The following is a 42,579-nucleotide window of genomic DNA, read 5'->3' as shown; positions in this document are numbered from 1 at the left end:
CGTGTAATATTATTCACATGGAAAGCGCGGTGCTTTCCCTTAAGGCCGAACGGCCAGGAGCTACAAATGAAATCTGTCCTGAATCTCACCTATCCAGCCACATTTAAATTCTCTTTTACCAAAGCGGAAATCAAAAGCGGCAAAGCGTTTATGAATACCTACGGGATTCAGCAGGCTTTTACCGTGAAAAGCCACGCTGAGTTAGAAAACTTGATCCAGACTATCGCCACAAAATGCAGCGTAAATCCTTCCAGTATTGATTTTGAAATCGTCGGTTAACAAAAACGGCGGGGGGAACCCCGCCAGTAAGGGGAATAAATGAAAACGTTAAAACAAGCCGCAATGCAGTTTGCATCTGATCTGCGTAATAATCGCTGTTTTAAAGCTGCTTATAATGATGCTCTGTTAGAGCTGGACAGGGAAGCAATCACCGCCATTATGCATTGTACATTTTTGCGTGATTCAAAACGTACATTAAGCGAGCTTGATAAATTAATTAAATATATAGAGGAAGAAGAAAAATATGTATTTTCTGTTTCTCTTGATAAAGGAAATGAACAGCAAGAAATCAGGACATTTAAAAGCGAACGTGAGGCATTAGATGCTTATCGCATTTTGACACTTTACGGATACAGGGTAACTGTAGAAAAGAAGGAGGGGAATGACTGATTATTTAAGGTGTGATCAGGTTGCTCTAACAACCTGATCACTTATTAACAGATTAACACAATGAGGCATTAATAATGTCAACCGATCAGATCGTACAGCTTGCTGATTCCCTTGTCAAAGGCTGGGAAACCCGCATACCAGCCATGAAAGGCGAGGAATGGAGCCAGTTTCGATGGTGGTTAAATTATCTGCAAGGTTACGCAATGTTTTAACGTAACTGAAAGGGGCTGATGCCCCTTTTTTAAACAAAAAATAATTTTTATGTGCTATACTTATGCGCATAAACTGTGTGCGTGAGGTTGTTATGAGAACGAATGTAGCCGAGAAAAAACGTAGTACAAACGTGTACTTAAATGCCGGTTTGCTTGAAGAAGCCAAAGCGCTGGATCTGAACGTTTCCGCGATATCTAACCAGGCGCTGGAAACCGCCGTCAGAGAACGCAGGCGTGAGCGCTGGATAGAGGAAAACCGCGCGGGCATTGAGGCGTTAAACAGCTTTGTGGAAGAGGCCGGGCTTTTTTCCGATGATGAAAATTTCGGGGTGATTTAGTGAAGCAGTTTGCAGTCTACAAAAATAAATCCCGGAACAGGCAGGCGTACCCGTACTTTATTGATGTGCAGTCAGATATGCTTGCACATCTTAATACCCGCCTGGTTATGCCGTTAACTCAGAAAGCCAACTCTAATTCACAGGTAAAAGCGTTAACGCCGGTTATCACAATCGGGCAGGTGGATTATGTGGTGCTGGCTTCCATGATAACGACAACGGATATAAAAAACCTGAAAGCTGAAGATGCGGTTATGGATGCTTCACATTTACGTGATCAACTGGTTTCTGCAATCGATATGATGATTTTAGGTATTTAAAATAAAGAGCAACGCCCCCGACAACTGAGAGGGAATAAAAATAAGGAGTTTAATATTCCGCATGGTAAAGTTATTTTTAACAAAAAAGGGCGCTGGGACTGGCTGGACAGAGGATGTGATATTGGTGAGAATGAATTAGATCAGGGGGAGTGGTTTGTTGGTGATATGTATTACCCGCCGGATTTCGAATAACCCTGATTTTAGTTGTCGGGTTTATCGCGCACCTTTTTATGTAACGTTATGGAGATTGCATGGCTGCGTAGCGTTTTTCGCATTATCCGTACCGATTCGGGTTTACGGGTGCTTTACCGACCACGCCGTTCCTCCCGGAAGTTATCCACCGTTTCTGTGGATAACGCTATATCCTGTGTGCCGGTCAGCTGCACCCGGTACTATATGTAGTGCCGGGCCGGGCGGTTAACCTTCTCCTGCGGGGATGTTTCTGCACCCTGCCCGCACGGGCCCTTCGGGTTTACTCCCCATGCAGGAAATTTAACCGAATGACAGGTCACCTTCAGCCGGGGTTTTTCTCCGCGACTCCCTGCGCCCCCTCCCCTATCATGACGCTATCCGGTTAACGTCACGGCATTGTTCGGAGAGCATAACATTGAGCAGTCACCCCACCGGCACCGCGCCGGTTTCACCAGGCGCGGTTGGCCGCATCGCCACGCCCCGGATCGATTTTGAAATGGCGCTGGCCGTTCGCCAGCTGGCGAACCGTCAGGCCGGTAAGCCGAAATACCTGCTGGAGCCGGAAATCACCATCCTGCTGGCGCACGGCTTTACTGACCTGCGAAAACGCATGTTCTTTGACATGCTGTGGAATACCGGCGCGAGACTCAGTGAGGCGCTGGCGCTCACCCCTGGTGATGTTCATACCGGAGAGCGCTGGCCGTCCCGGCCATTCGTCTCCCTGATGACCCTCAAGCAGCAGGGCAAACCCGGACGGCCACCAAAGGACACGATGCGCGACGTGCCGCTCTTTGACGAGGGATTCACGCTGCGGCTGCGCGATCACCTGGACACGTTCTGCCGGTTCAGGACAAAGCGTCTGTGGCCCGTCACGGACGACACGATACGTAACTGGCTGCGTGACGCTGTAACGCGCTGTGAGCGTGATGGAGTGAGCTTTTCCGTTCCGGTCACGCCGCATACCTTCCGGCACAGCTACGCCATGCACCTGCTTTACTGCGGTATCGAGCCGCTTACGCTGAAAAAGCTGCTGGGCCACCGGGATTTCAAAAGTACGCAAATCTATCTCGACGTGCTGACCCTGGAGGCTGACGTTGCCGGACGCTACGCCGTGCGGTTTGGCATGGACAGGGAAGAAGCCACCGCAATACTTAAAAAATATTAGTGTGTAACGTTATACATTAATTGTATTCTGGACGATGGTGCTGTATAACATTACCCGGAAGTGCGACAGAAATCGCACAGATTATAACGGTGTGTAATGTTATACATTATTAGTGAGGCGCTATGATTATTCTCGTTGGCAGTCATAAGGGCGGCGTGGGTAAATCCACAATCTATATTCATATCCTGATGTGTCTGATCCTCAAGAGCGGTAAACGTGTTGCCGCGCTGGAATGCGACGACCAGCACAGCGTTAAGGACTGGCTGGACGAACGCCGATCTCAGGGAACCGTTCCGGATGTGGACTACTATGAGTGCTATCACGACATCCCGGCAATGGCACGTAAGCTGGATAAAAAATATGACTTCGTGTTGCTTGATGCTCCGGGACGCCGTTCACCAGAGTTCAGCAAATGCCTGGCCGTGGCCGATTTTTTTATCTCGCTCCTTGACCCTTCCTCCCAGATTGAGATCAATACGCTGGGCCTGGTGGTTGCCGATGTACGACAGTACCAGGCATCGGTAAACAAAGAGCTGAAAGCCGTGCTGGTCATGAACCGCTGCGATACGCACCCGGCAGATGAAGACGCCTCCAATTTCAGGCGGGACATCGAGGCCGATCAGGATAACTGGCTCCCGGTAGCCCGGCAGCGGCTCTATCAGCGCAAGCCGTACAAACGGGCCTACAACGAGGGGTTATCGGTACATGAATATAATGACCGTCGCGGGAATCTGGCGCGGGGGGAGATTGAACTGCTGCTTCGTGAGCTGGAACTGTTAGCCGCATAATTAAATAGTGTATATCGTTATACACTATAAGGGGAGTTATGAGTAAACGCACCACAAAACTGAAAGTCAGCCCGGCGCTGCAAAATATTGATGAAAACAAAACGCTGCGTGAGCTGGTCAGTGAAACCAGCCATCGTCCGGCATCCGGAAGCGTGATCACCAGGGTAAATTTCCCGCTGCTGGAAGAGGATATTGGCAGAATAGACCAGTACAGTGAAGAAAACCACGCGATGCGTATCAGCGTTCTCAGGGCTGGACTGAAAGCCCTGGAGTTAATTGGGGAGGAACAGCGAACAGACCTGATACGCAAAGAAGAACTGAACCGCCCGAAAACGGGCAGGAAGCCGGTAAAAAAATAACAGTGTATAACGTTATTTACTAATTAATAAAAAGCAGAGGTGAATATGGGACTGGACATTTCAGCATACAGCGGTATTAAAAAACTGGATGCAAGAATGAATGGTGATGGAGAAGCCATAGACACAAAAACGGGTGTGTTATTGCCACAGGACGGGATGTGGTTTACTGCCTGGGTAAACCCTGTCTTTCCCGGTCGGGCTGGTGATATCGAAAGCGGTGCAGTCTACTCTTACGAAAATTGTACCTGTTTCAGCATTGGATACGCCCGACACGCTGGATGGCGAGAAAAGCTGGCAGAAATATCAGGGTATCCTCTGGCTGAACAAGTTCATTATGGGCGGGTTGAAAAGTGTTACCTTGCTGGCGCACTATCTGGCGAGTGCGGCCCGTTCTATGAGTTGATTAATTTCAGTGACTGCGAAGGTGTGATTGGCACCGGGGTAAGTGAAAAGTTGGCGAAAGACCTTGCTGAATTTAAAGGAAGAGCCATGGGAGTCAGTGAAGGATTTTATGATTTATACCTGAAATGGAAAGCAGCCTTTGAAATGGCGTCAAACAACGGATGTGTAAGGTTCCACTAACTACTTTAATACGATTGATTCAATCGATGTATAACGTTATACACTAAATATTAGTTATACATTGTTTTAATTCTTTCAAATTAAGGAAAACCAATGAAAATCAAAACATCAATTTTTCTGGTAGCTATGCTGACAACACCTGCACTTTTTGCGGCTGACATTCAAACTGACGATCCCGCAAAACCGATAAAGATATCTGAAAACACCAATTACTTTTGCAGCAAGGATGGAAAAGGGCTTGTGAAAAAAAATAATGGTGACTATAAGCCGCTCAAAAATGTTACCTGTCACGATGATTATTTGTGGTTGAACGGAAAAGCACTGGGGGTTATGGATATGCTCAGTTACGCCGCCGTTGAGACTATACAAAATAAGGCTTCTTCACAGCACTAATTCCGCAGTCATAAAATTTAAAGAAACGGTAGTCGCCCTTTAACTTCAGCTAGAGTCAAAACTTCAGGGTAGCATTGTCCACATATCCACATGAGAAGAGCCAGTGAAGCGGGGAGGCCAGCAAGCCACCCCCGCGAACGGGAGCGTCCTGTACGGCGGGGCAAGCCGTACAGGGTTCGACTGTGGGTATGTGGTCAATTGCGAACGGATTGCGCGATGGCAAAAAAAGCGTAAGAGTAAAATACGTAAATCTTCCTCTGATGGGCTTCAGACTCCAGAAGCTAACGTGCCTACAAGCATAGCCCTGTTATTAATATGTAAAGTCTTCTGTTGAATATTTTATTTTCCATTATTCAGGTTCTCTGTTTTCAAGCTTACTAAGTTCTGCTTTTGCCTGTTCTTGTTGCGTTTTAGGTAGTTTGTTAATGGTCTTTTCTGTCAGCGTTCTCATGTCCATGTACCCATTAGCATAAAAACGTAATGACGACTCTTTTTGTTGTTGAGCAACATACCAGAACGCCCCGGACAGGCCAGTCGTGACAAGTAGTGTACACACAATGCAGATCAATACCGCTTTTACAGTGCTGAAAGGTTTAGCTGCATTTGCAACAGATTCAAGTTGTTTTTGATAAATCTGATGTGTTTTTTCCTGGTCAGTTTTTAGGGATGTGATCAACTCTATCACTTCATGAGTTAATTTATCTTTAGTTGTCTGCCCTATTTCCTTTATCTTACTTTTTTCTGTTTCGATCTCCTGATCAATTTCTTTGGAACTTTGAATGATTTGATTCATTTTTTTAGACAAAACTGAATCAAAATGTGCTGGAATTTCTTCTAAACCCAACTTTAAAGAAGCGAAAACACTTTCTATTTCTTTGTGCAGGGCAATATAATCCTCCAGAAGGTCTTGAATCTTCTGATCTTTAAACTCTTCGGTAAAACTAGATCCCATTTTTGTTCCCTCAGTAATATGGTAACAGGCGGGATTAACCCGCCTTGTTTTCTTAAGCCAGTTCAAGATTCTGGAAAGCAACATCCAAATCACTATTAAAGCCGTTCATTAACATTTTAACCGTTCGCAGGTTTGACAGCTCCTGTCGTTCCTGTTTTGAACCTGCTGCACGAATCAGTGTACGGAAATCACGATCGTCATTATAAACATCGTCATATTTCAGTTTGGATTTAGTTAAGATGGTGAAGATGTTATTTTGATACACAATAGATGGATTAGCGCCGACAATTTTTTTGCAAGTCTTGTTTGCTAAAAATATTGCAAATTGTTTTTCAACATCAAGATCTTTTTCAGCCATATTGAAAATAACTTTTATTCTTTCTTCTTCGATACCGATATTGATCAGGTTATCAATTGTTGCAATTGAATCGCGCTGCTGTTTGTCCTGTGGTGTGACAGGTACAATGAAGAAATCAATTAATTCATGGCTTCCCTGGAACTCTAACATTTGAACCATAAATTGTTCAATATTGGAAGCGCCAATATCAATTAAGGTACAATCAGCATCATCGATGCGCTTTAAAATCTCGTCAAATTCTTTAGCTGACAATTTGCTATCATTAGTGCCGTCAGAGTTGATAGTCTCAACTTTAATAATTTCCGCATCCTCCAGGCGAGGCTTCAACATAGTCTGGCAAATTGTTGATTTACCAACATTACCGCTGTTATTTAAAATGGCTGCTTTTAAGTACATATCATATCCTTATTTGTTTTGTATGTGATTTGAAAGCTTCGTCCCCAAGTTAATCTGGTTAGGGCACTTCCAAGATTTGATTTCTTCAATTGAAACTCCGGCCTCAATTGCTCGTTTTGCAATGCGTTCAGAGTTGAAACAAACTCTCAAGTAGTTGTTTAAATCTTGTGGTTCAACATCTACATCAATACTAGATTTCTCTACCTGCTTAATAGTAGGAGTTTCAGGTGCGAACTTATCATTATTTTCATTTTTCGATTCAGGCTGACTATGTTGCTTTTTCGCCCGTAAAACCATGTTTTTGTAAGCTCGTACAGCTAAACTAGAGTCTGTCTCGTTGTTTATATATATTGATATTTGATCCCAACTATAGAACTTCTTAGCCTTTAATATTTCCGGTAGGAAACTATTAAAGGCCGCTTGTTTTGACTTCTGTTTTTTATCTCGTATAGCCTCACAAAGTGGAGACAGGATTTCTTCTAAAGTTGTCATTAATCCCCCTTAACACCTCCTACTTTCTCACATAAGCCGCTCAACCTCAATATGTGTGTCATTTTGTATGATCTTATGTGTGCTGTCAAGATATAATGTGTGCCATTGTGTGTGCCATTGTGTGTGCCATTGATTTTTTGTGTGTGTTATTATGTGTGCTATTATGTGTGTCTATTGACTTCAAGTTCTAAACTACAGGCACGACACCGATGTATACACGCCATTTCATGGCTTGTATAATCGTCGTGCCAAAGGGGGTGCCCCTTTGAAACCCCGAACGGTAGAGCCGTTCTGGAAGTTCTACGAACTTGAAGGATAAAGACTATGGCGATTGACAGAAAAAATGTTGTCTCCATCCGTTTAACAGATGAAGAATACAAGCCTTTTAAAGAGTTGCTGGAGCATACGGATATCAGCAAGTCTGAATTTTTCCGTGCGCTCATACTTAATCGAGTTAACGAACTTCCATCAAAACCAAAGGTTACTGATGATTATAAACGTTGCCTTTTTTACTTAAGCAAAACGAGTAACAATGTTAATCAGATTGCCCATAGATTAAACTTAGATCACAATAAAGGAATTATATCACCTTTTCTTTATGAGAGGGCACTTAATACACTTATTGGAATCAGTGATTTCATTCAGGGTGCAGTTAAATGATTATCCGTTATGGTGGCGGTAATAACGGTATCGCTGAATATCTTGAGAGCGGGAGGAAAGCCGATCGCGAGTATACACGAGATGAACTTGATCATCGTTATATACTCGATGGGAATTTACAGACAACAAATAAGGTTATTCAGTCAATTGAAGACAAAGGGCAGGAAAGATATTTACATATAACGCTTTCATTTGCTGAAAAGGAAGTATCAACAGAAACACTTAAGGCTATTACAGCTGATTATAAAAAATTATTCATGAATGCTTTTCATGATGATGAACACGCTTTTTATGCTGAAGCTCATTTGCCAAAAATAAAAAATCTGATAAACAATAAAACTGGTGAGTTTGTAGAAAGAAAACCTCATATTCATGTTGTAATACCGAGGGCTAATCTCGTTACTGGAAAATCATTAAATCCTGGCGGAGACATAACCAGAAGTAAGACTCTGGAACAGCTCGATGCTATTCAGGAGTATATCAATAACAAATATGGTCTGATTAGTCCGAAAGATGCCGTTCGCGTGAGCGATGAAAATTATGCTAATGTCCTGTCTCGCGTCAAAGGTGATTTATACCGTGAGCGAAACAATGATATTAAATATGAAATTTATTCCAGAATAACAAATGAAAATGTCAACTCAACTGAAGATTTCAAGAACCTGCTAAAGAATTATGGTGATATTAAAGTTCGTAATGAAGGTAAAAAGACGGAATATTTTGCAGTTAAATTTGAGGGGGATGCTAAGTATACCAATCTCAAAAGCCCGTTGTTCAGCCGTACATTCATAGAACAAAGACAGTTACCGCTTGTAAAACCTACACCTGCTCAAATCGAACGCAACCTGAATAACTGGCTAAATAAAACCAGCCACGAAATTAAGCATATCTTTGCGAAATCTGAAAAACTTCGAAATGAATACAAATCACTAAATGCTTCTGATAAAGCGGCATTTCTACGTACCAGGATTAATGACTATGACAAACAATACAAACTTGACCCAAAAAGTGTTGAAGGATCGCGAGGACGGACGGGCAGTCACAAGTTTAGTCCTCAATCATCTTCCAGATTCGATAGAATTAAAACAAGAGTCGGCTTGCCACATATGCCCAAACGCGGTCTGGTTCGAGGAATCAGCGGTAGGGGAAAACCGCCCGAATCTGTCAGTGTATTGTCGCATAATGAACAGCATAATCTGGCAGAGCGAATGGAAACCAGACAACATTCTGATGAAAAAATGCGACGGAATTCTGATAGACGACTCACAGAACGAGGTTTAAAAACGATTGAGCTATCTTCTGTTCTTCATGAGTCCCTTTATCAGAAACTCAATGCGGATGTACAGAAGAATGAAATTCATATAATGGCAGATATACGTCGTGATATTGACCCCCAAAGGTTTTTATCCGCAGCCGCAATAAAATACAACATTAAGGCGGAAGATCACGCAGTTAGTCATGCAAAAGATGGTTCGCCCCGGTTTGCTGTAGAAAAACGGAATCTCAATGCATCAGATTTTTTGACTAAATATCTTAATTTGCCCTGGAAGGATGCTAAAGAATTCCTATTGCAAACTTATTCACAGCAGTTAGAAAATAAACCATTTGAAAAAACAAATACCATATCAAAACTAGATTTTGAACAATCTAAACAGCGGTTCTTGTCAATAAAAGAATCAAATATATCTTTGCGTGAAGCTATACGATCTAAAAGAGCAAACATGTATAATGAATTGCGAGAATTGAGAAAGCAGATCTACTCTATACCAAAAGAAAATAGAGAAGTTGCCAAGGGGTTACTGGTATATAAAAAATTAACGACTCTCGAACGCCTGAGAGATTTTTCGGCTCAAGGCCGTAATTTTATCAGCCAGTACCATAAATATTGGAATGAGGATAAAGATAACATGAAAGCACTAGACAAACTTAAAGACTATCTGAATAACTCAGATGAGAATGGTATTTCTCAGGCTGAGAATGATTTTTCTTTAGAAAAGGCAGTTGAAGCGCAGCGGCGTTTGCAGGAACTTCATAAAAACAATAGTCGATTAAAATATCTGGTTATGGATAAGCGTGAAGACAAAATAATTTACCGCGATCAGAAAACTGAAGCGCCTGTATTCACCGATAAAGGCGATTTCATCGTTTCGGGTAAAAATCTGACTAAAGAAGAAATCGGCGTGATGCTTGAGTATTCTCAGGAGAAATTTGGTGGTGTTCTTAAGCTTTCCGGTTCCGACGAATTCAAAAAGCAATGTGCAGTGGTGGCTGCTGAAAAGGATATGAACATCATTCTTCGACCAGAGAAGTACCAATCGCTTATGTTGGAAGCTAAGAACGAGCAAGCCTTTAGTCGTGAGCAAACAACTGTGGTTGAAAAAGAGCAAACGGTAAGTCAGGCAGAAGTCGAACAAAGTGCGACAGATCCGCAGCAATCAACCGTTGAAACAAAAGAAATCTATCTTGTTAGCTCAACGATTGCTCAGAATGAAAATGAGGGATTTGTTTTCCATTCCAGAGATGAAGCTTTTGATTACTATAACAGTCAGATACCTGCTGAGATTGAACGTTTTGAATCAGGGCAGTCTGATTTCAATAATACACTGATCGTATCAAAAACGGTTTCTGTCCACGAACTTGACCAGTACGAGAACGGTAAACAAGGGGAATTTTCCAAACCTTATGACATCATTGCTGATTCCTTTAAGGATTATGAGCAGTCAGAGAGAGGTCAGTCTTACAAAAATTATGTTCTGTCCGACAATGAACCGATTAGCAACGTTTATTTCGTCAAATTCAATAATGATCAGCTTGATGCCGAGCCAACCGGCTTTACTCACCTCAAACACGCCGTAGACTGGCGCGAAGTTGGCTCCAACATTAATGATGTGAATAAGCAGGATGCAGTAATCTATCGTGTGGATGAAAAGATTGCCGACCAGAAGGGACTCAGCGCCGCTATGAGCGATGCAGTTCGGGTACCTCGTCATGAAATCGAGAAAGTGCAGGGTAGGGATGTAACTGAGCAGGACGGCCAGATCCTTAACGTGATCGATGAATACCAGCAAAAATTTACCTCAGAAGGGCTGATATTTGATCGAGGGGAAGCAGAAGGGGAGTTATTACAGAAGGATATGACGCTCGATATTGCTTCGGAAAGGCTGGAACAAAAATTCTTGCTGGAGAAGGAGCGCCAACAAGAACAAGAACTTAATTCGGGTCTTGAGCATTAATGTTAAAGGCCGAAGGTGGTTAACCCCCGGCCTTAATTACGTTTCCGCTATCAGCTCAGTAACTGAAGCAGGTAGCGGATCAGCTCAAGAAGCGCGATTAACGCTCCAAGAACGATGATTGCTTTATCAATCATCCGTTTCTCCATAAATGGAGTGAGAACACTACCGCTTACTCTTACACTGCCTGTCACGGTGGCTTATCTCCGGTGTTAGTCAGAAACAGTTCCACTCCAGCCAGAGCACCAGATCCGGCACCACCCGTAACCCGGCCAGGGCTTGAATGCGTTCATACCGCTGGGCGGTTAGCTGAAGCGAAACAGTCAGAAGAGCTAACCCGATGATTATACCCCTATATCCTCAGCGATTGCATTTATCAATGCTCCGGCGTAACATTAATACGTTAGTCAGAAACAGTTCCACTCCGGTCAGAGTCCTCTTCTTGAGTCGGAGCGAAAAGAAAAATCCCGATCTCACCAGTCGGGTTTTTTTTTGCCTGCTGTTCCTGCCAGATCAAACATTTCTGACATGCTTGACTGAAACCGCAGTACGGCATTTGCCAGCTCCTGGTTTCTGGTCTGTGCCTGTGCGAGTGACTGTCTGAGTTGCATTATCTCTTCGCGGTTGCGCTCGTGATCAAGTATGGCCGTCATGAAGGCCTTGCTGACCGATGCGGCCCCGATGTGCTCCTGTGCTTTACGGATAGCAGTGTCTTCCTGGTCATTTGTCCTGATTGTGTAATTTCCCATAATAAACCTATTTTGCTGTCATTTTCGGTGCCGCTGCGGTGATCCGGATGAGATTATGCTGGCATTTTTACGATAGCCAATCGCGCCGGCAATCATAATTTGCTGGCAGTCAGACTTCACTCAAAGCCCGATCACAGTCTCCGCAATGGATATTGAAAACTATAACTTCAGCAGGTTCAACCGATTTTGCTGGCATTCTGGCGGGCTGCAGCCGCGACCGGCGCGCCGGTTTGCTGGCAATTTAGAAAAGGGGGAATGGATGAGGAACAGGACTTATGAAGGGATAAGCGGCAGTAATGCCGCTTATTTTAAAGGGGGCTCGCGGGGATCAGGATTTCACGCCGGGGATCAAAAACTCTTCCAGCTTGCGGCCAGCGTCCAGCGCTTCCTGAATAGGTTTAGGTTTGCGGCCACGACCTGACCAGGTTTGCTGTACGCCGTTTTCCACATACTGATATTTAGGCGCAACGGTGCCGCCAGATTTTTTCTTTGTCGCTCCAGCTGGCGCATCGCCCAGCAATTCCTGAATGCTGAAACCTTCGGTATTGATTAGCTCCAGCAGTTCCTGACGCTTGATGTCACGTGCCCTGCGTTCTTCCGCTTCGCGTTCGGCGTCGGCGCGGCGTTCTTCAATAACCACGCCCAGCTTGTCGTGAATATCCGTAAGCAGCTCAAAATCGCAATCACGCGCAAAGACACGAGCAGAGCGAATATTACCCAACACGCGGCGAATAACATCATATTCTTCAGTCATCATCTATCCTTTTTTTTGATGTAAATAATACGGAAAGTAAACCCTATTTTTTAGGAGATTCAAACCCGATTGCTCCGGTTTTTTTATCCTTGAGCACTAAAGCAGCATCAAATTTCTCACCATCTTTTTTCTTGAATCCCTTTATCAGTGCTGTTTTACCCTTGCTGATTAATGCCTCAGCCTGATTAACGGTGATTTTCTTTTCGCAGACTACAGACCATATTTTAAACCCGCATCCGGTACACGCAAACAGCTTAGGACGAACAACAATCTGTTTACCACATTCAGGGCAGGGCGACGTAAGCCTGTCAGACTGACCTTCCTGTGTGCTCTCAGTAACGGGAAGGTTATCAATCCTGATATCACTTACCAGGCGTGTGATATCGTTGTACAGCTCGTTAATAAACTGTTCAACATCCAGATCTCCATTTTCAATTAACTGCTGCCTTGCAAACCACAACGCCGTCATATCAGGTTGCGTTGCCACATCTGGCAGGGCATCAAAAAGGGCCAGACCTGTTTCAGTAGGGATCAGCTTTCCTTTTTCTACGGATATCAGGCGTTTTTTGAGATTTTCAATAATTGTTGCGCGGGTTGCTTCAGTACCAATGGAACCATTAGCCTGATTATCGTCTTTATCTTTTTCCCGGAGCAGGGCTTTAATTTCCGGATTATCGACATAATCAGCAATGCGGGTCATGGCGTTTAACAGGCTGGCTTCATCAAACAGCTTTGGCGGCGTGGTTTCTTTTTCATTCACCGTTGTTGATTCACATTGACCTTCCGTGCCTTCAGTCAGCCTGCTTACTGCCTCAAAAGAGGATTCAGGTTCTTCATCATCACCCGCCGTCTCTTTTGCTGGCTTCAGCCAGCCTTCCCAGCCCTTATCCGTTTCCTTCGTGGCGCGGCAGTTAAACAAATAATCGTTAACCTCAATTGTCGCCGTGGCCTCTTCAAAACGGTAAGGCGGCATAAACTGGATCAGGTACTGCTTTGCTACGGCCAGATAAACGTTGCGTTCATTTTCGGTCATTGCTGTTAAATCCGGAATGCTACGGGTGGGGATTATCCCGGTATGCGCCTTGACCTTTGATGAATCGAAAGCCTTGCTTCTGATTGACGTATCCGTAACAGCATCAGAGAACGCCGGAGAGGCGGTAAGTGCCGCCACCAGTTCAGGCGCTTCAGCATACTGTTCATCTGAAAGGTATGAGCAGTCAGACCGGTTATAAGTGATAGCGCGATACTTCTCGCGCAGCTGCTGAGTAATTTCAAGCGTTTTTGCTGCTGAAAGTCCGTGCTGGCGGCTCATTTGCTGCTGCAATTTATTGAGGTTAAAGGGCAGGGCCGGGTCCCGTTCGCGGGGTTTAACGGCAGCAGCGCTTACCCTGGCATTTTTCCCCTTCACTGCGGCGGCTACCTCTTCAATCCAGCCACGCTGGAGAACCCGCCCTTTATCATCGACCGGGGCGCTGTCAGGCGTCTTGAAACGCGCTGTGAGGTTGGCATCAGCAAAGCCAAACAATCCATCGAGCGTATAGAAAAAACTCTTGCTGTGGCTCTTGTTCGCCTTCCAGCGACGAACCACCAGGCCAAGCGTGGGCGTCTGCACCCTGCCAACAGGTAACACACCTTTAAAACCGTTCTTCTGTGCCGTTACCGTGTAAGCGCGGGTCATACTGAAACCATAGATGGCATCAGCAGCGCTCCGGGCCAGGGCTTTACGGTAAAAGCCCTGGAACTCGCTGTTATCCCGTTCGCTGTTCAGGGATTTCTGTACTGCGGGGAGCGTGTTGTCATTGATAAGAACCCGCTTAACCGGATGCCGGTTCCCGGAAAACTGCAAAATTTCTTCAACAAGCAGCTGGCCTTCATCATCCGGATCGCCGCAGTGAACAACTGTTTTAACATCAGAACGGTTAATCAGGGTTTTAAGGACGCTTACCTGTTTAGCAGTTGATTCTTTGGGCTGGTATTTAATCGGGAACAGCTTCAGCGGAAGCGTATCTAATGCCCATGCTTTATAGGCCGGATCGTAGGCTTCGGGTGGTATGGATTCTACAACGTGTCCGACGCACCAGGATACTAACGCGCCGGATGATTCGAAATAACCATCCCTGCGGCTAAAGTTGCCACCAAGAGCTTCAACAATGTCTTTTGCGACAGTAGGTTTTTCAGCGATATAAAGTTTCATTTTAAGTCCTTTTTTTTGCTATGAGATGATTAACTTCTTTGAGTATTTTTTTGCCTTTAATTAACATTGAGCGCGAAACAGCTTCATTATTTATTCCACGCATCTGGTCAAACCGATACAGGATTGTTTGTTCTATTCTGGATAATCCAAGAGTTGCCCGCTCATTATTGTGTAATACAGAAAAAGCAAGATAACGACCGGATGCGCACAAGTCAGCGTAGCTGGCAATACAGTGCTCCATTTCCCCACCTTCACGGCATAAATCTTTGAAGGTTGTTATTTCATTAACGTCAGAATATATCTCCTTCCAGTTAACCCCTGTTCCCTGCCATTCAGGAATGGCGACATTTAACTCGCCATCCCATTCGTTGTCATTTCTGAGACGCCGTGTCCACTCCTGTGAGAGACGCCAGAAAGACGACCACGTCTGATTTTTATGTATCGCAGGTTCAGAACGGACATACCAGTCCAGCGCATGACTGAGGTGATTGGCTTCTGTTTCCCATCTTTGCTCCTGACCACGATAACCAATGTTTTTAAACATATCCTGGTGATACTCCAGCCACTTATTACAGATACGTAAGGCGTCCTCCTGATTCTGCTGTGTAACAACTTCACCATCAAAATAATCGTAAAAAATTCTTTCAAAAAAAATTAGCGTTTGGTTAATCACTTTAACCGGATAACATTTTACCAGTGGATTCCTGATAAATTTAACAGCAAGAGGGATTAAATGATGATGATGGTTTAAAAACCTTTTTTTAAAAGATGTTGTCAGAGAAAAGGCAGAATGGCGTAATGATTTAAAATCACCATAAGTCAACTGTTTTACAGGGAGTAAATCATATAACTCCCGCGTTTTCCCTTTAAGTATGAATTTCCTGCTATCTTTAGTCTCAGTTAATAAGCTAACCATAGGCCAAAGCCCCCCAAAATCCACGCCTTTAGTAAAGGTAATTTTTCGGGAGAAGTTAATATATTTTGCAAAGCTGGAATGGATAAGTGCATCATGCGTCATTGAGCAATAACATGATTTTGCAAAATATGAGAATGTGGGCTTATCTATCATAAGCCAGATATGTTTGCTGAGTAACTTTGATGCGGCAGTTCTGGTTTCAATACTGATAAATTTCCAGGCCCGCTGTGTTATTTTTTGCTGGACTTCCTTATAAAGGTTATTCCATTTCTGTCTGGTGTGTCTGGTTTCTTCTGAACAAATAACGTTTTTAAAACCCAGTTCATTGCATAAGCTCCCTGCAAAGCAATTTTTTACTTCATCCGGAAACATTGTCTCAATGAAATATGTATCCAGTGTCCTCCAGTTTCTGACGCGGAAAAGCTGTGATTCACAGTGAATACGGTATCCATTACTGGTTACGTATTTCAAAACGTGTTTTACAGCCTCATCCAGCCAGTCATTCATTCTAAAACTGTCAGAGGGAGACCAGAAAAGTGAGATAAAGACGGGAAGTTCTTTTCTTTTTTTCCATTCATCATACAAAATCCACTGAGTGACAGAATTTGTCTTTTTATTCCGCTGAATCCTGAAAACCCCACAAATACAAATAGTGATGAATTTATCATCCTCCTTTTTTTCCACTAACCTGAAAACACCTGAATCACGACATAAACAAAAAAAATCATGCAGCGACAAATCCCGGTTACTGCACGTCAGTACGTCCGTTATTTTCCGCATAGTATCAAGTCCTGAGGTTGTTCTTTATTTCATCTATTTTTTCATCATAAAACTGACGGCTTTCACTTATGGCGCTTTCCGTCACTTCAAAACCTCTCTGGTGTGCAGCACAAAGAAAGGTTATTGCATCTTCAGAGGATAATTTATCAAGCAAGGTTTTTAAGGCGCAGAGAGTACGATATTCGTAAATCTCATAATACAGACCACAGCTTTGAATGGCTTTTTTTTCAGCGCGTTCTATAAGACTGTCTGCACTGATAGAGTCGCCTTTAGTATGCGGCCAGGGCGGCGCAATAAATCCTTTTTTAAAAGTCATAATTTACCCTTAAAAATGCGGGGCATTACGCCCCACACAGATTAATTGAATGTAATATTTGTCGATTCACTAAACCCGTTATGTGTCGCTGTTAACGTAACGGTTTCAGCAACGTCATTTGTGAGTTTAATGACTGCATGACCGTTTGAACCTGTTGTTGGTTGAGCTGATGTAGTTAGTTTTGCATTTCCCGTGACAGAAAACGTCACTGTTTCACCACTCACTGGTTTCTGATTTAAATCCACAATCAGCGCATAAACTGTGACATAAACACCCGCCAGCGGATTAGGTGTATTCACCACAATTTCTTTTATATATGTACTTTGAAAAAATAACCGGGCCTCTTTGCTTGCTCCGTTTGCAATTGTCGCCGTAACATTGACATATTCGCCTGAAGTATCCGTCACGCTGATAACAACTTTACCGTTACTGTCAGTCACCGCACTGGCTGAAGACAGAACCGCGCTTCCCTCAGTTGAGAAATTCACAGCCTGGCCGCTTAAAGGCTGACCATTTTTATCAGTCAGCGTGACTGTCACAGTGTTTGCATCGATGCCGTTCGCCAGTGCTCCAGACGTTGAAGTCAGGGCCATAACAGCGCTGTCAAGGTCGACCACAAACGTGCTGGCTTTTGTCGCGCTGTTGCCATTTGCAAGCGTGGCAGTAACGTTGACGGTTTCAGCCTGCGTACTGGTCAGCGTCACCTGCGCCTGCCCTTTTGCGTCCGTTTTTACGGTAGTGGCGCTGAGTTTTGCACTGCCCGTCACGCTGAACGTGACGGCGGTATCCGCCAGGATATTACCCTGATCATCCTTAACGGTAGCCGTCGCCGTGTTGGCATCACTCCCGGACGCTTTAGCCCCGCTGGTAACTGTGAGTTCAGTCATGCTGCTGTTTGCAGCGGCCCCGTCTCCTGAGTCAGCAAAATGAACAGTACCGTCAGCCCTCAGGCTTCCCGTTTTTGCCGTCACCGCAGCATTGCCCGCCGTCAGAGAGGAAAGTCGCGCCACTGCCTTACCATTGCTGTCTGATTCACCTGATGCCCCGGTCAGCGTCACGCTTCCGGATACGCCCCAGGATACCTTTTGCCCCGATACCGGACGACCGCCAGAGTCGGTAAGCGTTGCCTCAACCACGTTCGTACTGCTGCCGTCAGCAGGGGCATTATCCTGTATCACGTTCAGGACAATCTGACTGACGACCACCGCCACAAAATGGCTGCTCTGGGTGGCTGAAACGCTGCCGCTTTGCGCGGTCACTGATACTGTCTGAACAGTAGCGCTGGTCAGCATAACCTTTGCCTGCCCGTTACTGTCTGTAACTGATGAAGACAACAGGCCAACGTTCTCGCCTGTTGCAGTCCAGCTTACCGGAGCATTTCTGACGGGCTGCCCGCTGCGGTTTGTAGCAGTAACACTGAGGACGTTCCGGGTAACTCCATCGGCAGGGCTGTTATCGGTAATAACAGACAGCGCAAGGTGTGCAACCCCCTGCTCAGGTGCCTTTCGGTACTGCATGACTATTTCATTGTTGCGATCTACCAGGTCATAGCGGTTACCCGCGAGGGTACGCATCGCCTGGACGTTTGCAGGATCGAGCTGCCAGCGCCAGTCATGGCCGAACTGCCAGCTAACCCCAAGCGAGAGCTGGGTGTCATGTTCCCCGCGCCCCTGTTTCTGCTCAACACCAAACGTGACAAGCGGCACTGGTGTATATTCAACGCCAGCCGTGACGGCATGTGGGTTACGTTGCAGATGGTCTTTATCAAATAACGCTACCTGAGCGCCGTAATACTGCTCCCATACCAGCTTTCCGCCCAGCTGCGGATAAACCGGTAACCAGGCCTGCGCCCGGATGTCGTATCCGTCAGCTGGCTTCTCCTGCCAGCTGCCGTCATAGTCGCGCGACGTGTGCCAGTTGGTTGTTCCGATGTACGTATTGGCCGACAGACGCAGATAATCCCGCCACGCCTCACCGCCGAAACCAACCCGGCGGTTGTGACCTGTAAAATCCTCGTCAAAAAAGACGTTGCCGCCGAACATCCAGCCGTTATGCCAGAATGTACGTACACCTGCGCCCAGGTTACCAGTCAGACGGTCAGAGGGTTTGCGTAAGCCCCCCTGCAAAAACAGTAATGACTCGCCATTGTCATAGAGAGGAACGAGCATATCAGCGCTGCTGCGGCTCCAGCTGCCGTGCCTGTCCGTATTCAGCTGGATCTTTGCCGTGCCGAACTGACTGAGCCAGCGCTGAATTTCACCTGATGCTGCACCAGTGGCAAGGGAACGCGCAGCATCAGACGCGCTGTCAGAAGCCAGCGCCTGTGCGCCCTGAGTCATTGCCGCAGAATAAGATAATGTGTTGTCTTCACGATCAGAGGAAAAAGGCGATTGCATTTGTGCGCCAATTGTCAGCAGGGGCAGACAGCCCTGAATTAAAATAAGCGGCCATGCAATCCATGATTTTAATCGCTTCATAGATAAGTCCTTTTCAGCTTCAGATAATGGTTGTTATATGAATGAGACGTGCAAGAAAAAGGTAGTCTCCTTAACCACCTTCGATTTATTCAATAAATTGATTTTAAAAAAATTAAGGGCTACCAGCCGCCCGCAAAACCCACACCAAGAGCATTATTGTGAGATGAATCCCAGGATACATTCACCCGGACGTTGGTATTAAGGGATGTTTTGTACTGGACGCCTGCTGCTGCCGCGTTGCCGTTCTGGTAATTACCAAGACCGATGCCATATGAAAAATTATCTTCAGCAACATAAGGAATTGACGCGATGGCTGTTACCCCCGCGATACCCGCGTTCAGCTTTCTCTCAACTTTTCCAATCTGTTTTTTTAAATCACTGAATCGGGCATTGTATTTATTATCAAGATTATAAATTGATGCATCTGTGTAGGCTGTTGACTGCTGATACTTCAAATCCGTGTAATTGTTCGCGTTAACTTCAGCCTGGTAACTTCTCTGGTCAGTATACTGGCGGTCATCAATGCTCATTTGTTTAACAGAGTTATCCGTGTACTGACGGTCGTCTGTGCTCATGTTATTAACGGAGTCGTCTGTATACTGACGGTTATCAATGCTTGTCTGGTTGATTGTTTCGTTTACCTCGCTGATTTTTGTGTCGGTGTAATTCTTAGCCTCGTTAATGACTGTAGTCATGCCATCATTAAGCTGGTTCAGGTTAACCGCATCAGTACCCGCTGTTCCTGCGGCAACATTTGTAAGCTGACGTTCGTTACCGCTGCTACCGAATGAGACTGAATTCGCACCAGTGGCGATTGAACCGCTGCCGATAGCTATTGCGCCGTTACTTGCAGATGCGCCGGTTCCGATAGCGATACTGTCCTCGTCCGTTACCGTGGTTCCCGTTCCCAACCCTATACCATTCGTTGCGCTGGTAGCCGTGCTGTTAGTACCAACGACCGTTGCCCCATCGCCAGAAACAGTATTGCCGTATCCGCTGCTTGTCACATTATCACCAGTCACCGTGGTGGCATCACCTGTCACGGTACTTTTATTTCCGGTAACGGATGAATGGCTACCCATTACCGTGTTGTCACTACCAGAAATAACAGAGCCATTTCCAAAGACATTTGCACTGCCAAAGGATGTACCTGTATCTACAGTATTCCCGTCACCATAAACATTACCGTAAGTATTGGCGATATTGTTATATTGCCCCATAACGACCACATCACTTTTATTCAACGTGTTTTTGTCGCCATATAACGTTGATGAATCGGAATCCACCAACGTATTGCTGTTACCGATAATGTCTTGCGGATAATCAGCATTTGCTGAGTTGCGGGGAGTGCCCGTCACGCTGTTTCCGTCTCCGGCAAAAATCGTAGTACCAGTAAAATCAGTATCCACGGTGTTTGTCGCCATTGCTGCATGAGAAAAGGTTACAGCCAGTGCAATAGCTGCTAGTTTAAATGTCGTCGTTTTCATTGGTTTTGTTTCCATCGTAGGTAATAAAAGTGAATGAGGCGACAGGCGGGCGTACTGGTAATACGCCCGCCACCTGCCGTTGTTTTAAGAGGGTTATTTCTTGTGTGAGTCAGCGTGTTTATTGACTGGCGTGAATTTATCAGCGGTAACGTCAAGTATCTTGATCATCCTGTTTAAGCCATTATGGATACTGGCATGTGCGGGGTTTCCCGCAAAATGGCCTGAGTGTCCTGTCCTGATTGCGTTTAAGTAATCTGATGGATCGGATGTTTCGTTAACTTCTTTCATGTTATTACTCTCTTTCACTGGAGCAGAAATGTCTTTCAGGTATCACGCCCGCCATCCAGCCGTTGTTTTTAGGGATTAGAGTCTTACGGTTCCGAACTTGCTGATGATTTGTGCAATCGTGGATGGATCGGCCTCTTTGCACTGAACCAACAGCGCTTTGCGGGCATCTGAGGTATGGCTGGGTAAAAAGCCGTTTTTGTTTTTCTTCACAATATTGAAGAAATCCCGTTCAGCAGACTTACAATCGCTGCCTCCGCCGGAACCCATTGCCTTACCTGCCATGCAGAGCACGACTTCGCACGGATCAGAAGCAAATGAGGGAGCGATAAAGCCAGCTGTGAGGCACAGAAAAGCTGTCGCAGTTACGATATTATTCATGAGCATTCCTTTTGAAATCAGTATGTGGGTCGTAAACATCAAAAGATTTAAGATCGGACAAGGCCGGGATCACAACACCTAATCCGGTGTGTTCACCGCTGCGAATCTCCTTGGTTAGAATGTGAACCGGCTTCATTCGGTAGCAGACCCGCAAAATAGAGCCAGCCGTTAAGCTCGGGTTTCCACTGTTTCCGACTTTATTCTGAGGTTTACACATAAACCCCCCAATCTTAGCATTGTCTTTTACTGTATCTTTAATATCTTTTGGCATAATCAATTACCCTCCAGGTTATTTGATTTTGCTGGCAGAATTCACCCCATCGTTTTGAACGAAAGTTGTCTTTAGCCCGTTTCTGTAGTTTTCTGTATGTTCCCATGCTAACGCCCTGCGGTTGTTCAACCCTGAAAAAAACAGATTATAAATCTGATTTTCCCAGCGTTATTTTTAACGGAGTATTTATTCGGACATGTCGCAAGTATCGTGCGTTTCCAGGTCTGGTTTATTCATTACGTCAGATAAGAAACTTTCATCTGAGTAAATGCTTGCCTGCTCCTGTATTTTAGTTCGCATGATTTCATCAAATAGAACAGGCATCCGAACCGGATTGTTTTTTGCAATATCAACCCTTTCTTTAAATGTGTCTTCCTCAAACCATATTATTTTGTTAGCAATGAATGGTCTTGTGTATTCACTGACCACAATCTCCCTGATTGCCATATTCTTTGTTTTGTTTTTTACATCACGTAAGGCAACTATTTCTTCTGGCAACAATACGGGACGCTCAACCACATCATGACTTCGTGAACTTGAGCGCCCCCCCTTCGCGCCGCTACTTGAATCTGATTTTTTTGTGACCTTCATATCCATCACACCAATTTCCTCAGAGATTTTCTTTGCCAGTTCGTTTTTAACTTTGGGAGGGTAGTAAAGCACTACCGCAGAGTTTTCAACGAATGTTTCCCAGCCATGCACACCGTACATATCATCTTTTTTACCCTGCCCTTCGTTCTGGAGAATGACAACAAATCTGATGTTGAAGCCAGCATTAAAACCAACGCCCTTTTCTATGATCTCTGATTTTCCCATTGACGTGAATTCATCAAGTAATACCATGCACTGATACTTAAGTTCAGGGTTTTGCTCTGGTAGCTCTTTTGTATTTTCGTTGACGAACATTGAAAAGAACAGATTAACCAGCCTTGAGTGAGTAATCAGTGCATCAGGCGTAAGGCCAAGGTATATAGACATTGGTTTTTTTCGTACCTGGCGAATATCAAAGTCACTGTGATCTGTCGCCGCTGCCGTGATGGGGTTACGGAAGATACTAAGCGGAGAAGAAAAGTTAGTGATGATGCTGCCCTGTGTTTTTTCCGGTGCTGACATAAACTCACGGAATAAACTTTTTGTTTCATCGCTCAGGTAATCCCGCTGTTCTATCTCTGTACCCATCCATGCTGAAAGTTTTTTTCCACTTTCAGGTACTGACAGCTTCATAATCGCTGACATTGATACCAGCACATCAGGAACGCCAGTCAAGCCTTGTTTCTTCTGTACCAGGTGGTAACGCTCTTTATCCAGCAGATACAAGGCAAGACCACAGAAAAGCTTACGTGCTGAATCAGACCAGATAGGATCGTCGCTGGCAGGAATGAGCATTGCGGCAATTTTCTCTAAGTCGCCTGTACGCTGGATATCAGAACGACCTACACAATCCAGTGGATTCCAGCGATGTGACTTGATGTATCCCTTCCGGGCTTCTTCCTGGTTGTCTGCATACCCTGCCGGGGCAAACAGGAAGCACTCCTGGCCTAAAACCTGCGTTCGGTAGCCAGCTGACAAAAACCAGTTCTCAAGCTTGATATCAAGCACGACCATCGAGTGAGGATAGTTGACACAGTTAGGTATTACGATGCCAACGCCCTTACCTGAGCGTGTCGGCGCATACAAAATCAGAAATTGCTGCCCGTGGAAGTAAATATATTTTTGCTTGTAGCGCCCTTTAAACTGTTTTCCAATCAAAATGGGGGGGTATGTGAATATCTTTGATTCCATCCTCTCTCTCTCTGTAGGAAAAAAAGTGGACTTTGCCAAATCTAAATCTGTTGCTAACCGGGCATTACCATAAATGACCTTTTTGGGTATCAGACCGGCAATAATAAATCCGGCAAACACAACTGAAAGGATAAATGGAATGCTAAATCCTGCCCATGCGGCAGCAATCAGCCTGATATACTCTTTCTTTCCGGAGAAATTATGTATAACGTCTCTGAATGTCCCTATACGTAAAGAATCAAGCCCGACACCAGAGTATTGCAGCGCAGCAACGCCGCCCAGGTAGTTCGCCGCGATGGTTAGTGCAGTCAGCAGGAATATGGCAAATATTAGCCACCCAAAAAACTTAGTCATTTCATTATTCACCTTATGTCATTTATATAGAATCAGCACTGACTTAATAGCCTGTTTTTTTCTTCTGGCTCATAATAGATTTCGGTAAGGTAGGTATCATTAAAAAACATAATCACATCAATGGATGTTTTTATGGTTTTCATAATCAGTTCCATATCGATAGTCATGCCGACAGAAGACTGTTTTATCAGGCTTGCAAGACGTGAAAAACTGACCCAGGCATTATTGGCGTGGATAGTTGATACAGAACCCTCATGCCCGGTGTTGAGCGCTTCCAGATAGCTCCAGGCTTCATCACCACGCAGTTCTGCCAGGAAGATATGATCGGGTTTAAGGCGCATACACGCCTCAATAATTGCTTTGGCCGCAACAGTGCCCTTTTTATAGAACAACGGTACATTATTGGGCTGGGTTAGTTCCATTTCGGGTACGTCCTCAATTGAAACATAGCGCCGTTCAGGAGGGAATATATCTGTGATGGCTTTTGCTATCGTGGTTTTTCCTGACCCCGTACCTCCCACCATAAGTATGTTGAGGCGATCATTGACCGCCTCCCGGATAAACGTGGCTATCTTCTCTCCTTTCCCCCTTGATAGTTCGTAAAGATATTTTTGCCTGTCACTCAGCTCAACCCTTTGCGGTTGTGCGATGTTGACCCGGTCAAAACGCCCTGACTTTACATAATCATCCAGTGTGAAACGTTTTAATGAGGGCTTCCGGATGGAAATAATTACGCGCCCCGACTTTGTGGCCGGGGGCAGGATGATTTGACCACGCTCACCATCAGGCAGAACAACTGAATTAATCGGGCTTCGTTCACCGGGTTCTTCCTGTATGCCGCTAAAGTTACAGAGCAACTTCGCCAGATGATAAAGGTTTTCATAGCTGGCTTGTTCTGTATTTTTATATTCCCATCCTTTTGCTCCCTCGAACCAGATACGCCCCGGCTCATTAATTGCTATTTCAGTGATATCCATATCAAGAATGTCCTGAATGCCCGTAATTTTAAGAAACTGTCTTGCTGAACCTGATTTGTCGTTTGCCAATGCTAATTAACCTCATAGACAGAAGAAAAATCAATATTGCGTGGAACAATTATGGACAGGACAGAACCCTGATTAATATATGCTGTGGGAGGGATATTAATACTGTTTTCGAGCGTGGTTTTGGCAAGCTCTTTTGCGGCATCTGACGAATTATCATAAGTAATGTTTCCGCTATTACCGCTACTCTGTTGTGTCATATTTTTCAGTGAGTCCATTGTGTCACCGATAAGAGACAGCATTAATGCACCACCAAAGCGTTCTGCAAAGTGCGAGTCAACCCATGCCGGAAGCCCCGATGCGCCGAGACTGTCAGTGCCTAATGCTCCGATACGTACACTGACGTTTTCATCTTTCAGGGTCGTCCAGTTAACGAATACTCTTGCGTTCCCCTGTACCATTGCCTGTTTTTGTTCGCCAATCAGTGTTGCCCCCTGCCTTGCGAGTAGTGTCTTACCGTCGTCTGAAAACACATCTTTCGTTAACTGGCAGAGCGTAACGCCGGGATAAGAGGTCACTATTTTTGTTTTCAGGACGCAGGACATCGATGTTCCGGCAGACAACAGGTATCTGCGGTTAAGAACCGGTGATACAGAGCCATTTGCATAGGTGCTTCCCTGTAGCGCGTCACTGTTATCTTTGGGGGTGCCAGCATCCTGTTTGTTATCGATACTGACCATCGTTTCCCCTGTCAACTGGCGTTCAGCTTTGGTGGGTGGTCTGTCTTTATCATCAGCGGTTCCATTTTGTGGCGATGTGGCCGAACCTGCCGCAATGGTCTGCATATCGTTATCTGGCGGTGCGTTGGTTGCCGTCGCCGGTGCCGGTGTCTGACTCCCCTTTGCTTTTTCTGCCGCTGCTTTCCTGTTCTCCTCGTCAATTTTTTGTTGAGCCTTAATTCTGTCCATTATCCCCGTCAGCCCACTTCCCGACTTTTCGGGAAGCAGCGCTTCGTTTGTTTTTTCCATCCCTTTCTGTACAGGTTGTTTTTTCGGCCAGAGAGCCAGTGCAAGCAGAGCCGCGATGATTAATCCGGTGCCGACAGCGATAAACGAAAGTAGTTTTGCTGAGGTCGCTTTACCTTTTACCTCAATAATACCCCTGTTCCCGGCATCAATTGGGGCATCGGCTTTTTTATTGCTCATAATTAAATTTCTCCTTACGTACCTGTCCGGTGGTTGTGGCGTTGGCATTCCAGCCCTTATTCACGATTGAGGTGGTGTGAACATCCACAACCTGATCGCCAAGCCGTAAACGCAGGTTTTCCGATACCTCGTGGTACACCATTGTGTTTTTATCAGGGTGGTTATCCACCAGATGTTCCTTTCCGTCTGCATCTACACGATAAAGCACAGGCATTTCCTGGCGTCCTGTCCATCGCATACAGGTAAAGGTTCCATCATCCCAAACCTGATAAGGAAAAATAGTTTTGTCACCTTTTAGCTGGTAATGACCGTTAATTATCCCACCATCCATACAGGGGTAATGTTTTGTCGCATTAAACACAGCATGAGACGGTTTGGGATAATCAAAACGCAACAAATACGTTGGGTTCTGAATTACGGAAACGAGATAAAGAGGGTAAGTCCTTTTATCGGTTACGATGGTGACGTTAGTGTCGGGTGTATCATCCACGACAGGGCGGAAGAACACGCTGTGGTCACGTACTGAAACTTTCCAGGCTTCCGGATCGCCAAGTCCGATATCTTTTATAGTTTCGTCACTACCGACCTGGACGACAGATACTGAGCCTTTTTTGATGCGAATGTTAACCACATCATCCTGGTTATAGGTGACGGTTTGTATGCGTGAGTCATAGCGGGAACCGGAACCAAAGGTTGCGGCGTGAGTTACGCCGCCGCAGAGAGTGATCAATACAGCTCCGGCCAGAACAGCTTTATTCATCATTTCGCCGCCTCCGGGTCAACACGATAACTCAGCACCTGAAAACGCAATGGGTTTATATTTTTTTCTTCTTCGGTTTTTATGTCCTTATTGAAATCGAATGCAATCGTTGCAATCCAGTTAGTTTCCTTATATCCCGCTGCTGGTTTTCCGGAAGAGTCCAGAATCATTTTAGTAAATCTGACCTGCGCCACATCGGGTTTAAGAAAGGTGGGGTTGTTAACCTTAACTTTCATTTTGAAGTTGTCACGCAATATATGTAGCGGTGAGTTATCAGCGCGGACGGCTGTATCATACTCTGAGAACGTTTTATTATCAGACATGATTTCAACGATGTTGCTCATTTCCTGAATTGTCTGCCACTCATACGACTCATAGTTAATGACATACTGCCAGAGCAGGTGTGATGTTTCAGCCTCACTATATGATTCTTTTGCATCACTTAAGGGTTTAACAACATCGGTATATCCAGTCAGGTTATCGACTCTGACAAGAAAAGGAACGGCTGTTTTTAATGGTGCAAGGCAAATCAGCGCTGCCGCCAGTAAAATGATAACGAAAAACTCACCAATTGAAAGCCTGATAAATATTTTCGCTTTTGCTTTAACCGTATCTATCTCGTTTTGTTCAAAACTACGGATGGCGCTTAAGTAACGTTCCTTATCCTTTTTTGTATCGATGGGTTTTTGTGCTGCCAGTTCTTTTGTTTTTTTGAAGTATTCTTCATTAGACATATCAGTAAGTCCCCGCCTTTACAGCCTGTTGCGTAGTGTTGAGTTCGTACCAGCCGCCTTTTGCCTTTGCGGGTTCCGGTGCGTGTGAACATGCCGAAAGAAACAGAACTCCGGCTAATAATGTTATGGCTTTAATCATCGTTGTTGACCCTTTTAATAAATTCAGGAATCCAGATGTCGGGATTTTTAATGCTCATTTCGTCTTTCATTCTGTCAAACAGAGCCAGCCCTTTTGACGTACCGGAAATGACGGGTAAGAATTCATCGAATCCGTATAAATCCATTTTGACAAAGCAACTCGAACCGGATTGTTTAACCAGCATGGTGCGTGAATCTTTTCGCAATGCCTTAAGTTTGCGAAATTCCTTTTCTGTCAGACCAACCTTTTTGTATCCATCCCACTCCGCATCCGGATTGGGCAAAAATACCTTCGTTGTGGTTTGCTGAACCAGAGCAGCAAATATTTTGCAGTTAATGGCATCTTCCGGAGACTGACTGGTGAGCCACATCATTTCCCCACGCATACGGCCTGCTTTCAGTGAGGAAAGGATCAGCTCCTGCGTCAGTGGGAAGTTTGCCGGCATCCAGAATTCCTCAATAATTGAGAGCATCAGTTCGCCGTCTCGCTGCATCAAATCTTTAAAGAAAAACAGAATGGCAAGCGTGGGCTGGCAGGCCGGGTGAATCATGTCATTCACTTTCTTCAATATCACCGTGGTATCAAAACCAACCTTGCGGTTCGTTTTGTCCAGTGGATCAAAGGTATTATTGGGAGAGTCCACCGCCCATGCATAGTCTCCATCATCACACCATTTTGATACCCGTTCATACAGGTCAGAAGCCGGAGTGATATATTCAAGCAATTTTCCGGTTCGTCGTGTTTCGCGTGGCAGCTTCATTATCATGCCGACTGCCCTGCTTAACTCTTTTGCCTCCTTATCTGTTGGTGGGTTCCCCTGATTATCGTATGCGAGCGTTTTTACCCATTCCCGGAGAAAGGCGATTAGCTGTTGTCCGATGACTGGATCATCTGCATCAGCAAGCTGCCAGGGGTTAAGCCCGGTATATTCCCCGGCTTTCAGGGCGAAATAGCTTCCACCGTAGCCGCGAACGAACAGCTCAGTGCTTCGGTTGAAATCAACCACAAACATGCAGGGATTAAATCGCTGGAGAAAACCGGCAGACGTTCCTTCAAACGTTGTTTTCCCCGTTTCGGAAGCCCCCAGCAGCAGCAAATGTCCGGCCATGGGTTTCCCTGTGACGTTTTTCAGGGGGTCAGAGTAATGGGTGTTGTAATAGTAGAGTCCATCAGCCACTGTCTTCAGGGGCATAATGGCCGTTCCGTCTCCAATGGGATTTCCGTTCTTTTTCCCCGTTGAATAGTTGTGCATCGAGAACGTGCAAGCCAGATTGGCAACGGTGCGTTGTGTATGCAGCGGACGCTTCCTGGATAATGGCAGGTGGCTGAAGAAGACTTCTGGCGTTGCCCCCCCGGTTGCACGGATAAAACGGAAACCTTTACCTGTTGTGATGAACTCGCCGGATACCTTCACGCCGTTACGTCTTGCATCCTCCGGGGTATCGCCAAACACGGTCATAACGCAGTGATAGGAACCAAATAGCCCTTCACCACTTGTCACAACCTCTTTTCCAAGCTCAAGTTCCTCTATCTGTGTCAGTGCTGCGTCATTTGTGGAGTTGAGCTTATTAAGTTGTGCATCAATCGCTTTGATAGTCCGGCCTGGCGACTGAAAGATAAAGGATTGTGTAACGATGAACTCATACGGCAGCTTTAACAAAAAATCCCACTGGCCGGGAACGGTCAGTATTGGAAAATCTTTCACGACATAGTTTGTAGCGAAAATTTTGTTATCTGCTTCATTGTTCCGCAATTCCAGAACATCGTTACCAAATATCCATTCTGAATCCGATATGGATTCTGATAACGGATTCCCTGATAACGGTATTTTATTGTGTCTTTTATTCAGCAGCAGAGAAAAGTAGTCGGCAGGTTCGCTGATGTAATCACCTTCAACCCCTAAGGTTGTTGCATTAAACGGTTTAAGTAACTTTTCAGCCTGAACGAGAATGTCTTCAAGTCGTTCAATTCCGGCATTAACATTTGAATATGGCAGACCAAATGTAAGGTAGTAGGAGCATTTGAAGAATCTCTCTCCTACAAAAGTAGCGAGATATTTTTTTGTGAATCTTCTCAGGAAGTCGTTATTAAAATGGTATTCGTCATCAAGCAGCACTCTTTCTTTTATAAGGTGCGACCATAACGATATATCCCCCTCTTTTCCTACTGCTACAAGGTAGGTTTTCAGGTCATTAAATGCATTTTCAATTATGCTGTCCGATTCGCTTTCGAAAGCCATGCCATCAATAAATAATGTTCCCAGCATCTTTTTATCAGAAGTGTTAATGACAGAATCAGATACATGGAAACGATAATCAGGATATGCTTCAGCAACTTGAGTGTTGCTGTTCTTTTTATTCATAGCTACATTCACCTTTTAAAGAACTTGAGTGTTTTTTTGCCCTTAATCCCTTAGAGTACCCGTCGCCTTTCTATTACAGCCCATGCCCCAATGTCCTCGTAATGGAGGATGGCACGATCACCACATTGAGCCTGTAACTTTACGTATGCCTCTTTGTTAACTGGTTCGTAAAGGAATAGGAGTGTATCCAGTTCTTCTTCCCACGAACTGGAGCGGATATGCAACAACAAAGGCTATGCACCAGACCAGTATGAACCAGGCCACAATTGCAACCCCAAAATTCATTTGGGTTGTTGAAGATACGGAGTGCCTGATTGCAAAGATCGCAAGAGAATAAATAACTAACCATCCAGTGGCTTCCAGTGCAGCAAGCATCGCTCGTGGGGAAGGTAACCTCCGTTCGGCGGCATCTACTGAAAAGGCTATTTTGTTTAGTGCTTTAAGTTTTTTCTTTAAATCTTTACTCTCTGGTTTGAGGGGTATGACGTTCATAACGTGCGTTCCATATTTTGTATTCATGATCGAATCGATGAAAAGCGAATAACACCATTTTTATGTTTTAGCTTTAACAGAAATCCCCGAATCTTAAACGCAATGAGCGTTATGGCGTTTGGGTCAATTTCACAGACAACCCGAATTGCAAACAAAAAAAGAAATATTATTGACGGGATAATTACACCTTTCAGGCCGAGGTAAAAAATTCCTGGTATACCGAAAGCCACGATAGAAACCAACCCACAGAAAAAAATAATCAGAGGTACCCCCCACAGCATGGCCGGGCGGTTAAGGCCGTTATAAGTGATATATGCGCTGGATTCATCCGGTAGATTTTCCATACTGCCTCCTTAATAAATGGAGGGGCGAACCCCTCCGTATGATTTACTGGAAAATTGCCTGTGCCCATTGGGTTGCGACAAGTGCAGCACCGGCAATGGCTGCACCACCAAGAGAGATAAGCGCCTCTCCCCATCCTTTTGTACCCACCTTGATCATGATTAATACATAGATAAAATGGATGGAGGACGCTGTACATACGATACCAAATAACCACGTCAGGAATGTCTGCAAGGCAGTAGAGCCAGCGGATAATCCACCACCGGCAAAAGCGTTAGCGGAAAATAAAACAGCCATAACACCAACGATAAAAATATTTTTATAGGGGTTCATTTCTTTCATCATTTATTAAAGTCTCCGAAAACATCCCATGACTCAGTAGTAAGGGAATTAGGTTTTGTTTCAGCCGCGTGTGTGCTGGATGGTCTTAATGCGGGAACGTCATAAGCTTTTTTTTCGACGCGCTCAACATAACTTGTGTTGTTAAAGTTTTTTTCTTTTTTAAATCCGGTTTTTGTATTGCCAGAATAATAAAGAGATAAAGATTGTCTCAGGTTCTTCTGTTCGTCACTCTCCTTTTGTTTATGGTAGTTTTCTGACAGGATTTTCGCTCCTGTTTTAATGTTTATGCATGGATCAAAGACAGAACGATTGTCAATGTGATACGCGCTGAAATTGGCACTGTTGATTTGCATTAACCCTGCGCTGTAGTTCTTACCCTCTTTTGCCAGTTTATCGACATACATAATGGCTGAATCTTTATCGCTAAAGAATCGGCTGGTTTTACCCGTCACATTAGCAACGGCGTAAGGGTTTCCACCTGATTCAGTTTGAATAAGAGGGTTGAGTGTGTCAGGTGAAACGGAGGGGGCGCACTGGAGAAACAGCAAGGCTAATGCACTGGCTGATAAAACCATTGCATTTTTCCGATTGACGGGGTTAAAAGTTTAAAAGAGCGTTAGCTTTAGCGACGCTCTTTTTTGCAGATTATGTAAGCTTGTTCTTACTGAGTAGTTTTAATGCCTGAACATTTCAGACATAATTTGCTTCCTTTTTTCTTTATATAAGGCTGCGTTTGCATTCTTGCAGTTGTCATCAGTGATTTCCCCATTTTTGCATTTTTCGGAAACCTTTTTTGCTTCGTCCATGTGGGAAGAATAGTATGATGTGTCATATACTTTATCATTACAGCCAGATAGACCAATCAGCATAATGCATAAAAACATTTTCTTCATCTAAATTACCTTTAGTGTTTGAACATTTCGCGCATAATATCATGCCTGCGTTTCTCATATGAGGCTTTTTCTGTGGCTTCCATTTGCCTTTCAGCAATATCGTACTGTTTTATCTGCATGTCCATCGTCATTTGCTCTGCACTTAGCTGATTCGCTACATCCGTCTTTTTCTGTGGAGTGGTCGCCTCAGAAAATGACTTTTGCAGGGAAGTCAGTCTGTCGGCGCGCTGGCGTATCTGTGTATTGAAGCTGTCGTAAAACTTAATCTTCTGGAGTATGCCATCGTAACGCGCCTGTGCTGTGCTGTCGGTACTGGTCAGGCCGTATTCGTTACGCAGTCCGCTCAGGTCAGTTTTGGAGCTGCTGGTGACGTCAGAGAGAGAATCTTTAAGGTAGCTGGATGCCGTATCAAACCCTCCCCTGAAATCGGTGAAACCTTCCAGCCTGGCTTTCTGGTCTTTGGCATATTGAACCTCCTGTTCGTACTGCTGTTTTATCTGGTCATACTGTCGTTTCAGTTGCTCAAGATTCGAGGCGGCTTCTTTTGCGCGGGTTAGCCCTTCCTGTACGGTTTTGGCAATAGATGCCGCATCCGTCACCGGAATAATGGCATAAACCGGACTGGCGCAGAACGTCGCCAGTATGAGTCCTGATACAATTATTTTTTTCACATTAACCTCCTTTGATTTTCTGTCCTCTGGACGCCATTTGCTGAATGCGAGATGCCATATTTCGTCCTGCTTGCCTTGCCGGATTACCCATTTTGCTACCAAAGCCTCCCATGAATGCCCGGAGTCCAGAAGCTTTTGCTGCCACACCAAGCGCTTTCCCGCCGATTCCGCTGGCCGCTGCCGTTAAACCGTTAATGCCAACTCCACCTGTTAGGGATGAACAAAGCGTACCAATTTGCTCAATAAGGAAAACAGAAATGGCGGTAATGAGTAATAGTGTTATGACTGCGAAGAGTGAAGAATTTGATGCATCTGAAATCGCATTTTCTTTTATTAGATCAATTACAAAAGAAAATGATATTGTGTAAAATACATTTAGCAATATATAGTTCAAACAACTACCACACCATGAGGTAAACATCGCTCTCGTTGTGGGAAACACGGAGAAGCATATGAAAAGAATGCCAACTGATAACAATATCCCAACCATGAAGGTTGATACCGTAAGGAATATTGTTGAGTAGTAAATTAAGATAATCCCACTACCGTAACCCACAAGATAAATTAAGTATGCTCCGATATATCCTCCGAGATCATCCCATGACAACTGGTCTGTTCTTAAAGTAATGAATGAATCCATAGTGGAACTTAAGGACTGCCATAGATTATCAACACTATTAGCTGTGTCACTATTGCCAGTTAATGCATTTGATATATCTTGCCCTGAATGCATAACAAATGGAATGACATACTGGCTGTAATAAGGTGCGGAATAGGTAAACACTGATACAGCAGAAAGTTGTACGATAGTTACAATAATCTCCTTCATTATTAAGTCGCTGTTTGGTGAAAATGATATCTGAAATATCTTGATGGCGACGTAGACCCCTATTGCGACAATAAAAACGGGTGATATAGCTTGCGCTATTTTTGCTGCATTACTTGCCACCCCTGATTCAACCAATGTCGTAATATGTGTTACAAATGTTGAGACTATATTCATTGTTAGCTCCTGGTGTTTTGGGATTTCTTAACTAACACCAATTCACCAGAAACAGAATACTGAGGGTAAATACACATAATAAAATCGCCGTCGTTACCGTTTTGCCTGGCCTCTCCGACACGAGTCAGTACTCTTGTATTGCTGTCTCCGCCTATTTCATAAATGAGGTGAGTGTTATTATCACGTGGATTAATTCCATTATCGGGTGTTGTGATAACTTGCTTTGGTTTGTGTTTTCTCATGACGTATTCTGTCAGGGATTTTATGTCAGTTTTTTCGGTATACATTTCATTTCCATCGGTCTGGTAGTTTTTTATCAATTGCCTTAAGGCGTTTTCGGCGTTCATTAATCATCAGGGATGCATCGGTATCTCTTAAACCCAATGCATGAATTGTGATTGTCGTTATCTCCGCGCGAATACATTGCCTTTCTTCTCGAAGTTCCCGGACAAAATCAGGTTCTTCCCTCATTGTCCAGTTAGCTTTGATGGCGGAACCAACACGATCCACGCGCTTTCTGGAAAGACGCGAAACGGTAGCCAGCCTTTTCTTACATTGTTTTTCACGAACCTTACGCATGGTCATTGCTAACTCTCCATTCATGATTAAGCCGACTGTGCGCGGACGCGCAGCTGCAAAGGGGATTGCATGAGGGGCAGTCGGCTTAACGATAAAAGGGGATGAATATTAGAAGTTGAGTTTGTTACCTGTTTACAGGCGCGGTACGTCGCTCTCACGTTGCCTGTTTGAGGTCAGGCCCCTTATGCCAGTGTCCGGGTTCCTCCTTATGTATGAGCCTCCGGCAATGACCGCTTCTGTTTTCTTAAAGAGCAAAACACCCTAGTGTTGGTGTGGATGAATCATATACTCGTTAGTCCACAAATTCAATAATCCATTTATTGTGGATCAGTGGGGGCGCTTCGCCTTGTAGCCTTGCAGGAAGGAAATACTTGTGGAACAGATTAAAAATGGTGCCTAAGAGACTGAAAGAAGCTCGTGAAAGCAGTGGTCTAACACAAGCAGAGTTGTCATCTATTGTTGGTGTTGAAGGAAAAAATCCCAGTTCCTTAATTTCTAGTTATGAGGTGGGGCGTTCTCAGCCACCGTACAATCTGGTGGTAAGGATTGCGAAGGCCCTAAGATATCCAGTGCCTTATTTTTATACAGAAGAAGATGATGTGGCTTTCTTAATAGTAAAGCTCTATCAAAATCGAAATGATCCTGATAAAAATTCAGATTTCGATGCAGTACGTAAACTTGATTCTGTTAAAGCAGAGCTTGAACTCGCCATAAAGGTGATTAAAGATATCAGTGAGCTGTCTGGTCGCTTTACCAAGACGCATAGATGAAAGAAAAATGAAATGTTACCCTTATTGGGCGCGGTACGTCTTTCATACGCAGCCAAATGTATAATCCCCCTTACGCATGGCCTTTGCGATTACCGCTAATGTGTTTTTAAAGAGCGTGTGTGGGGGAAATTCAATTTATTCACTTATCCCACATTAAATCTATGTCATAGCTAATGCCCCGCGTTATCCCCATAAAGGGAAACACAAAATATCTTCCAGCATATGAGTAAAGATAAACAACATGATTATTGTGGTTATCTTCCTTTGAGTCCAATCCATAAAACTGTTCAATCTACTGTTATCGATCGTTGACGTCGATCGATACTGCCAGTACATCGTTCCTTCAGGTAGCGACTGGCGGCCTGCCTGAGCGCCGCATCGATATGGAAATCGCAATCGCTCCTTGCTGTACTCAATAGGGGGTAGTTTAAAGGTTTGGTTTACTTTGTCATGGGGACAGACTGTACCGGTACAAATTGTACTATTTCATTCTATCGGTTAAGAGAGTAAAATTACCGATCCTCTTCAAAAAGCATGTTATATCCTACAGACACAAATCTGGGGGGAACATACAGGTGCCAGCCGGACTTCAACCCCTTTTCCAGTAACATGTTTCTGGACGAGGTTCTTGTCAGAATGAAAATTCGGGAAATTATATTCCTGATGGTATTTTCAGAAAGCCCTAGTTTTTCAGCTATTTGCTTCCTGTCCGAGCCTCTGAAAAGCAGAAATAAAACATCCCACTCCCGGTCTGTGAAAGCTTCAGGAGGGGTAAAAGTAGCCTCTCCATAGAATGGTTTTTCAAGGAAGTACTCTATTGAGATGTGTTCAAAGGGTTTCAGGTGTACAACAGTGCCCGTTACCGCCCCGTCCTTATCCAAAAATGGATATTTTTCAAAGATAAACGAGCGGTATTCATTACCAACGAGTAGTGTACCTATAGCTTCAAGGCGCTGGCCTGTCTGTATCACCTTCTGATCGTGAGCGATCAAACTCTCACTAAATGAAGCGAACGCGGTCACGGCTTCATAGCTCAGGTTCCCGATATCCTGTTTTATCTCAAGATAATCAATATATGCCTGATTCACATAGATAAAGCGACTGTGTATATCTTTCACCCCCCAGGGTTCCAGACTTTGTTCAAAAAAGTGCAGAACCTGGCGAGATATTTTTGTGGTGTTCGAAGTGTTAACTGCGGAATGGGGCATCAAATTTCACTCTCAGGTGGTCGTTCTCGATTGTTATTTTTTAATTCTAACTGCTTAAGACATGATCTGGATCAATATAATCTGCTTTCAATGTACAGCTATCACTTTCACCAGACTCTTAAACTGCATTAGTATGTCTGGTGACACCATTGGTATTCTGTGAGGGTGAAATGACAGATAATCGCCAGACCACAACGTTACGCCTTGAGCCGGAGATAAAAGAGCGGCTAAAAACACTGGCTGATGACCGGCGCAGTTCTTCACATGCGTTGATGATTGAAGCCATAGACGAATATGTTGTCAGGGAAGAGAAACGCAGCCGGTATCGAAAGGATGCGGAGGCTTCATGGCGGGAATATGAAGAAACCGGGCAGCATATAACAGCTGATGAAACGGTAAAATGGCTGGAGTCCTGGGGTTCCGGGCATGATCAGGATCCCCCCGTATGCCACAAGTGATTATTTCAGTGCTGGCCCGTCGGGATTTGCAGCGTCTGCAGGGCTTTTTGAAAAAGAAAAATGCACTGGCGGCAAAGAAAGCGGCTGAAACCCTTATCCGGGGCATTCGCCAGTTGGAAACGTCACCTGATATCGGGCGTCCGGTGGAGCACCTTCCGCTGGAATACCAGGAACTGGTGGCCGAATTTGGAAGCAGCGGATATGTGATGCTCTATCGTTTCGATGACCTGACGGACAGCGTTGTTATCCTGACAATCCGACACCAGAAAGAGGCTGGTTATCAAAGGCTTTAAGCGGGATTGTATCAGTCTCACTATTCCGCATGTTCAGGAAAAATAAGACTAATTGACTGATATAACTGAATAAATTTAACGGTGTTTTTCGGGATCTTTTCGGGATCGTTTGATCCCCTTTCCGCTGCGTGATAGATTAGCGAAGTTTTGTGAATTCGTGCGGGTGGGACGTTCCCGGTAATAGCGTCCAGGGATGGGGGAAAGGCCAGTGCCTGACTCCTGAATGCAAAAACCCCCTGAAATCTGCTCAACTTTGACGGGTAGATTCAGATATTCAGGGGGCCAAAAGCAGGCTCGGTGCCTGCAAAGGATTATAGCAAATGCGTAACCTTACACAACCCCCCTATACCGTCATAAGTGTAGGCGGTGGTGACTGAACAGGCTCTCTTCTCCATTCCATCCGATGGAGTTGTACGATCATCAAAAATTCACCGGCATCACATACCGCTGTTCGCCGGGAAACTTCCCAATACGGTAGCCGCAAAGCGTTTCTCTGCTGCTCTTGATCGGCACGACTGGAACCGAAACCCCCTTATCTATGCACTCCGCCGTAAACGTAACCAGCGCATTTCTGTACGTTCAGAACGAAGGGAAACTTATGATGCCCTGGGAACGGCCCTGATGGCTAACTGCGATTACAACCCGGACAGTGACCATCTTTTTGAGGTCATGTGCAGCACTGAACAACTGGCACAGCAGACCGGCCAGCTGCATGTGGATGCTGCCACCGGCCGGAAAACCTGCGACCCGGTATATAAGGCTCTGAAGGATTGGGAAGACGCAGGAATTATCGTTGTACTAAAAGGCCTGGACCCGGACAGCCGTCAGCAAAAAGCAATGCGCATCTGGATAAAGCCTGAGTTTTTCGCGGGGCTGGGATTTAGCGTTGCAGAACTGCGTGAAATCGTCAACAAGTTCCGGCGCTGGCTGGAGCGTAAAGGACTCAGGGAAACCTACAGAGACCGCTATTCCGAACATCTCAAGCGCCTGGCCCGTAGTAACGTTGCTGATATTACGGACAAGCATTCGCTGAAAAATCTGTTGAAGAAGATTAAGCGCCATGTGCTGGGCGAAGATGCCCAGCAGCAGGACGAGAAGAAGCGCATTGTTTCTGACCTCGAACAGCACCTTATTAAAACAGAAGAGGCATTGAGTGCTGCGCCAGCTAAAGAAGAAAGGCGTTACTGGAAACTTTATGCAGCCTGGAAAGCGCAGCAGCCAACGGCCACCTCTTACGCTCTGGAAAACACAGCAAGGCAGAACCGGCCAGAACTGAGCGTTGCAAATGGAGAGGCGTACTGGCGATATCTGGTTGAATTGATACCTCCTGTCGGTTCCTGATAAGTCCGGGTTCCCTGCACATAAAAACCAACCCTAACCGCCGCTGGCGGTCTTTCTGCTGCCTGCGCGTCAGAAATCCCCCTTATTTTTACTTTATTCATCCCCTTCAGCCCCTGCGTTATCTCCCTCTTTCTGACACCAACCGGTGATTTGTATACTCTGCAATCAATTAAATTCGCATCGCTGCATATATATACGGTTAAATTCGGTAATGCTGGTCATTTGTAGGTTAAATTCGTTGTTTATTTCTAAACTAACAGACCTTTATAAATAAAGGTGATAGGCGCGCCCCCCAGCCTGTCGGCCTGGGTGCTTAATCTGAAATATGAACGCCCTTGCAGCGGCCACTGGCCGCGCCGGTTCGCAACGGTCGCAAGCGACCTAGAGGTAGCACCCGGCAAGCCGGGCAGTAGACATCAAGGATATTCCGCATTCGTGACATATATCTATCGCTGAACATTTCTTTCGTCTCCGACCATCCAGCCACTACATCGCTTTTAGCCCGCATTCGGCTTACGCCTCATTAAACACGTCTGGCAGGAAGGGGGTTGGCGCAAAGGATCTATCAAAGATCGCACCGGCTACGCCGGGTATCAGCGACGTTTAGCCACCGCATGACATTTAACTGAATTTGTCGCTTCCCATGCCCTGCGGGCATATTCCAGATCAAGGTTTTCTTATGAATTGATGCATAAAATCAGTCCACTTTTAACGGAATATTGAAGGTGATCAAATGTCAGAAGTTGAAATTCAGAAAGCAGGTAGTTACATTTCGCTCAGAAAGTCGGTTGGGATTTATGTTTCTTTGCTGGTTTTGATGATAATACTCCTTGTTCTCAGTTCCAGACTGAGCTGGTTTCCGGGAATAATCCCCTTTATCGCCTATTTTGCATGTGGTTTTATCCTGAACAGGATTGTTTTAAGACGACTGATTGAGTGGCATCCCCTCTACAACACTCTTGCAAATGTATCCGGCGCTAAAATCAGTTCGTTTTTAATGTGGCCGTTAGCGTACTTTATTCTTTTTTTTAGACTGACCATCAATAAAATACTTTAAACTGTTATAATTAGCAGAATTAACTAAAGATGGTTATTAGTTACCGGAGAAGAGGTATTTATGTATAAATATATATTTACACCCTGTTATTTTGTGATGACTCTTTTTGCTTTATTTAACCTTTTTCATGATAAAACAGCAATTACAGGTGTTGTTCTGTGTTCATTAATTACTTTTCTATCTTATAAATCAGGAAAAAATGAGAGGTACACAATTTTATCCTGAACGAAAAACCGGTGATCTCCGTCAGGCTGAAAATCGCCTGGCATGTGTTAGTAGTACTAAACCATGGCTACAGGTAAGCCTGTGCAAAAAACAGGCTTACCGTACAATAATTTTCTAGATCCAAACTGACCCCAATACACGCACGTAAGCGGCCCTTACGGCCCGCTAACGCGGAGATACGCCCCGACTGCGGCTTCGCCTTGTCGTGACCACTCCGACAGCGTATAGAAGCCACTGAATCGCTTTTGGCTGATTTTTGCTTTGCAGGGGTGGGAATGTAACGGCTTAAGCCGTAACGCTTTTTTCGTCCTCGCTTCGCTGCGGGAGTCTCCGGCACTCCGTGCCTCCCATGCCCTTCGGGCATAAAAAAAGAAGCGTTAATTATAAATTTATTCTTGATAAAACACGTTATAACGTGTAATATTATTCACATGGAAAGCGCGGTGCTTTCCCTTAAGGCCGAACGGCCAGGAGTTAGTAATGAATATTCAGGAAGCATTAAATGTTTTTGGTTTGTCTGGTGAATTAACCAAAGAGGAAATAAAGAAAGCCTACAAAAAAGCCTCACTTAAACATCATCCTGACCGTAACAAAGATAATCCGATTGCTGCGGAAATTATGAAAGCAGTTAATGCGGCATTTGATTTTTTGATGGGTAATTTCGAAAAAGTTAATCAATACCAGTCAACTGATGATAATGCACGTTATAACTATGGCGAAGAGCTGGAGCGAGTCTTAACAGAATTAAACAATCTCCCTGATATTATTTTTGAGGTTATTGGTAATTGGGTCTGGATCTCTGGCGAAACCAGGACGCATAAAGAAGCATTAAAAGCATTAGGGTGTAAATGGGCGTCACAAAAAAAACAGTGGTTTTATCGCCCGGAAGAACATAAATGCATCCGCAACCGTAAAGAGCATTCAATGGATGAAATCCGTGAAATGTATGGCACTAACGGCCAGCGTAAAGCTGATGGGCGCAAATCTGTAGAGCGCCGCGCCTGATGCCATGGGGGGGCATAAGCCCTCCCCTTTAAAGTTGCAGGGGGATAATATGGAAAAAACCTTTTTTGCCCGTTATGAAGCCGTTTTTAACCGGGTTTGTTCGTTCCTGGGCGAGGGCTGGAAGATCGACAGACGTACCGAAGATACATACTGGATAAACCTGGTAAACCCGGCCTTACGTCATTACTCCATTGGCGCACGTTTTGAGAAAGGCCGAATTCATTTGATCGGCGGTGTCCGGTCTGGGCGTAGTTCTGGCGGTTACTCCGCCTGTACGGTGTCCCCAATGCGTGAACCGTGGGGAATTGCTCAGGATATCCGCCGTAAAATTTTGCCTGATGCTGAAAAGCAAATCGCGTATTTCGAAGCTGACCGCGCCGGAGCGCAAAAAATTAAGGATGATCGGCGGATTCTTATTAACCTGGTCGGGCAGCTGGTCGAAGTGCAAAACTATAGTAGTTACTATGATGTGCTGTGTCATATCAAAACCCCCGGAGGTATTAGTGGGGATGTGTGCGAGATGTACGGCGAAGCATACCGGCTTAAGCTGGACAATCTCAGCAAAGACCAGCTAATCAAGGTCATTGGATTTTTATCAACGCTGGAGCGCTGACAGCAGGCCGTGGGGGGATGCCCCCACGGCTTACTGTTTGGGTGCTCTGCTTCAGGAACGTGAGAATATGAAAGATCTGTTTTTTGCGAGGCGTCGGGGCGAAACGTCCCGGATTACTCAGACGCTGGCGGTGCAGAGTGACGGTATCATGTACCGGCTTCAGTACCTGGTGCTGGACAGGACGAACCCGACAAAAGCAGAACGGGCGTCCGGGGCGAAAGAGGAACGTATCGAGGTACTTAATCAGGAATTTTTCCTTAACGTTGGCGACTTTATCCGGGTAAGCGACTTTCCGTTACCAAAACTGACGCGCGAATTTATTCGTTTTCTAAAGGAGTCTCAGGAACATGGATCTGAAAGCTGATTACAGAGGCGAACTGGCGCAGCGCGCGCGGGCGTTTCTGAACTACACACAAAAAGAAATGGCTGCTTTGTTCGGGCTATCCCTTCGCTCCTGGCAGGATAAAGAACAGAATACGAATCGCGTATCAGTCAGCGAAACATATATGCTTTTACTGCTACTGAAAGAGCATCCTGATTATCAATTGTTGCCACGCATCGATGATGTGAAGACCCCTGCCAGGGAGGCAGCAAAAATCGCCGTTGAGCTGGCACAATGCCTGACTGAGCGTGTACCACTCCCGTCGAAAGTGGTTGAGCTTGAAAATGCTCTGGATGCGGCAATCCTGGCATTTCGGGAGGATTTTGTCGCTGATATGGATAACGGGCAGGGTGACTTGTCTCCGGTGGCCGTGTTGTCTGAAGAGCTGGAAAAGGCCAGAAATCGAATAGCTTCTCTGGAATCTGATAACAGCAAACTGCGGGCTGAACTGGCTGAAAAGTCCTGCTAATCAGGCTCCCTTCGGCTCTCCGCCCACAGGCCGAATCGTCTGCCCACTTCGCTAACCCGTCTACGGTTTCTATCGCCAGTGTCAGATAGCAAAGACCAATCTGTAAGTTCACAGAATCGCGCCTGTAGGTTCAAGGGGCCGCAAGCGCCCCTTTCCCCAACACCCGGACAAATCACGCCCTGTGCGCCGCTGAAGCGCCACACAGCCCGCTCAGCCGGGCGGGCCCGACGCGCATTAACGCCGGTGCTGCCGGAACGACCAAAAACCGGCCTGGCAGAGAGGGGATTTATTACGGCTGAAGCCGTAACGCTTTTATCGTCCTCGCTGCGCTGCGGGGGTTTCCGGCGCAGTGCGCCTCCCATGCCCTGCGGGCATGAAAAAAGAGGTATAAATGATGAATATCA

48 protein-coding genes are annotated in these 42,579 nt (G+C 45.2%); 20 read left to right on the top strand and 28 right to left on the bottom strand.

Translation table 11 applies throughout. From position 1 onward, the window contains the following. Positions 1–66: 66 nt before the first annotated feature. From GSQ70_RS12295 to GSQ70_RS12255, 9 genes are all read left to right on the top strand, one after another. Positions 67–279 carry a hypothetical protein gene (locus tag GSQ70_RS12295; RefSeq protein WP_158782813.1) on the top strand — a complete coding sequence of 71 codons (213 nt, stop codon included), beginning with the start codon at positions 67–69 and terminating at the stop codon, positions 277–279. A 39-nt stretch (positions 280–318) separates the two neighbouring features. Then, positions 319–669, top strand: coding sequence for a hypothetical protein (locus tag GSQ70_RS12290; RefSeq protein WP_158782812.1), 351 nt, complete (start codon positions 319–321; stop codon positions 667–669). Positions 670–973: 304 nt separating this feature from the next. After that, complete coding sequence (locus GSQ70_RS12285; RefSeq protein WP_158782811.1) at positions 974–1,219, top strand: type II toxin-antitoxin system CcdA family antitoxin; 246 nt, start codon at positions 974–976, stop codon at positions 1,217–1,219. Beyond that, positions 1,219–1,536, top strand: a complete 318-nt coding sequence (locus tag GSQ70_RS12280; RefSeq protein ID WP_158782810.1) for a CcdB family protein — start codon at positions 1,219–1,221, stop codon at positions 1,534–1,536. Before GSQ70_RS12285 ends, GSQ70_RS12280 begins: the two co-directional genes overlap by 1 nt. A gap of 688 nt (positions 1,537–2,224) precedes the next feature. Next, the gene (locus tag GSQ70_RS12275) at positions 2,225–2,893 is read left to right on the top strand and encodes a tyrosine-type recombinase/integrase (RefSeq protein ID WP_370521112.1); all 669 of its coding nucleotides are present in this window, start codon (positions 2,225–2,227) and stop codon (positions 2,891–2,893) included. 122 nt (positions 2,894–3,015) lie between these two features. Then, positions 3,016–3,681: a division plane positioning ATPase MipZ gene (locus tag GSQ70_RS12270; protein WP_158782808.1), complete on the top strand. Its 666-nt coding sequence runs from the start codon at positions 3,016–3,018 to the stop codon at positions 3,679–3,681. Between the two features lie 38 nt (positions 3,682–3,719). Then, positions 3,720–4,040 (top strand): hypothetical protein, encoded by a 321-nt coding sequence (locus GSQ70_RS12265; RefSeq protein ID WP_158782807.1) that lies wholly within the window; start codon positions 3,720–3,722, stop codon positions 4,038–4,040. Positions 4,041–4,085: 45 nt separating this feature from the next. Beyond that, positions 4,086–4,622: a hypothetical protein gene (locus GSQ70_RS12260; protein ID WP_158782806.1), complete on the top strand. Its 537-nt coding sequence runs from the start codon at positions 4,086–4,088 to the stop codon at positions 4,620–4,622. 93 nt (positions 4,623–4,715) lie between these two features. Continuing rightward, positions 4,716–5,015, top strand: a complete 300-nt coding sequence (locus tag GSQ70_RS12255) for a hypothetical protein (protein ID WP_158782805.1) — start codon at positions 4,716–4,718, stop codon at positions 5,013–5,015. A 349-nt stretch (positions 5,016–5,364) separates the two neighbouring features. Here GSQ70_RS12255 and GSQ70_RS12250 read toward each other — a convergent pair whose 3' ends face one another. The 3 genes from GSQ70_RS12250 to GSQ70_RS12240 are packed head-to-tail and all read right to left on the bottom strand — an operon-like array spanning position 5,365 to position 7,213. Next, positions 5,365–5,967, bottom strand: a complete 603-nt coding sequence (locus GSQ70_RS12250) for a hypothetical protein (protein WP_158782804.1) — start codon at positions 5,965–5,967, stop codon at positions 5,365–5,367. A gap of 52 nt (positions 5,968–6,019) precedes the next feature. Continuing rightward, entirely contained in the window at positions 6,020–6,721 is a 702-nt protein-coding gene (stbB, locus tag GSQ70_RS12245) for a StbB family protein (RefSeq protein ID WP_158782803.1), read from the bottom strand. 9 nt (positions 6,722–6,730) lie between these two features. Further along, the gene (locus GSQ70_RS12240) at positions 6,731–7,213 is read right to left on the bottom strand and encodes a hypothetical protein (protein ID WP_158782802.1); all 483 of its coding nucleotides are present in this window, start codon (positions 7,211–7,213) and stop codon (positions 6,731–6,733) included. 324 nt (positions 7,214–7,537) lie between these two features. Between GSQ70_RS12240 and GSQ70_RS12235 the strand changes: the two genes are divergently transcribed. After that, entirely contained in the window at positions 7,538–7,873 is a 336-nt protein-coding gene (locus tag GSQ70_RS12235; protein WP_158782801.1) for a DUF6290 family protein, read from the top strand. Continuing rightward, positions 7,870–11,106, top strand: a complete 3,237-nt coding sequence (locus tag GSQ70_RS12230; RefSeq protein WP_158782800.1) for an LPD7 domain-containing protein — start codon at positions 7,870–7,872, stop codon at positions 11,104–11,106. Before GSQ70_RS12235 ends, GSQ70_RS12230 begins: the two co-directional genes overlap by 4 nt. 50 nt (positions 11,107–11,156) lie before the next feature. Here GSQ70_RS12230 and dinQ read toward each other — a convergent pair whose 3' ends face one another. The 24 genes from dinQ to GSQ70_RS12110 all read right to left on the bottom strand — a co-directional run bounded on the left by dinQ (position 11,157) and on the right by GSQ70_RS12110 (position 34,360). Beyond that, positions 11,157–11,240 (bottom strand): damage-inducible type I toxin DinQ, encoded by an 84-nt coding sequence (dinQ, locus tag GSQ70_RS12225; protein ID WP_080577543.1) that lies wholly within the window; start codon positions 11,238–11,240, stop codon positions 11,157–11,159. A 940-nt stretch (positions 11,241–12,180) separates the two neighbouring features. After that, positions 12,181–12,606, bottom strand: coding sequence for an H-NS family nucleoid-associated regulatory protein (locus tag GSQ70_RS12220; RefSeq protein WP_158782799.1), 426 nt, complete (start codon positions 12,604–12,606; stop codon positions 12,181–12,183). Positions 12,607–12,649: 43 nt separating this feature from the next. After that, a complete protein-coding gene (locus GSQ70_RS12215) occupies positions 12,650–14,800 on the bottom strand; it encodes a DNA topoisomerase (protein ID WP_158782798.1) in 2,151 nt (716 codons plus the stop codon). 1 nt (position 14,801) lies between these two features. Then, positions 14,802–16,400, bottom strand: coding sequence for a PcfJ domain-containing protein (locus tag GSQ70_RS12210; protein ID WP_233268282.1), 1,599 nt, complete (start codon positions 16,398–16,400; stop codon positions 14,802–14,804). Positions 16,401–16,500: 100 nt separating this feature from the next. Further along, a complete protein-coding gene (locus GSQ70_RS12205) occupies positions 16,501–16,812 on the bottom strand; it encodes a hypothetical protein (RefSeq protein ID WP_158782797.1) in 312 nt (103 codons plus the stop codon). Between the two features lie 41 nt (positions 16,813–16,853). Beyond that, positions 16,854–19,289: an inverse autotransporter beta domain-containing protein gene (locus GSQ70_RS12200; RefSeq protein WP_158782796.1), complete on the bottom strand. Its 2,436-nt coding sequence runs from the start codon at positions 19,287–19,289 to the stop codon at positions 16,854–16,856. 119 nt (positions 19,290–19,408) lie between these two features. Continuing rightward, positions 19,409–20,776, bottom strand: a complete 1,368-nt coding sequence (locus tag GSQ70_RS12195; protein WP_158782795.1) for a YadA-like family protein — start codon at positions 20,774–20,776, stop codon at positions 19,409–19,411. 363 nt (positions 20,777–21,139) lie between these two features. Continuing rightward, on the bottom strand, positions 21,140–21,442 hold the full coding sequence (locus GSQ70_RS12190; protein WP_158782794.1) for a kikA from plasmid origin: 303 nt from the start codon (positions 21,440–21,442) through the stop codon (positions 21,140–21,142). Next, positions 21,435–21,713 carry a hypothetical protein gene (locus tag GSQ70_RS12185; RefSeq protein WP_158782793.1) on the bottom strand — a complete coding sequence of 93 codons (279 nt, stop codon included), beginning with the start codon at positions 21,711–21,713 and terminating at the stop codon, positions 21,435–21,437. Before GSQ70_RS12185 ends, GSQ70_RS12190 begins: the two co-directional genes overlap by 8 nt. Positions 21,714–21,899: 186 nt before the next feature. Then, positions 21,900–23,849, bottom strand: coding sequence for a type IV secretory system conjugative DNA transfer family protein (locus GSQ70_RS12180; protein ID WP_158782792.1), 1,950 nt, complete (start codon positions 23,847–23,849; stop codon positions 21,900–21,902). 32 nt (positions 23,850–23,881) lie between these two features. Next, positions 23,882–24,895, bottom strand: coding sequence for a P-type DNA transfer ATPase VirB11 (gene virB11 / locus GSQ70_RS12175; RefSeq protein ID WP_255455411.1), 1,014 nt, complete (start codon positions 24,893–24,895; stop codon positions 23,882–23,884). A gap of 2 nt (positions 24,896–24,897) precedes the next feature. Next, on the bottom strand, positions 24,898–26,037 hold the full coding sequence (locus GSQ70_RS12170) for a TrbI/VirB10 family protein (protein WP_158782791.1): 1,140 nt from the start codon (positions 26,035–26,037) through the stop codon (positions 24,898–24,900). After that, complete coding sequence (locus GSQ70_RS12165; RefSeq protein WP_158782790.1) at positions 26,027–26,800, bottom strand: TrbG/VirB9 family P-type conjugative transfer protein; 774 nt, start codon at positions 26,798–26,800, stop codon at positions 26,027–26,029. Before GSQ70_RS12165 ends, GSQ70_RS12170 begins: the two co-directional genes overlap by 11 nt. After that, positions 26,797–27,531, bottom strand: a complete 735-nt coding sequence (locus GSQ70_RS12160) for a virB8 family protein (RefSeq protein ID WP_158782789.1) — start codon at positions 27,529–27,531, stop codon at positions 26,797–26,799. The genes GSQ70_RS12165 and GSQ70_RS12160 overlap by 4 nt, the downstream gene beginning before the upstream one ends. Positions 27,532–27,662: 131 nt before the next feature. Then, positions 27,663–30,032 (bottom strand): conjugal transfer protein, encoded by a 2,370-nt coding sequence (locus GSQ70_RS12155; RefSeq protein ID WP_158782788.1) that lies wholly within the window; start codon positions 30,030–30,032, stop codon positions 27,663–27,665. A gap of 156 nt (positions 30,033–30,188) precedes the next feature. Continuing rightward, positions 30,189–30,524, bottom strand: a complete 336-nt coding sequence (locus tag GSQ70_RS12150) for a hypothetical protein (RefSeq protein WP_158782787.1) — start codon at positions 30,522–30,524, stop codon at positions 30,189–30,191. Between the two features lie 23 nt (positions 30,525–30,547). Then, positions 30,548–30,868, bottom strand: a complete 321-nt coding sequence (locus GSQ70_RS12145) for a VirB3 family type IV secretion system protein (protein ID WP_158782786.1) — start codon at positions 30,866–30,868, stop codon at positions 30,548–30,550. A 43-nt stretch (positions 30,869–30,911) separates the two neighbouring features. Then, on the bottom strand, positions 30,912–31,211 hold the full coding sequence (locus GSQ70_RS12140; RefSeq protein ID WP_158782785.1) for a hypothetical protein: 300 nt from the start codon (positions 31,209–31,211) through the stop codon (positions 30,912–30,914). Beyond that, entirely contained in the window at positions 31,208–31,783 is a 576-nt protein-coding gene (locus GSQ70_RS12135; RefSeq protein ID WP_158782784.1) for a lytic transglycosylase domain-containing protein, read from the bottom strand. The genes GSQ70_RS12140 and GSQ70_RS12135 overlap by 4 nt, the downstream gene beginning before the upstream one ends. A 99-nt stretch (positions 31,784–31,882) precedes the next feature. After that, positions 31,883–32,101 carry an EexN family lipoprotein gene (locus GSQ70_RS12130; RefSeq protein WP_158782783.1) on the bottom strand — a complete coding sequence of 73 codons (219 nt, stop codon included), beginning with the start codon at positions 32,099–32,101 and terminating at the stop codon, positions 31,883–31,885. Between the two features lie 11 nt (positions 32,102–32,112). Further along, a complete protein-coding gene (locus GSQ70_RS12125; protein WP_370521111.1) occupies positions 32,113–32,763 on the bottom strand; it encodes a type IV secretion system protein in 651 nt (216 codons plus the stop codon). A gap of 10 nt (positions 32,764–32,773) precedes the next feature. Beyond that, on the bottom strand, positions 32,774–33,775 hold the full coding sequence (locus tag GSQ70_RS12120) for a type IV secretion system protein (protein WP_158782781.1): 1,002 nt from the start codon (positions 33,773–33,775) through the stop codon (positions 32,774–32,776). Positions 33,776–33,777: 2 nt separating this feature from the next. Continuing rightward, complete coding sequence (locus GSQ70_RS12115; protein ID WP_158782780.1) at positions 33,778–34,062, bottom strand: hypothetical protein; 285 nt, start codon at positions 34,060–34,062, stop codon at positions 33,778–33,780. 1 nt (position 34,063) lies between these two features. Next, a complete protein-coding gene (locus tag GSQ70_RS12110) occupies positions 34,064–34,360 on the bottom strand; it encodes a hypothetical protein (protein ID WP_158782779.1) in 297 nt (98 codons plus the stop codon). A gap of 365 nt (positions 34,361–34,725) precedes the next feature. Here GSQ70_RS12110 and GSQ70_RS12105 point away from each other — a divergent pair, with 365 nt between their 5' ends. After that, complete coding sequence (locus GSQ70_RS12105; protein WP_158782778.1) at positions 34,726–35,124, top strand: helix-turn-helix domain-containing protein; 399 nt, start codon at positions 34,726–34,728, stop codon at positions 35,122–35,124. A gap of 512 nt (positions 35,125–35,636) precedes the next feature. Here GSQ70_RS12105 and GSQ70_RS12100 read toward each other — a convergent pair. Next, positions 35,637–36,332, bottom strand: coding sequence for a PAS and helix-turn-helix domain-containing protein (locus GSQ70_RS12100; RefSeq protein ID WP_255455410.1), 696 nt, complete (start codon positions 36,330–36,332; stop codon positions 35,637–35,639). Between the two features lie 170 nt (positions 36,333–36,502). Between GSQ70_RS12100 and GSQ70_RS12095 the strand changes: the two genes are divergently transcribed. The 8 genes from GSQ70_RS12095 to GSQ70_RS12060 all read left to right on the top strand — a co-directional run bounded on the left by GSQ70_RS12095 (position 36,503) and on the right by GSQ70_RS12060 (position 42,175). Continuing rightward, positions 36,503–36,790 (top strand): CopG family ribbon-helix-helix protein, encoded by a 288-nt coding sequence (locus GSQ70_RS12095; RefSeq protein ID WP_158782776.1) that lies wholly within the window; start codon positions 36,503–36,505, stop codon positions 36,788–36,790. Continuing rightward, positions 36,778–37,083 carry a type II toxin-antitoxin system RelE/ParE family toxin gene (locus GSQ70_RS12090; protein ID WP_158782775.1) on the top strand — a complete coding sequence of 102 codons (306 nt, stop codon included), beginning with the start codon at positions 36,778–36,780 and terminating at the stop codon, positions 37,081–37,083. Before GSQ70_RS12095 ends, GSQ70_RS12090 begins: the two co-directional genes overlap by 13 nt. 366 nt (positions 37,084–37,449) lie before the next feature. Further along, on the top strand, positions 37,450–38,424 hold the full coding sequence (locus GSQ70_RS12085) for a hypothetical protein (RefSeq protein WP_158782774.1): 975 nt from the start codon (positions 37,450–37,452) through the stop codon (positions 38,422–38,424). Between the two features lie 733 nt (positions 38,425–39,157). Beyond that, the gene (locus GSQ70_RS12080; protein WP_158782773.1) at positions 39,158–39,481 is read left to right on the top strand and encodes a hypothetical protein; all 324 of its coding nucleotides are present in this window, start codon (positions 39,158–39,160) and stop codon (positions 39,479–39,481) included. Positions 39,482–40,186: 705 nt separating this feature from the next. Beyond that, positions 40,187–40,711: a J domain-containing protein gene (locus tag GSQ70_RS12075; RefSeq protein ID WP_158782772.1), complete on the top strand. Its 525-nt coding sequence runs from the start codon at positions 40,187–40,189 to the stop codon at positions 40,709–40,711. Positions 40,712–40,760: 49 nt separating this feature from the next. After that, a complete protein-coding gene (locus GSQ70_RS12070) occupies positions 40,761–41,324 on the top strand; it encodes a hypothetical protein (RefSeq protein WP_158782771.1) in 564 nt (187 codons plus the stop codon). A 67-nt stretch (positions 41,325–41,391) separates the two neighbouring features. Next, positions 41,392–41,688: a hypothetical protein gene (locus GSQ70_RS12065; RefSeq protein WP_158782770.1), complete on the top strand. Its 297-nt coding sequence runs from the start codon at positions 41,392–41,394 to the stop codon at positions 41,686–41,688. Further along, positions 41,672–42,175 (top strand): hypothetical protein, encoded by a 504-nt coding sequence (locus GSQ70_RS12060; RefSeq protein ID WP_158782769.1) that lies wholly within the window; start codon positions 41,672–41,674, stop codon positions 42,173–42,175. Before GSQ70_RS12065 ends, GSQ70_RS12060 begins: the two co-directional genes overlap by 17 nt. Positions 42,176–42,579: the final 404 nt, after the last annotated feature.

This window comes from Pantoea sp. BAV 3049 (genome assembly GCF_009765445.1).
Classification (GTDB): domain Bacteria; phylum Pseudomonadota; class Gammaproteobacteria; order Enterobacterales; family Enterobacteriaceae; genus Erwinia.
Note: the sequence above shows the minus strand (reverse complement) of the source record. Positions and strands in the feature narration are given on the sequence as shown.

Excerpts from the sequence above, each read along its gene's own strand:
- GSQ70_RS12075 (WP_158782772.1), top strand. The coding sequence starts at position 40,187 with ATGAATATTCAGGAAGCATTAAATGTTTTTGGTTTGTCTGGTGAATTA.
- stbB (WP_158782803.1), bottom strand. The coding sequence starts at position 6,721 with ATGTACTTAAAAGCAGCCATTTTAAATAACAGCGGTAATGTTGGTAAA.
- GSQ70_RS12265 (WP_158782807.1), top strand. The coding sequence starts at position 3,720 with ATGAGTAAACGCACCACAAAACTGAAAGTCAGCCCGGCGCTGCAAAAT.
- GSQ70_RS12200 (WP_158782796.1), bottom strand. The coding sequence starts at position 19,289 with ATGAAGCGATTAAAATCATGGATTGCATGGCCGCTTATTTTAATTCAG.
- GSQ70_RS12260 (WP_158782806.1), top strand. The coding sequence starts at position 4,086 with ATGGGACTGGACATTTCAGCATACAGCGGTATTAAAAAACTGGATGCA.
- GSQ70_RS12070 (WP_158782771.1), top strand. The coding sequence starts at position 40,761 with ATGGAAAAAACCTTTTTTGCCCGTTATGAAGCCGTTTTTAACCGGGTT.
- GSQ70_RS12295 (WP_158782813.1), top strand. The coding sequence starts at position 67 with ATGAAATCTGTCCTGAATCTCACCTATCCAGCCACATTTAAATTCTCT.
- GSQ70_RS12215 (WP_158782798.1), bottom strand. The coding sequence starts at position 14,800 with ATGAAACTTTATATCGCTGAAAAACCTACTGTCGCAAAAGACATTGTT.
- GSQ70_RS12155 (WP_158782788.1), bottom strand. The coding sequence starts at position 30,032 with ATGAATAAAAAGAACAGCAACACTCAAGTTGCTGAAGCATATCCTGAT.
- GSQ70_RS12275 (WP_370521112.1), top strand. The coding sequence starts at position 2,225 with ATGGCGCTGGCCGTTCGCCAGCTGGCGAACCGTCAGGCCGGTAAGCCG.
- dinQ (WP_080577543.1), bottom strand. The coding sequence starts at position 11,240 with ATGATTGATAAAGCAATCATCGTTCTTGGAGCGTTAATCGCGCTTCTT.
- GSQ70_RS12290 (WP_158782812.1), top strand. The coding sequence starts at position 319 with ATGAAAACGTTAAAACAAGCCGCAATGCAGTTTGCATCTGATCTGCGT.
- GSQ70_RS12150 (WP_158782787.1), bottom strand. The coding sequence starts at position 30,524 with ATGAACGTCATACCCCTCAAACCAGAGAGTAAAGATTTAAAGAAAAAA.
- GSQ70_RS12185 (WP_158782793.1), bottom strand. The coding sequence starts at position 21,713 with ATGCCAAAAGATATTAAAGATACAGTAAAAGACAATGCTAAGATTGGG.
- GSQ70_RS12230 (WP_158782800.1), top strand. The coding sequence starts at position 7,870 with ATGATTATCCGTTATGGTGGCGGTAATAACGGTATCGCTGAATATCTT.
- GSQ70_RS12205 (WP_158782797.1), bottom strand. The coding sequence starts at position 16,812 with ATGACTTTTAAAAAAGGATTTATTGCGCCGCCCTGGCCGCATACTAAA.
- GSQ70_RS12100 (WP_255455410.1), bottom strand. The coding sequence starts at position 36,332 with ATGCCCCATTCCGCAGTTAACACTTCGAACACCACAAAAATATCTCGC.
- GSQ70_RS12120 (WP_158782781.1), bottom strand. The coding sequence starts at position 33,775 with ATGAATATAGTCTCAACATTTGTAACACATATTACGACATTGGTTGAA.
- GSQ70_RS12080 (WP_158782773.1), top strand. The coding sequence starts at position 39,158 with ATGTCAGAAGTTGAAATTCAGAAAGCAGGTAGTTACATTTCGCTCAGA.
- GSQ70_RS12270 (WP_158782808.1), top strand. The coding sequence starts at position 3,016 with ATGATTATTCTCGTTGGCAGTCATAAGGGCGGCGTGGGTAAATCCACA.
- GSQ70_RS12115 (WP_158782780.1), bottom strand. The coding sequence starts at position 34,062 with ATGTATACCGAAAAAACTGACATAAAATCCCTGACAGAATACGTCATG.
- GSQ70_RS12195 (WP_158782795.1), bottom strand. The coding sequence starts at position 20,776 with ATGAAAACGACGACATTTAAACTAGCAGCTATTGCACTGGCTGTAACC.
- GSQ70_RS12170 (WP_158782791.1), bottom strand. The coding sequence starts at position 26,037 with ATGAGCAATAAAAAAGCCGATGCCCCAATTGATGCCGGGAACAGGGGT.
- GSQ70_RS12240 (WP_158782802.1), bottom strand. The coding sequence starts at position 7,213 with ATGACAACTTTAGAAGAAATCCTGTCTCCACTTTGTGAGGCTATACGA.
- GSQ70_RS12220 (WP_158782799.1), bottom strand. The coding sequence starts at position 12,606 with ATGACTGAAGAATATGATGTTATTCGCCGCGTGTTGGGTAATATTCGC.
- GSQ70_RS12090 (WP_158782775.1), top strand. The coding sequence starts at position 36,778 with ATGCCACAAGTGATTATTTCAGTGCTGGCCCGTCGGGATTTGCAGCGT.
- GSQ70_RS12140 (WP_158782785.1), bottom strand. The coding sequence starts at position 31,211 with ATGATGAAAGAAATGAACCCCTATAAAAATATTTTTATCGTTGGTGTT.
- GSQ70_RS12255 (WP_158782805.1), top strand. The coding sequence starts at position 4,716 with ATGAAAATCAAAACATCAATTTTTCTGGTAGCTATGCTGACAACACCT.
- GSQ70_RS12065 (WP_158782770.1), top strand. The coding sequence starts at position 41,392 with ATGAAAGATCTGTTTTTTGCGAGGCGTCGGGGCGAAACGTCCCGGATT.
- GSQ70_RS12165 (WP_158782790.1), bottom strand. The coding sequence starts at position 26,800 with ATGATGAATAAAGCTGTTCTGGCCGGAGCTGTATTGATCACTCTCTGC.
- GSQ70_RS12135 (WP_158782784.1), bottom strand. The coding sequence starts at position 31,783 with ATGGTTTTATCAGCCAGTGCATTAGCCTTGCTGTTTCTCCAGTGCGCC.
- GSQ70_RS12130 (WP_158782783.1), bottom strand. The coding sequence starts at position 32,101 with ATGAAGAAAATGTTTTTATGCATTATGCTGATTGGTCTATCTGGCTGT.
- GSQ70_RS12180 (WP_158782792.1), bottom strand. The coding sequence starts at position 23,849 with ATGACTAAGTTTTTTGGGTGGCTAATATTTGCCATATTCCTGCTGACT.
- GSQ70_RS12060 (WP_158782769.1), top strand. The coding sequence starts at position 41,672 with ATGGATCTGAAAGCTGATTACAGAGGCGAACTGGCGCAGCGCGCGCGG.
- GSQ70_RS12145 (WP_158782786.1), bottom strand. The coding sequence starts at position 30,868 with ATGGAAAATCTACCGGATGAATCCAGCGCATATATCACTTATAACGGC.
- GSQ70_RS12250 (WP_158782804.1), bottom strand. The coding sequence starts at position 5,967 with ATGGGATCTAGTTTTACCGAAGAGTTTAAAGATCAGAAGATTCAAGAC.
- GSQ70_RS12095 (WP_158782776.1), top strand. The coding sequence starts at position 36,503 with ATGACAGATAATCGCCAGACCACAACGTTACGCCTTGAGCCGGAGATA.
- GSQ70_RS12160 (WP_158782789.1), bottom strand. The coding sequence starts at position 27,531 with ATGTCTAATGAAGAATACTTCAAAAAAACAAAAGAACTGGCAGCACAA.
- GSQ70_RS12110 (WP_158782779.1), bottom strand. The coding sequence starts at position 34,360 with ATGACCATGCGTAAGGTTCGTGAAAAACAATGTAAGAAAAGGCTGGCT.
- GSQ70_RS12190 (WP_158782794.1), bottom strand. The coding sequence starts at position 21,442 with ATGAATAATATCGTAACTGCGACAGCTTTTCTGTGCCTCACAGCTGGC.
- GSQ70_RS12285 (WP_158782811.1), top strand. The coding sequence starts at position 974 with ATGAGAACGAATGTAGCCGAGAAAAAACGTAGTACAAACGTGTACTTA.
- GSQ70_RS12235 (WP_158782801.1), top strand. The coding sequence starts at position 7,538 with ATGGCGATTGACAGAAAAAATGTTGTCTCCATCCGTTTAACAGATGAA.